This window comes from Corallococcus sp. M7 (assembly GCF_054512695.1).
In genome coordinates, this window is sequence record NZ_CM137252.1 from 8,224,796 (window position 1) to 8,280,885 (window position 56,090).

The window sequence follows — 56,090 nt, forward strand, 5'->3', positions numbered from 1 at the left end:
CCCCTGCGCCGCGACGTTGAAGGGCACCATGCCCGTGAGCACCGTGTGGCCGGGCAGAAGCCCCCGCAGCACCGCCGCGTTGTGCAGCCCGTTCTGGAAGCTGATGACGATGGCCCCGGGCTTGAGCCGCGGCGCGAGCGTCTGTCCCGCCTCCTCCGTCGCCGCGGACTTCACCGTGACGAGCACCAGGTCCGCCGTGGACAGCGCCTCTGGCCCCGTGTCGATGCGCACGTCCGCCGAGGGCACCTTCAGGTCCGCGCCCTGCCAGTCCGTCAGGTGCAGGCCGTGCGCACGCACCTCCGCCACGATTCGTTCGCGGCCGATGAAGCGCACCGTCGCGCCCGTCGCGGCGAGCCGCCCGCCCACGTAACAGCCGATGCTGCCCGCGCCGAAGACGACGATCTCAGGGGTCGAAGCCATGGGCGCGCATTGTGGCACGCGCGCTCACGTCGCGGGCCACACCACGACGATGAGCACGTCCCACAGGGCATGGCTTACCCAGGACGCGGCGGGCGTCCGGCGCCACTCGGCCAGCGCTCCCCAGGCGAGCGACGTGGGCAGCGCGGCCAGCGCCAGCAACGGCTCACCGAAGCCCAGCAGCACGACGCTCGACAGCACCGCCGACCCGGCGACCGCGCCCCACCGGCCCAGCCGGGGACGCAGCGCGCCCTGCACCCACCCTCGCCAGAACAGCTCCTCCGCCGGAACGAGCAGCAGCACCAGGGCCAGCGCGGTCCCCAGTGAGCCCGTACCGAACGTCGAGTAGACGGTTCGCAGCGGCCCGCAGAGCGCGTCGGTAAAGCCGCCACAGAACGCCCACAGGAAGGCCCTCGCGCCCGCGTACAGCACCACCGCCTGGGCGACACCCCACGCGGTATCCGGAAGCGACAAGGAGGGAGGCGGCCTGCGCCAGGGGCCCATCGCCCGCCACGTCACCGCGAGCCAGACGGCGCAGAAGACAGAGGCGACGGCGAAGAAGCGCGGCGGATGCACGTGCACCAGCGCCGTCCAGGCCAGCACGCCGCCAGCGGCCGCGACCCGCCAGAGTGGCAGGGCCGCGTCACCGGCCGACGGCGGTCCAACGGGAGAAGCAGTCATCGCGCGCGGCAGCGTACCCCGGCGCGATGGCCACCGGCGGGCTCGTTCATCCACCCGCCCGCCGGTGAAGGCGTCACGTCACGGCGTGAGGCACACGCCGTTGCCCGAGCCATCGTCGCCGCACACGTAACCGGAGCTGGTGCGGCACTCTCCCGCCACGCCCGGCGTGCACGACGCGAAGCAGAAGGCGCTGGTGCCGCTCGAGCTGCTGTAGCAGGCGGACCCCGCCGGGCAGCTCGACGTGAGGCAGTCCTGGGTGCAGTAGCCCCCCGGGAAGTACTGGCCCGTGGCACACTGCCCGTTGGTGCCGCAGTCACTGTTGCGGGTGCAGGCCTCGCCAATCTTCGAGTCGGACCCGTCGCCCTCGTCCGGGGACTGGTAGGGCACCAGGGTGAAGCTGATACCGCTCGTCGTCTTGCCCTTCGTCACCGTGACGGTCTCCACCTGGGTGGTGTCACGCCAGAAGCCCACGCGGTCGCCGTCGTCGAAGTAGTCCCCTTCGCCGGTGTCGTCGATGGACGCCAGCACCAGGTAGTCGCGCGGGGTCATCTTCAGGCTGTAGTTGTATCCACCGGTCGCGGGCACCAGGGCGATGCCGTCGTCATCGACCTGCACCTCGCCCGCCGCGTCCAGGTACGCGAACCCGATGAGCGCGTCCTTCGTCTCCGTGGCGCCCACGCGGAACTTCACCAGCACCTGCGCGGTGCCCGCGCCGGACGCGCCGGTCAGGTCGATCTGCGCCACGTAGCTGCCCGGCGCCAGCGAGCCCGGGTTGACGCTCACGTTCAGCGCCGTGGACTTGTAGGCGGGGACCGACAGCGAGCTACTGGAGACGGACACCGAGGAGGCGTTGGCGCCGGAGACGGTCACGCTCACCTGCAGGGTGCCACCGCCGTTGTTGCGCACCGTCAGCGCCTGCGACGACGCGCCGGTGAAGGACAACTGCGTGGTGGTGATGGCCAGCTTCGGAGGCAGCGACGTGTCACCGCCGCCCTTGGCGCGCAGCACGGCGGCGTACGCGTCCACCAGGCCCGCGCCGCAGCCCTCGGAGCACTGGCTGGTCGTGTCCGCGGTGGACTTCAGGATCTCCTCCACGTCCGACGACGTGAGCGTGGGATCCTGCGCCAGCATCAGCGCCACGATGCCCGCCACGTGCGGCGTGGCCATGCTGGTGCCCTGGTACCACTCATAGGAAGGCTGGTTGCTGCTGTTGGGCAGCGTGGACAGCACGCCGTCCGGGAAGCTGTCGCCGTTGCGGTCCTCGCTCGTCTGGCCGCCGGTGGCCATCACGTCCACCTGCGTGCCGAAGTTGGAGTAGCCGGCGCGCTTGCCGTTGAAGCGCGTCGCGCCCACGCAGATGACGTTCTGCTGGTTGCAGGGGAAGCTGCTGGAGGTGTTGACGTTCTCGTTGCCCGCGGCCACCACGATGATGGATCCGCGCGCGTTGGCCGCGTTGATGGCGTTCTGCATCTCCGTCGACGCCGAACCGTCACCGCCCAGGCTCATGTTGATGACCCGCGCGGGCGTGGTGTTCACCCGCACGCCGGGGACGTTGCCGCCGCTGGACCAGGTGACGCCCGCGATGATGTCCGCCAGCGAGCCGCCCTGCGTGCCCAGCACGCGCACCGGCAGGATGTTCCGGCCGGACCAGGTGACGCCCGCCACGCCCACGCCGTTGTTGGAGGACGCGCCAATGGTCCCCGCCACGTGCGTGCCGTGGAACGACGAGCCGCCGTTGGGCAGGTCCTTGCCATTGTCCGTCGGATCCGAGTCCACGCCATCGCCGTCGCCCGCGTTGGTGAGGCTGGAGATGAGGTCCATGCCCGGCAGCACGCGCGTGTTCAGGTCCGGATGCGACGTGATGCCGGTGTCCACCACCGCCACGACGATGGACTCGCTGCCCGTGCCCAGGTCCCAGGCCGCCGGCAGGTTCATGTTCTTGTAGTGCCACTGCCGCGAGTAGAGCGGATCATTCGGGACGGCCAGCGCCCGCACCCGCATGTTGCTCTCCGCGTTCTTCACGCCCTGCACGGCCTGCACCTGGGACAGCACGCGCACGTGCTCCGCCTGGGTGAGCGCGCGCACGGTGGGCGCGCCGCCGGACATCGCCTGCGGCTGGCTCACCTCGTAGCGCAGCAGGTGCTGCGTATCGCTCAGGAACGCCTGGTGCACGACGTGGTAGCCCGCGACGCGCGCCTGCGCGACGGCCTCCTCCGCGGACAGGCCCGGCGTGTCGAAGCGGATGATGATCTCTCCCGGCAGCAGCGACGCCTCGTGCGTCAGCGGCTTCGCCGGGATGCCCGTGCGCCACACGCCCCGCGCCGCCAGGGCCTTGGAGACCTTCTGGGACAGGTTCTTCGCGCCCGGCAGGGAGAAGAACGCGTCCAACGACGACCCGACATTCGCGGCGGCGGAGCCGGCCTGGAACGGCTGAAGAGAACCGGAAACGGTCCCCTTCGTCGTGTCGATGTCGTCGTCATCGTCGTCTTTGTTTTCGCCAGGGCAGGCCACGAGACCGAGCAATCCCAGGAGGGCAAGGCGGCGGAGCATGAACGGATTCCTTGGAAGAACGAGTGAGAGCGTCCGACCCTAGGTCCGCTGCGGGCAACGCGTCCAGCCGTCAGGAGCCCGGCTGGCCGGTCACCCTCCTCTCATCGCATGTTGTCTGGAAGGCAACGTGCTGCTTCGCGGGCAACAGGGAGGACTATCGCCCCAGGTCCTGCAACACCGCCTCCGCCGCGCGGCGCCCCGACGCGAGCGCACCGTCGATGGATGCGTTCTCACGGTGGTCTCCGCACACGTAGAGCCCCGCGGCCAGCCGCACGGGCCGGTGCGGCTCCACCAGCGCGGACGGAGGCTGCGCGGGCAGCGCCTCCGCGAGGGTGTACGTGCGCAGATGCCGCCACGCGGACACCGCCGCGCCGAACCACTCCGTGAGCTGCGCACGCACGCGCGCTTCCAACGAATCCGCGCCGCCCGCGTCGTCCACCACCGACACGGACACCAGCGCCTGGCCCTGGGGCGCGTACGCGGCGGACACCTCGCTCATCACCGCCACGTTGTTCACCGGTCCGCGCCCCTCACCATTGAGTACGAGCCACGGCCCCTCCACCGGTGGCTCCGGCGCCGCGAAGTACAGACACGTCACGCGGTTCATCCGGGGCGCGGGCATGCCCAGGAGCAGCGACGCCGCGCTGTTGGGGTCCGTCGCCACCACGACGGCGTCCGCGTGCAGCATCTCCCCACCCGGCAGGCGCACGCGGTGCCCCCACACGTCCTCCACCCGCACGCGCATCCGCAGCGCGCCCGAAGGCAGCTTCGCCGCCAGCTGCGCGGGGATGGCGCCCATCCCCTGCTCGGGGACGGCCGCGTACCCTGTCGCGAACATCCGGAACACGAACTCCAGCATCCGGCTGGACGTCGTCAGCCCCCGCTCCAGGAAGATGCCACCCAGGAAGGGCGTGAAAAACGCTTCGAGCATCTCCTCGGAGAAGCCCAGGTCGAGCAGGAAGTGCCGCGACTCCTGCTGGGGCCGCTGCCACAGGTCCCCCAGCTCACCGGACGTGGCGTGCTGCCGCAGCTCCAACACGCGCAGCTTGTCCGCCAGCCCACCCGGTGCGTCGAACAGATGTGACACCGCGGTGACGGGATGCCGCAGCGGGTCCGCCAGCGTGTGCAGCCGCCCACCCCGCCACACCTTCGCGCCGGGGATGAAGCGCTGGAGTGAGAGGGCCTTCAGGTCCAGCACCCGCCGCCCCTCCGGGTAGGCGGTGAGGTACACCTGGAAGCCCCGGTCCAGCAGGAACCCTTCGTGCGAGTCGGTGCGCACTCTGCCGCCCGGCGCGTCCCCTGCTTCCAGCACGTGCGCGTCCACGCGTGCCTCCAGCAGCGCCGTCGCGCACGCCAGGCCCGCGAGCCCCCCACCCACCACGATGACCCCAGGCCGCTTCGCCATGCTCCGCCTCCCGTGCGAGCGTGCGGACCCTGGCTTGATAACGCCAGGACGTGCAAGCAAGACTCTGGTTCGGTTGCGGGCATCCGACAGTTACGGCAAAGGTTGCCGTGTGCACGGTGCTCCAGGCACACCCACGTGAGCATCCGCTCACGTGCCCTTCGGAGAGAAAGAGCAGGAGTTCCCCCATGTTGATCGTGATGCGCCCAGACGCGACGGCCCAGGACATCGAGCGAGTGAACGATGAGATCCGCCGCCGTGGCTGGCATCCGCACGCGATACCTGGGGGCTCCCGCACCGCCATCGGCATCACCGGCAATCCCGGCGCGGTGGAGCCGGAGCCCTTCCGCGTGCTGCCCGGGGTCGCGGACGCGATCCCCATCTCCCAGCCGTTCAAGCTGGTCAGCCGCGAGGTGAAGCCGGACGACAGCCTGGTGCGCGTGGGTGACCTCACGCTCGGCGGCGCCGCCATCCACGTCATCGCGGGCCCCTGCTCCGTGGAGTCGCGCGAGCAGATCATCTCCACCGCGCAGGCCGTGAAGCAGGCGGGCGCCACCATGCTGCGCGGCGGCGCGTTCAAGCCGCGCACCAGCCCCTATGAGTTCCAGGGCCTCAAGGGTGACGGCCTGGCGCTGCTCGCGGAGGCGCGCAAGGAGACAGGCCTGCTGGTGACGACGGAGGTGAAGGACACGGCGACGCTGGCCGCCGTCGCGGAGCACACCGACATCCTCCAGGTGGGCGCGCGCAACATGCAGAACTTCAGCCTGCTGGAGGCGGTGGGTGAGACGCGCAAGCCCGTGCTGCTCAAGCGCGGCATCAGCGCGACCATCAAGGAACTGTTGATGGCGGCCGAGTACATCGTCGCGCGCGGCAACACCCAGGTCATCCTCTGCGAGCGGGGCATCCGCACGTTCGAGAACATGACGCGCAACACGCTGGATTTGAACGCGGTGCCCATGCTCAAGGCGCTCACGCACCTGCCGGTGTTCGTGGACCCGTCGCACGGCATCGGCGTGCGCAAGGCCGTCCCCGCGATGATGCGGGCCGCGGTCGCTGCGGGCGCGGACGGCCTCATCGTGGAGGTCCACCCGGATCCGCCGCGCGCCCGGTCGGACGGCTTCCAGTCGCTGGACTTCTCCGAGTTCGAGAAGGCCATGGGTGAAGTGCGGGCCATCGCCCAGGCGATGGGACGCGAAATGGTCAGGCTGGGATAGGCCATGACCCTCAAGGAAGCGCTGGGCAAGGTAGTGGGCCGGCGCGACCTCTCCCGCGAGGAGATGGCCTCCGTCATGGGCCAGATGCTCGCGGGCGAGGCATCCGCCGCGCAGGTCGGTGCGCTGGCGGCCGCGCTGCGCATGAAGGGAGAGACCGAGGACGAAATCCTCGGCGCGGCGGAGGCCATGCGGGCCTGCGCGGCGAAGATTGCTCCGTTGGCGGAGGTGGTGCTCGACACCTGCGGTACAGGGGGTGATGGAGCGCACACCTTCAACATCTCCACCGCGGTGGCCTTCGTGGCCGCCGGGGCGGGGGCGACGGTGGCCAAGCACGGCAACCGCGCGGTCTCCAGCCGCTGCGGCAGCGCGGACGTGCTGGCGGCGCTGGGCGTGTCCATGGAGCGGGCGCACGCGCAGGTGGCGCGCGACATCGACGAGCACGGGGTGGGCTTCCTCTTCGCGCCCTCGCACCACAGTGCCCTGAGGCACGTGGCGCAGGCGCGCAGGGACCTGGGCTTCCACAGCGTGTTCAACCTGTTGGGGCCGCTGACGAACCCCGCGGGCGCGCGCTACCAGTTGCTGGGCACGTTCGACCGGCAGCGCGTGGAGCAGACCGCGCGGGTGCTGGGGCGGCTGGGCAGCCGGCGCGCCTGGGTGGTGCACGGGCACGACGGGCTGGATGAGATTTCGCCGTGCGCGCCCACGGAGGTCGCGGAGCTGTGCGCGGACGGCACCGTGCGCCGCTTCACCGTGACGCCGGAGGACGCGGGCCTGACGACGGTGCCGCGCGAGTCCATCGCGGGAGGCGACGCGGAGGAGAACGCGAAGCGCCTGCGCGCGCTGCTCGCGGGAGAGCGCGACGGCGTGCGCACGGCGGTGCTGCTCAACACGGCCGCCGCGCTGCTCATCGTGGGGCTGGTGGACACCCTGAAGGAGGGCGTGAAGCGGGCCGAGCACGCCATCGACTCCGGGGCCGCCGAACGCAAGCTCGCGGCGCTCATCCAGAAGGCCGCGGCATGACGGCGCGCACCTCGGACCCAAAGCCCGTGGCACTCCTTCGCAAGCCAGGCGTCGTCGCCGCGCGGCGCACGGCGGGCGCTGCCACGCGAGGTGCCGGCATGACCTCTCTTGCCACGATGCATGCAGCGGCCACGCCCACGCGAGGCGTCAGAATGAACGCCATCGCAACGCGGCGCACGGCAGGCGCCACCACGCGAGGCATCCCGTCATGACGACGCCCTCTTCGGCCGCGAAGCCCGTGGAAGCACAGGGCACGCTGGACGTCATCATGGCGCGCAAGCGCCGGGAGCTGGGCACCCGCCCTCCTCCCACGCACGGCGCGCATCCCCCGACGCGAGACTTCGCCCAGGCGCTGGTGCGGCGTGTGCTCGGACATCCCGTCAACGTCATCGCGGAGGTGAAGCGCAAGAGCCCCTCGGGCGGCGCCTTCCCTCACGCGGACGTGGTCTCGGTGGCCCGCGCCTATGAAGCCGCGGGCGCCTGCGCCATCAGCGTGCTCACCGACGGGCCGGACTTCGGCGGCAGCCTGGAGGACCTGGTCGCGGTCCGGGCCGCCGTCTCCATCCCCGTGCTGCGCAAGGACTTCCTCGTCGCCGCCAGCGAGGTGGAGGAGAGCGCGGCCTGGGGCGCGGACGCGGTGCTGCTCATCGCGGACGCGCTCTCGGACGCGGAGCTCCGGGAGATGATCGCCACCGCGAAGCAGGTGCGCGTGGCCGCGCTCGTGGAGGCCCACACGGAGGCACACGCCGAACGCGCGCTCGCCGCGGGCGCGAACATCATCGGCCTCAACAACCGCAACCTCGCCACGCTGAAGACGGACACCGGCACGGCGCTCCGGGTGATGCCCGCGCTGCGCTCCCGGTCCACCGCCCTGGTCGCGGAGAGCGGCCTCAAGAGCCTGGCGGACCTCACCGCCGCGCGCGACGCGGGCGCCAACGCCGTGCTCGTGGGCGAATCCCTGTTGCGCGACGCGGACCCGGGCCGCGCCCTGCGCCGGCTGCTGGGCCTGGAAGGCGGCGGGACATGAACGTCCTGGTGAAGGTCTGCGGCGTGACGCGCGTCGCGGACGCGAAGGGCGTGTGGGCGGCGGGCGCGGACGCGATGGGGCTCAACTTCCATCCCGGCTCCCCCCGCTTCGTGGACCTGTCCACGGCGGCGGAGCTCGGACGCACGCGGCCCCCACTGGCCGCGATGGTGGGCGTGTTCGTCAACGCGAAGCCGGAAGACATCCGCGTGCGCGTGCGCGAGTGCGGCCTCACCGCCGTGCAGCTCCACGGCGACGAGCCCCCCGAGGCCTGCTCCGGCTACGGCGTGCCCGTCATCAAGGCGCTGCGCGTGCGCGGGCCAGACGACGTGGAGAAGGCCCGAAGCTACGTGGGCGTGGGCGACGTGGCGGGGCTGCTCCTGGACGGCGCGGCCCCGGGCTACGGCGGCGGCGGCGTCACCTTCGACTGGTCGCTGGTGAAGCAGCTGTCGGACTGCGGCCTGCCGGTGCTGGTGGCGGGCGGCCTCAAGCCCTCCAACGTGGCCGAGGCCGTGAGGGCCACCCGGCCCTACGGTGTGGACGTGGCCAGCGGAGTGGAGTCCTCCCCTGGCATCAAGGACCTGGACGCGGTGCGCGCCTTCGTGCGCACGGTCCGGTCCCTCAACCCCTGAGGAGTCGTGCCATGACGACGGACACTGCCGTGGGCCGCTTCGGCCGTTACGGCGGACGCTATGTGCCGGAGACCCTGGTCCCGGCGCTGCTGGAGCTGGAAGAGGCCTACGCGAAGGCGCAGCAGGACGCGTCCTTCGGTGAAGAGGTCACCCGCGTGCTGCGCGAGTACGTGGGCCGTCCCACCACGCTGACGCCCGCGCACCGCCTCACGGAAGCCTGGGGCGGAGCGCAGGTGTGGCTCAAGCGCGAGGACCTGGCGCACACGGGCGCGCACAAAATCAACAACACCGTGGGCCAGGTGCTGCTCGCCCGGCGCATGGGCAAGAAGCGCATCATCGCGGAGACGGGCGCGGGCCAGCACGGCGTGGCCACCGCCACCGCGTGCGCGCTCTTCGGCCTGCCCTGCGAGGTGTTCATGGGCGCGCTGGACGTGGAGCGCCAGGCGCTCAACGTCTTCCGCATGCGCGCGCTGGGCGCGGTGGTGCGGCCGGTGGAGTCGGGCTCGCGCACGCTCAAGGACGCGATGAACGAAGCCATGCGCGTCTGGGTGTCGCAGGTGCAGGACACCTACTACGTCATCGGCAGCGCGGCGGGCCCGCACCCCTACCCCACCATCGTGCGCGACTTCCAAGCCGTCATCGGCCGGGAGATTCGCGCCCAGACGCTGTCCACCATCGGCCGGCTGCCGGACGCCATCATCGCGTGCGTGGGCGGCGGCTCGAACGCCATCGGCGCGCTGCACCCCTTCATCCCGGACACGTCGGTGCGGCTCTTCGGCGTGGAGGCCGCGGGCCACGGCCTGGACTCCGGCCAGCACGGCGCGTCGCTGACGCTGGGCACGGAGGGCGTGCTGCACGGCTCGCGCTCGCTGGTGCTCCAGGACGAGAACGGCCAGATTCAAGAGGCGCACAGCATCTCCGCCGGCCTGGACTACCCGGGCGTGGGGCCGGAGCTGGCGCACCTGGCGAAGACGGGGCGCATGGAGGTGCGCACCGCGACGGACGACGACGCGCTCTCCGCCTTCTACGAGGTCGCGCGCACGGAGGGCATCCTCCCCGCGCTGGAGACGTCGCACGCGTTCGCGGCGGCGCGCGCGCTGGCCCGCGACCTGGGCAAGGGCAAGCACCTGGTCATCAACTGCTCGGGCCGGGGTGACAAGGACGTGGCGACCATCTCGGCGCGCGGCGTGCCGCCGGCCACGGGGGTGAAGTCATGAGCACGGAGCTGGGCAAGGCGTTCGCGAAGGCGAAGGCGCGCGGAGAAGGCGCGCTGGTGGCGTACGCGATGGCGGGCGACCCGGACCTGCCAAGGTCCGTGGACGTCTTCGCCGCCATGGTGGAGGGCGGCGCGGACGTGCTGGAGATTGGCGTGGCGTTCAGCGACCCCATCGCGGACGGCCCCGTCATCCAGGCCGCGTCGGAGCGGGCGCTGAAGGCCGGCGCCACCCTGCGCCGCGTGCTGGATGAAGTCGTCCCGGAGGTGCGCCGCCGCTGCCCGGAGACGCCGCTGGTCATCATGACCTACGTCAACGTGGTGATGGCCATGGGCGAGGAGCGCTACGCGAAGCTCGCGCGCGAGCGGGGCATCTCCGGCACCATCCTCCCGGACCTGCCGCCGGAGGAGAGCGCGGGCATCCGCGCCGCGTTCGACAAGGAGGGCGTGGACCTGGTGCCCCTGTGCGCGCCCACCACGCCGCCCGCGCGCGCGGAGGCCATCGCGAAGGATGCGCGGGGCTTCGTCTATTGCGTGTCCGTGGCGGGCGTCACCGGCATGCGCGCGGAGCTGCCGCCGGACCTGTCGCAGCGGCTGGACCTGGTGAAGCGCGCCGCGTCCGTGCCGGTGGTGGCGGGCTTCGGCATCTCCAACGCGGACACGGCCCGGCCGCTGGTGGCCCACGCGGACGGCGTCGTGGTGGGCAGCGCGCTGGTGAAGGCGGCCCACTCGGACGGCCCGGCCGCGGCGAAGCAGCTCTGCGCGGACATCAAGCGCGGCCTGAAGCGCTAAGGTCCCTCTCCACGCGCCGGCACGTCGCCGGCGCCAGGAGACCGGACATGCACACCCCACCCATCCTGGGGCCCACCCTCGAAACGCCGCGCCTCATCCTGCGCCCGCCCACGCTCCAGGACCTGGAAGGCTTCGTGGCGATGATGGCGGACGAGGAGACCGCGCGTTACATCGGCGGCCTCCAGCCGCGCTCCAACGTGTGGCGCGCCGTCTGCTCCATGGCGGGCTCCTGGGTGCTCCAGGGCTTCGCCATGTTCTCCGTGTTCGAGAAGTCCACCGGCAAGTGGGTGGGCCGGCTGGGGCCCTGGCAGCCCGCGGACTGGCCGGGCCCGGAGATCGGCTGGGGCCTGTCGCGCGACGCGTGGGGCAAGGGCTACGCGACGGAGGGCGCCGCGGCCACCATCGACTGGGCCTTCGACCACCTCGGGTGGACGGAGGTCATCCACTCCATCTCCCCTCCGAACGAGCCCTCGAAGCAGGTGGCCCGCCGGCTGGGCTCTCGCTTCCTGCGCATGGGCATGCTGCCGCCGCCCTACAACGACCACGAGGTGGAGATCTGGGGCCAGAGCCGTGAGGAGTGGCGGACACGCAAGCGGTAGGACAGATTGGCGCCATGAACACACGCGCCCCCCAGGTGGTCCTCGTCCGTCACGGTGAGACGGAGTGGAGCCGCAGCAGCCAGCACACCGGCCGCACGGACCTGCCGCTGTTGGAAGAGGGCCGCCAGATGGCGGAGCGGCTCCGAGCGCCCCTGAACAAGTGGCGCTTCGCCGCCGTGTGGACCAGCCCGCTGACGCGCGCGCTGGAGACGTGCGTGCTCGCGGGCTACGGCGACGTGGCCCAGAAGAAGAACGACCTGATGGAGGTCAACTACGGCGACTACGAGGGCCGCACCGGCGCGGACATCCGCACCACGCGCCCGGACTGGACGCTGTGGAAGGACGGCGTGCCCAACGGCGAGACGCTGGAGGAGGTGGGCGCCCGGGCCGACCGCATCATCACGGAGGCGCGCGCCCTCCAGGACGACGTGCTCCTCTTCTCGCACGGGCACATGCTGCGCATCCTCGCCTCGCGCTGGCTGGGCCTGCCCCCGGACGGAGGCAGGCTCTTCCACCTGGGCACGGCCTCCATCAGCGTGCTGGGCTCCGAGGCCGGCGGCAAGCAGCCGGTCCTCGTGAGCTGGAACGACACCACGCACCTGAAGGACTGACGGAGCGCTACAGCTTCCCCTCCAGGAAGTTGCGCACCAGCGACGGGCCCTCCGGCGTCAGCACGCTCTCCGGATGGAACTGCAAACCCACCACCGGCCGCGTGCGGTGCCGCAGCGCCATCACCAGGCCGTCCTGGCTCCACGCCGTGGCCTCCAGCTCCGCGGGCATGGACTCCGCCGCCACCACCAGCGAGTGGTAGCGCGCCGCCTGGAAGCCCTGCCGCACGCCGGTGAAGACGCCGGTGCCGTCATGCCGGATGTGCGCCGCCTTGCCATGCACGGGCTCCGGCGCGCGCACCACCTGCCCGCCGAACGCCGCGCCAATGGACTGGTGCCCCAGGCACACGCCCAGCACCGGCACGCGAGACTGGGAGATGGCCGCCACGCTCACCCCGGCCTCGTGCGGCGTGCACGGCCCCGGGGACACCACCAGGTGGGACGCGCCCGACGCCGCGATGCCCGCGACATCCAGCGCGTCGTTGCGCACCACCTTCACCTCCGCGCCCAGCGTGTAGAGCAACTGCACCAGGTTGAAGGTGAACGAGTCGTAGTTGTCGATGACGAGGATCACCGCCCACCTCCTTCGCGAGCCAGGCGCAGCGCGGCGGCCATGGCGCCCGCCTTCGCCTCCGTCTCGTCCGCTTCCTTCATGGGGTCCGAGTCCGCCACCAACCCCGCGCCGGCGGTCCACATCGTGCGGTCGCCATCCACGAAGAAGGTGCGCAGCGCGATGGCCACGTCCAGCGTGCCGCAGAAGGACAGGTAGCCCACCGCGCCGGCATAGGGCCCGCGCCGCATGGGCTCCAGCTCGTCGATGATCTGCATCGCGCGGATCTTCGGCGCGCCCGACACGGTGCCCGCGGGGAAGGTGCTCGCCAGCGCGTCCAGCGCGTCGAAGCGCGTGGTGTCCAGCTTGCCGCGCACCTGGGACACGATGTGCATCACGTGGCTGTAGCGCTCGATGATCATCAGGTCCTCGATGCGCACCGTGCCCGGCGCGGCCACGCGGCCCACGTCGTTGCGCCCCAGGTCCACCAGCATGATGTGCTCGGCGCGCTCCTTCTCGTCCGCGAGCAGCTCCTTCTCCAGCGCCTGATCCTCGGCCTCGGAGCCGCCCCGGCGGCGCGTGCCCGCGATGGGCCGCACCACCACGTCCCCATCGCGCACCTGCACCAGCAGCTCCGGCGACGCACCCACCAGCGCGCGGGCCTCGCCCAGGTCCACCAGGAACAGGTACGGCGACGGGTTCACCCGCCTGAGCGCCCGGTAGAGCGACAGCGGAGGGATGGCGCCCTTCGCCTCGAACCTGCGCGCGAGCACCGCCTGGAAGCAGTCACCGGCGCGCACGTACTCCTTCACCTTGTCCACCGCCCGGGCGTAGCCCTCGCGGTCCCAGCACGCGACGGGGGCGGGCGCGTTCTTCTGCGCGGGGACGGCGGCATAGGCCTCCTGCGGCAGCGGCCGGCGCAGCTTCTCCGCCATGGCCTCCGCGCGCGCTTCCGCGTCCCTCAGCGCCGCCGCGACGCTGCCGTGCAGCGCGGGCCGCGCGATGGCGATGGCCTTGAGCGTCTGGGTGCGCGTGTCGTGGGTGACGAAGTCCTCCGCGATGAGCCACTCGGAGTCCGGGAAGCCCGTGTCGCGCGGGTGGCGGTCCGGCACGCTCGGCTCGAACCACGACGTGGCGTTGTAGCCCAGGTAGCCCACGAGCCCGCCCAGGAAGGGCGCCTCGCCCGGCAGCGTCGCCACGGACAGCTCTCGCCACAGCGTCCGCAGCACGTCCAGCGGCCGGCCCTCGCGGCGCTCCTCATGCGAGCCACGCCACAACGTGAGCCCGTCCCGGTCCAGCCGCACGCGGCCCGCCGGGTTCACGCCCACGTGGCTGTAGCGCCCGAAGCGCTCGCCGCCGTAGCACGACTCGAGGATGAAGCCGCGGCTTCCACCGCCCAGCTTCAGGTATGCCGACAGCGGTGTATCCAGGTCCGCCGGCAACTCCACCGACACCGGCACCGCCTGACCTGCTTCCGCGCGCTGCCGGTAGGCTGCCTTCCGCTCCTGCGCATCCATGGTCGATTGCCCTGACCCCCTCTTCCTTCACCCGGAGGGGCTCCCGGGTGCCCGGCCTTCCGGGCCCTGCACCTACGGCTTCTTCACCTTCGTGAACACGCCGTCATTCCACTGATAGACCTCGCGCTCCGTAACCTTCCGCGTCTTGCCTTCTTCCTCTTCCTCCTCGGTCTTTCGCGTCACCACGGCCTGCTTCGCGGCCGCCTGGAAGGCCACCTTGAAGGTGCTGAAGTTCGGCGCGTCCGCCAGCCCGGACGCCTCCAGCGCGTTCTTCGCCTTGCCGAGCACGCCCTTCGCCTTCTTCCCGTCCGGCTGCGTGTAGCTCACGTACGTGGTGATGAAGTCCCCGCTGCGCTCTGGCGTGGACTCCAGCTCCAGCAGCGCCACGCCCGCCTTCTTCGCGGGAACCAGGCGCATCTTCACCGGGCCGCCATGGCCTTCACCGTAGGCCGTGGAGGCCACCTGCACGTCCACGCTGCTCACGCGCCGGGGCGGCTTCACGTTCGGCTCCAGCACGCGCACGCGCGCATTGAACTCGTTGCTCATCACCACCGTGGCCACTTCCAGCTCACCGTCCCCGTCCAGGTCGGCCTCGATGCGGAACGGCGTGAGCGTGTTGCCGAACACCCAGCCCGTGACGGGCGCGCTCCCCGCGGGCGCCTTCGCGTCCACCACCGTCACCTGGTACCAATTGTTGACGTACTCACCGACCTTCACGCGGGTCCCCGCCTTCACCACCTTCACGGGCGTGCCCAGCATCAACGTCTGGACCACGGCCGCATCCGCCGCCGCGCTCGCGCGCAGGTTCCCCTCGTCCACGCCCAGGTAGACCGTCTGCCCCGCTTCGAAAGCGGTGAACTCGAAACGCTCGGGGGCCGGCGTGGCGCCCTCCTCCGCCAGCGGCGCGCTGTATTCGAGCACTGTCTCGGAGCCGGGTTCTTGCGTCAGGAAGAGGGACAGGAGGAGCGCGGACGGCGTCATCGCCAAGAGGTCCGAGGTGGAGGGTTTCCGGGTTTATCCCCTGTCCACGCCCACCATCCAAGGGGCCCTCCGGTCCCTGGCTTCGTCGTTTGGAGCGCAAGCAAGGGCAGGACGGACGCCCGCCCCCTTGTCAGCGGAGCGCGCTGGAGGGTCCGGCCGTGGGTGGCCCCTGTTCCAAGGCCTCGTTACCTCTAAAGGACCGTGGCCACCGCGACCCACCAGGAACGAACGCCGCTGGTTTCCGTGACGCCGCTGGGCCTGTATTGCCAGGCGGGGAACTTCTACATCGACCCCTGGCGTCCGGTGGAGCGGGCGCTCGTCACGCACGCGCATGGCGACCACGCCCGGAGCGGGAGCAAACGCTACCTGGGGGCAGCTCCCGGACGAGGCCTGTTGCAGCGCCGCCTGGGAGCGGACGCGGTCATCGACACGCTGGAGTACGGCGAGAGGCTGAAGGTGGGTGACACCACCGTGAGCTTCCACCCCGCGGGCCACGTGCTGGGCAGCGCGCAGATCCGCGTGGAGCACCGGGGCGAGGTGTGGATCATCTCCGGCGACTACAAGCGCACGCCGGACCCCACGTGCGCGCCCTTCGAAGTGGTGCGCTGTCACACCTTCATCACGGAGGCGACGTTCGGCCTGCCCATCTACCGCTGGGATGACACGGGCCTCGTGGCCCAGGACATCCTGCGCTGGTGGGACGCGAACCGCGAGGCGGGCCGCTCCGCAGTGCTCTTCTGCTACGCGCTGGGCAAGGCGCAGCGCCTGTTGGCGGAGTTGGGAAAGCTCACGGACCGGCCGGCCTACGTGCACGGCGCGGTGAACGGGCTCGTCACCGCGTACCGCGAGGCAGGCATCGCGATGCTGCCCACGCAGATGGTGTCGGAGACGGAGAAGGGCACGTCCTTCGCGGGCGCGCTGGTGCTGGCACCTCCGAGCGCGGCCGGCTCCACGTGGATGCGCCGCTTCGGTGAAGCGGAGACGGGCTTCGCGTCGGGGTGGATGCGCGTGCGCGGCAACCGCCGCCGCCGTGGCTACGACCGGGGCTTCGTGCTCTCCGACCACGCGGACTGGCCGGACCTCTTGCGCACGGTGGCCGACACGCAGGCGGAGAAGGTGCTCGTCACGCACGGCTACACCGACCCCTTGTCGCACTACCTGCGGGAGCGGGGCGTGGATGCCTCGCCGCTCGCCACGCCCTTCGAGGGCGAAGCGGAGGACTGACGCGTGCGAGCCCTGGCCGACCTCTACGACACGCTCGACCAGACGACCTCCACCAACGCGAAGGTGGAGGCGATGGCGCGCTACTTCCGGACGACACCGCCGGAGGACGCCGCCTGGGGGCTGTTCTTCCTCACGGGTCAGAAGCTCAAGCGACTGCTCACGTCGAAGCTGCTGGTGGGCTGGACGCAGGAGCTCACGGGCATCCCGGACTGGCTCTTCGACGAGGTCTACGCGTCGGTGGGAGACCTGGCGGAGGTGATTGCCCTGCTGCTCGACGGAGCGAACCTCCCGCCCGAGCACGCCGAGGAGCTTCCCCTCTCACGCTGGCTGGAGGAACGCCTGCTGCCCCTGCGCGGCCTGGACGCGGCGGAGCAGCGCGAGCGGGTGGTGGGCTGGTGGAAGTCCATGCCCCGCCGCGAGCTCTTCCTCCTCAACAAGATGCTCACAGGCGAGTTGCGCGTGGGCGTGTCCAACACGCTGGTGGTGCGAGCCATCGCGCAGGTCACCGGCCTGCCGCCGCCCAGTGTGGCGCACCGGCTGATGGGCACATGGACGCCGACGAAGGCGTTCTTCGAACAGCTCGTGGCGCCGGACGTCTCGGACGGCCACGTGTCACGCCCATATCCCTATTACCTCGCGTCGCCGCTGGAGCAGCCGGCGGAGTCACTGGGCGAATTGAGCGACTGGCTCGTCGAGTGGAAGTGGGACGGCATCCGGGGCCAGCTCATCCGCCGCCAGGGCGACGTGTTCCTCTGGAGCCGGGGTGAGGAGCTGATCACCGAACGCTTCCCCGAAATCACCGAGGCCGCCCGGGCCCTGCCCGAAGGCACGGTGCTCGACGGCGAGGTGATGGCCTACGAGGACGGAGTCCCCCTGCCCTTCGCCCGGCTCCAGCGCCGCATTGGCAGACAGAAGCTTACGCCCAAGGTGCTGGCGGAGGCCCCCGCGGCGTTCGTCGTCTACGACCTGCTGGAGCAGGACGGGAAGGATGTGCGCGAGCTGCCCCTGCGCGAGCGCCGCGCGAGGCTGGAGGCCCTGCTCAAGGACCACCCGCGCTTCCCCATCTCCCCCACGGTGACGGCCGATTCGTGGGAGGCATTGGCGGAGCTGCGAAAGGAGTCCCGCGCGCGCAACGTCGAGGGCCTGATGATCAAGCGCCTGGACTCGGTGTACCAGACGGGGCGCAAGCGTGGCGATTGGTGGAAGTGGAAGATCGACCCGTACACCGTGGACGCGGTGCTGCTCTACGCGCATCCAGGCCATGGCCGGCGCTCGTCGCTCTACACGGACTACACCTTCGCGGTGTGGAACGGCGAGGACCTGCTCCCGGTGACGAAGGCCTACTCGGGCCTCACCGACGAGGAGATCGGCCGGCTCGACCGGTGGATCCGCGCGCACACGCGGGAGAAGTTCGGCCCGGTGCGCTCGGTGGATCCGGAGCAGGTGTTCGAGCTGCACTTCGAAGCCATCGCCCCGTCGCCGCGCCACAAGTCGGGCATCGCCCTGCGCTTCCCACGCATCGCCCGCTGGCGCGCGGACAAGACCGCGAGGGACGCGGACACGCTCGATTCACTGAAGGGGCTGCTGCATGCAGCCCACTAGGCCCCGCCGCAATCGCATGCGCGGCAAGCACGCGCCGGAGAAGCAGGCCGAGAAGCCCGTACGAACCCGAGCGAAGAAGCCCGCGCCCAGGTCCCCGTCTCCCTACAAGGGCGCGCCGCTGGAGCAACTCCGCCAGTGGTTCGCCTCGAAGGGATGGACGCCCTATGCCTTCCAGGAAGAAGCCTGGGCCGCCTACGCGCGAGGAGACAGCGGTCTCATCCATGTGCCCACCGGCGCGGGAAAGACATACGCGGCATACATCGGCCCGCTGGCGGACGTAGCGGAGCGCAACCAGAAGGGCCTCCAGATCCTCTACCTCACGCCCCTGCGAGCCGTGTCGCGCGACGTGGAGCAGGCCCTGCGCGAACCGCTGATGGCCTTGGACGCGGACCTGGAGGTGGAGAGCCGCACGGGCGACACGTCCTCCTCCGTGCGCCAGCGTCAGCGCGAACGCCTGCCCCAGGTCCTCATCACCACGCCAGAGTCCCTGTCACTCCTCCTGACACAGGAGCAGGCCGCGGAGAACTTCGCCTCACTGCGCGCCGTCATCGTGGACGAGTGGCACGAGCTCCTCGCCTCCAAGCGAGGCACCCAGGTGGAGCTGGCCCTGGCCCGCCTGCGCCACTTCGCACCGGGCCTGCGCATCTGGGCGCTGTCCGCCACGCTCGCCAACCTGGATGAGGCCGCGCGCACCGTCGTGGGCACGGACCGAAAGCCCACGCTGGTGAGCGCGGACCTACAACGCCCGGTGGACGTGGAGACGCTGCTGCCAGAGGAGGTGGACACCTTCCCGTGGGCCGGGCACCTGGGCTTCTCCATGTTGCCGCGCGTGGCGGACTGGTTGGATCCCACGCAGTCCACGCTCCTCTTCACCAACACCCGCTCCCAAGCGGAGCGCTGGTTCGAAGGCCTGCGCTTCCTGCGCCCGGAATGGGAACACCTGCTCGCGCTGCATCACGGGTCCATCGACCGCGAGGAGCGCGAGCGCGTGGAGGGAGGACTCAAGGACGGAAGCCTGCGCCTCGTCGTGTGTACGTCTTCACTCGACCTGGGCGTGGACTTCGGCCCGGTGGAGCGGGTCATCCAGATAGGAAGTCCCAAGGGCATCGGCCGCACGCTCCAGCGCGCGGGCCGCAGCGCGCACCGTCCCGGCGCCACGTGCCGCATCCTCTTCGTCCCCACGCACGCGCTCGAACTGGTGGAGATGGCCGCGGCCCGAGACGCCATCGCGCAGCGCGAGGTGGAGCCGCGCACGCCGCTGTCCAAGCCGCTCGACGTGCTGGCCCAGCACCTGGTGACGTGCGCGCTGGGAGGAGGCTTCACCCGCGAAGCCCTGCGCGACGAGGTCCGAACCGCCACGAGCTACGCGTCCCTCACCGACGAGGAGTTCGACTGGGCCCTCACCCTGGTGCGCGAGGGAGGCCCCACGCTGCGCGCCTACCCGGAGTTCCGCCGCGTGGTGGAGGTGGACGGCCGCTTCCGCGTGCCCGACGCGCGACTCGCCCGGCTGCACCGGCTCAACATCGGCACCATCACGTCGGACGCGTCCGTGCAGCTGCGCTACTGGAGCGGCGGCACCCTGGGCACGGTGGAGGAGTCCTACGTCAGCCGCCTGAAGCCCGGAGACACCTTCCTCTTCGCGGGCCGCCGGCTGGAGTTCAGCCGCTTCAAGGACATGACGGCGTACGTGAAGCCCGCGAAGGCCAAGGCCACCCAGACGCCGCGCTGGGGCGGCAGCCGCCTGCCCCTGTCCACGTCCCTCGCGTCCGCGATGCGCCGCACGCTGGAGTCCGCGCGCCAGGGCGACGTCACCCGCGACGAGGTCGCCGCCGCCTGGCCCATCCTCGACGCGCAGGCCCGCCTGTCGCGCATCCCCGGCGACGGCCGCTGTCTCGCGGAGACCTGCCGCACGCGGGACGGCTACCACCTCTTCATGTATCCCTTTGAAGGAAGGCTCGTGCACGAAGGGCTGGCGGCGCTGCTCGCCCTGCGCCTCACGCGTCTACAGAAGGCCACCTTCAGCCTGTCCGTGAACGACTACGGCCTGGAGCTGCTCACCTCCACGCCCTTCCCCTTCGATGAAGCGCTGCGCCCGGCCCTCTTCACCCGCGAGCACCTGGTGGAGGACATCCTGGAGAGCGTGAACCTGAGCGAGCTCGCGCGCCGGCAGTTTCGCGACATCGCCCGCGTGGCCGGACTGGTGATGCCAGGCCTGCCCGGAGCGCGCAAATCCACCCGCCAGGTCCAGGCCAGCGCCGCGCTCCTCTATGACGTCTTCGTGAAGTACGACCCGGACAACCTCCTCCTGCGCCAGGCGCGCCGCGAGGTGCTGGAGCATCAGTTCGAACAAGGCCGGCTCACGCGCACCCTGGAGCGGCTGGAGGCGCACCCCGTCGAGATCGTCCACGTCCACCGGCCCTCGCCGCTGGGCTTCCCGCTCGTCGTCGAGCGCATCAGCGCCAGCGTGTCCAACGAATCCCTGCTGGAGCGCGTGCAGCGCCTCAAGGAGCGATGGTCCCAGGCCGATGCCAGACCCGCGTAGCGGACGCGGACGTGGAGCTGCTCCCGGAACGGGCCTTGCACTGGCCCCAGGCCGGCGTGCTCGCGGTGGCCGACCTGCATTGGGGCAAGACCGAGTCCTTCCAGCAGCACGGCATCCCGCTCCCCCTGGGGGTCCTGGATGACGACCTCGCCCGCCTCTCCTCCGCCCTCACCGCCACCGGCGCCCGGCGCCTCCTCCTGGTGGGGGACCTGGTGCACTCGCGCCAGGGGCTCACCGCGGACGTCATCAGCCGCGTGAATACCTGGCGCGAAGCCCATGCTTCACTAGAAGTCGTGCTGATACGCGGCAACCATGACCGCCATGTGCGGACCCTTCCGCCCTCCTGGAGGATGGAGGACCGCGCGGAGGTATTAGACGAAGGCCCGTTCCGCTTCGCCCACCACCCGGAGCCGGCCGCCGGGCGCTATGTCTGGGCCGGCCACCTGCACCCCATGGTGCGGCTGTCGGGCGGGGCGGACCGGCTGCGGCTGCCCTGCTTCCACCTGGGTCCTGGCGTGGGCGTCCTGCCCGCGTTCAGCGCCTTCACGGGCGGTATGGACATGCGGCGGGGCAAGAAGGACCGCGTGTACGCCGTCGCCGGCACCGCGGTGGTGGAGGTCTAGCGCCATGAGCCAGGCCAAACGCCGGCGGATCCTCGGGATCATCGCCACCGACGACACCTTCGAGCGCGTCCCCCACCGGGGCGCCGACGTGTGGATGGGCAAGTGCCTGCACTGCAACGCCCACCTCACCGTCAGTCTGGAAGGCGAGCCGATCAGCCGCGCCACCATCGAGCACATCGTGCCCCGGACCGCGGGCGGCACCGACGCGCTGGAGAACCTGGGCCTGGCCTGCGCTCGCTGCAACCAGGGCAAGGGCAGCCGCCATGACGCGAACTTCCACCGCTCGCCGCGCGTGCGCGAGCTGGTGGATCGGCTGCTCCAGAAGCGTCGCGACCGGTGGCGCGACCCTGGCGACCCAGACTCTCAGTAGCCGCGCTTCATGCGCGGCGCGGACCGTCGCACCCTGTAGCGCGCGCCCTGAAAGGGATTGATCCCAGAGGGAAATGCGCCCTCGCGCAAAGCTCCCTTCCGATCGCCAGAAGCGGGATTCATCACCGCGCGCGGGCAACTTGTCGCAACCACCCCAGAAGGTGCTAAGCGCTCCTTATTCCCACTCCCCACAGAATGGTTGACACTGCCGTGTTGATGGTTGATGGTCCCGCGCCGCATTGGGTCGGGAAATGCATGAGGGACCCGCGCCCACGGCACCATCCTAGAGGTTCGTTGGACGTGACTGCCTTGCCGTCTGAGCGCCAGGAGCCACCCCCCGCCCGGTCCACCGGGACCGGGACGGCCCCCCTGACTTCCGCGCCGAACGGTTTCCCCGCGTCCACCCCTGCTTTCATGTCGCCTTCAGTCCTCTTGCCCCTGGTCCTGGTATGAGCGGCCCTCTCTTCCCACGCTGGACGAATACGGTGTCGCGCCTGTCGGCCGCGATGCTCCTCGCCGTGCCCGCCATCGCCATCGGCGGCCTCCTGGCCTACGTGCGCAGCCCGCTCGTGACCAATCAGGCCCGCCCGGTGGAACAGCCCATCGAGTTCGACCACCGGCACCACGCCGGTGACGAGCAGATCGACTGTCGCTACTGCCACTGGACGGTGGAGAAGTCCCCGTCGGCGGGCATCCCCTCCACCACCGTGTGCATGTCCTGTCACGCGCAGGTGTGGAACAAGAGCCCGTACCTCACCGAGGTCCGCAAGGCGTTCTTCGCCGACCAGCCCATCCCCTGGGTTCGCGTCCACAACCTGCCGGACTTCGTCTACTTCAACCACTCCATCCACGTGGGCAAGGGCGTCGGCTGCGCCACCTGCCACGGCCGCGTGGACCAGATGGGCGCCATCGAGCAGTCCGCGCCGCTGACGATGAGCTGGTGCCTGGATTGCCACCGCAACCCCGGCCCCAACCTCCGGCCCCAGGAGTTCATCACCAGCATGACCTGGGCGCCCCCGACGGATAAGGCGGAAGCCTCGGCCCTCGCCGAGACGCTCACCAAGGAATACGACGTTCACTCGCGCACGAGCTGCTCCACATGCCACCGATGAACACCAAGCCTGACAGCGCGCCCGCGCAGGAAACCCCCTCGTCCTTCGCGCTCCCGGTCGTCTCGGGCCGCAACGAGGCCACCCACGCTCACGCCCACGATGACGTCGTGACCGAAGCGCTCGAGCACGCCTCCACCCGCGCGGTCTCGGCGGAAGGCGCGTACGGAAAGACGTACTGGCTCGGCCTGGAGGAGAAGCTGGCCACGCCGGAGTTCCTGGAGGAGACCCGCCCGGAATTCCCCGTGGGCGCGGACCTTCCCCCCACCGGCTTCGCCCGCCGCGAGTTCATGCAGCTGCTGGGCGCGTCGCTCGCCCTGGCTGGCGCCACCGCGTGCAGCACCCGTCCGCAGGATGAGCGGATGGTGGCGTACACGAAGACGCCGCCGGAAGTGACCCCGGGCAACCCGCTGCACTACGCGTCCGGCATGACGCTCGGAGGCCACACCTCCGGCCTGCTCATCACCGCGCGCGAAGGCCGCCCGGTGAAGATCGAAGGCAACCCCCAGCACCCCGTGAACCAGGGCGCTGCCGGCGTCTTCGAGCAGGCGTTCCTGCTCTCGCTCTATGACCCGCAGCGCGCCCGCGTGCTGCGCCAGGGCAACAACCCCCGCTCGCTGCGCGTGCTGGCCGAGGACATCTCCACCCTCGTGGGCCAGAAGGCCGCGGCGGACGGTGGCAGCCGCCTGCGCTTCCTCACGGAGCCCATCAGCTCGCCGACGCTGCGCGACGTGACGGGCCGCATCCAGAAGAAGCTGCCCAACGCGCGCTTCCACGCGTTCTCGTCCATCACGGACTCCGCCGCCGCGCAGGCCAACCGCGCCCTGTTCGGCCAGCCCGTCCAGGCCGTCTACGACCTGAGCCGCGCGGACGTCATCGTCTCCCTGGACGCGGACTTCCTGGAGAGCCGCCCGGAGAACCTGGCCCTCAACCGCCAGTTCGCGGACCGCCGCGACCCGAAGAACGGCGAGCTCAACCGCCTGTACGTGGCCGAATCCCGCATGTCCATCACGGGCGGCATGGCGGACCACCGCAAGCGCGTGAAGTCCGCCGAGGTCTTCGCCATCGCCGCCGCGCTGGCGCAGGCCGTGGGTGGCCCCGCCGCCAGCCTGGGCGCGTCCGGCAAGGCCGGCTCGCTGAGCCCGGAGACCCAGTCGTGGGTGCAGGCCGTGGCCCAGGACCTCAAGTCCAAGGCCGGCCGCTCCGTGGTGCTCGCCGGTGAGCGCCAGCCCGCCGCCGTGCACGCGCTGGCGCAGGCCATCAACGCCGCGCTGGGCAACGTGGGCACCACCGTGAAGCTCGTCCCGGCCGCCGCCCCGGAGGCCTCGGGCCTGTCGGAGATCAGCGCGCTGGTCGCGGACATCAAGGCCGGCAAGGTGGACACGCTGGTCATCACCGCCACCAACCCCGTCTACGCCCTGCCGGTGGACGCGGGCCTGGCGGAGGTGCTGGACCCCAAGCAGAACGCCAACCGCAAGGCGCTGTCCGTCCTGTACGCGGGCCACTACGAGGACGAGACCTCCAAGTTCGCCGACTGGTTCGTGCCCCTGGCGCACCAGCTGGAGACCTGGAGCGACGGCCGCGCGGCCGACGGCACCGTCAGCATCGCGCAGCCCCTCATCCAGCCGCTCTTCAACGGCGTGCCGGAGATGGAGCTGTTCGCGCTGTTCCTCGACGAGCCCTTCCGCCCCGCCTACCAGATGGTGCGCGACTACTGGGCCGCGCAGGGTGGCGAGGCCGGCCGCGCCGACTTCGAGACCCGCTGGGAGACCTGGGTCTCCGAGGGCGTCGTCCCCGGCAGCACCGCCGCCGCGCTGACCACGGCCACCCCGGACACGGGCGCCGCCTCGCAGCTGGTCGCCGCCTACCAGCCGCCCGCGGCCGGTGAGCTGGAGATCAACTTCGTCCACGACTACCGCGTCCTGGACGGCCGGTTCGCCAACAACGCCTGGCTCCAGGAGACGCCGGACCCCATCACGAAGATCGTCTGGGAGAACGCCGCCATCCTCAGCCCGGCCACCGCCAAGCGGCTCGGCCTGGAGAACAACCACGTCGCGGAGCTGGAGTACGGCGGGCGCAAGCTGCAGGTCCCCGTCACCATCCTCCCCGGCAACGCGGACGACACCGTCACCGTGGCGCTGGGCTACGGCCGCACCGGTCTCCACGAGGTCGTGGCCAAGGACATCGGCTTCAACGCCAACCTGCTGCGCAGCGTGAACGCCCCCTGGTTCGACGGCGGCGCCAAGCTGACCAAGGTCCGCGGCAGCCACAAGTTCGCCCGCACCCAGTACCACTGGCGCATGGAGGGCCGCCCGCTGGCGCTCGACATGACCGTCAACGAGCTCAAGCACCCGTCGAAGGAGACGGAGCACACGCTGGAGCGCGTCCAGGCCAAGTACGAGCTGGGCAAGCAGAACAACCTGCCGGACTTCGAGTACGCCACCTCCCCCGACAAGGGCTACAAGTGGGGCATGTCCATCGACCTGTCGCGCTGCACGGGCTGCAACGCGTGCGTCGTTGCGTGCCAGGCGGAGAACAACATCCCCGTCGTGGGCAAGGAGCAGGTGGACCGCGGCCGTGAGATGAACTGGCTGCGCATCGACCGCTACTTCCAGGGCGATGAGAACGACCCCGCCATGGTCATGCAGCCGGTCGCGTGCGTGCACTGCGAGAAGGCCCCCTGCGAGTACGTCTGCCCGGTGAACGCCACCGTGCACTCGGACGAGGGCCTCAACGACATGGTGTACAACCGCTGCATCGGCACGCGGTACTGCTCCAACAACTGCCCGTACAAGGTCCGCCGCTTCAACTACCTGCACTACACGCAGGGCAAGACGCCGACCGAGAAGATGCTGATGAACCCGGACGTCACGGTGCGCAACCGCGGCGTCATGGAGAAGTGCACCTACTGCGTGCAGCGCATCGAGCGCGTCCGCATCAACGCCCGCGTCGAGAAGCGCCTCATCCAGGAGAAGGAGCTCCAGACGGCGTGCCAGCAGACCTGCCCCACGCAGGCCATCGCCTTCGGCTCGCTGGCGGACCCCGCCCAGCGCGTCACCCAGCTCCACGAGGACGAGCGTGCCTACCGGCTGCTGCACGAGCTGGGCACCCGCCCCCGCACCGCCCACCTCATCCGCCTGCGCAACCCCAACCCCGCCCTCGTGCCCGCTGCCCCTGCTGAAGCCGCCCCGGCGCACGAAGGAGGTCACTGACCGTCATGGCCGAGACCGCACACCTCCCGCTCGACCCCCTCGAGCCCCGGGACCTCGTCGCGCCGCACCACGACGACAAGTCCCTCAATGAAACCCTGCTCGACCATGTCTGGCGCAAGCCCGGCAAGGGCTGGTTCATGCTGCTGGGCATTACGTCCGCGGCGCTGGGCCTCCTGGTCGTCGGCGTCACGTACACCCTCGCGCGCGGCATCGGCGTGTGGGGCAACAACCAGCCGGTGGGCTGGGCGTTCGACATCATCAACTTCGTCTGGTGGGTCGGTATCGGCCACGCCGGTACGCTCATCTCCGCCATCCTCCTGCTCTTCCAGCAGAAGTGGCGCACGAGCATCAACCGCTTCGCGGAGGCCATGACGCTGTTCGCGGTCATGTGCGCGGGTCTGTTCCCGCTGCTCCACACGGGCCGTCCCTGGTTCGCGTTCTGGCTGTTCCCGTACCCCTCCACCCTGGGCGCCTGGGCGCAGTTCCGCTCGCCGCTCGTGTGGGACGTGTTCGCCATCTCCACGTACCTCACGGTGTCCGCCCTCTTCTGGTTCGTGGGCCTCATCCCGGACCTGGCCGCCCTGCGTGACTCGTCCAAGACGAAGCTGCAGCGCACCATCTACGGCCTGTTCGCCCTCGGCTGGCGCGGCTCCGGCCGGCACTGGCACAACTACAAGATCGCCTACCTGCTGCTGGCCGGCCTCTCGACGCCGCTCGTGGTGTCCGTGCACACCATCGTGTCGTTCGACTTCGCCGTCTCCCAGATTCCGGGCTGGCACGCGACCATCTTCCCGCCCTACTTCGTGGCCGGCGCCGTGTTCAGCGGCTTCGCGATGGTGATCACCCTCATCGTGCCCGCCCGCAAGTATCTGGGCCTCCGGGACGTCATCACCGACCGCCACCTGGAGAACATGAACAAGGTCATCCTGGCGACGGGTCTGCTCGTGTCCTACGGCTACCTGATGGAGCACTTCATCGCCTGGTACTCCATGAACCAGTACGAGTTCTGGACCTTCTACGTGAACCGCGCCACGGGCCCCTACGCCGGCGTGTACTGGCTGATGATCGCCTGCAACGTCATCACCCCGAACATCTTCTGGTTCAAGAAGGCCCGCACCAGCATCCCCATCATGTGGGTGGCGTCCATCGCGGTGAACATCGGCATGTGGTGCGAGCGCTTCATCATCATCGTGACGTCGCTCTCCCAGGACTTCCTCCCCTCGTCGTGGGACATCTACACGCCGACCTGGGTGGACTGGTGCATCTACATCGGCACGCTGGGCCTGTTCGGCACCCTGTTCCTGCTGTTCCTCAAGTTCGTCCCGGCCGTCGCGGTGAGCGAGGTGAAGGAGCTCCAGCTGGAGCTCAAGCACGCCGCGCACGCCAACAGCCACGGCGCGGACACGGGCGGCGCGGGCACCCTCACCCACGGAGCGCACTAGCATCATGGAAGCCAAGGTCCTTGATTCCTGGGTGTTGGCCGAGTTCGCCACGCCTGAAGCCCTCGTGGATGCCACCCGGCAGATGCGGGAGAAGGGCTTCCAGGGCATGGACACCTACTCCCCCTACCCGCTGCACGGCGGGTCGGAGGCGCTGGGTCTGCCGCCCTCTCGCGTGCCCTTCATCGCCCTGGGCGGCGGCCTCACCGGCATGGTGACCGCCCTCACGATGCAGACGTGGATGAACACCATCGACTACCCGCTCAACGTCGGCGGTCGTCCGCTCCTGAGCCTCCCGGCGTGGGTGCCCATCACGTTCGAGTTGAGCGTGCTGTTCGCCGCGTTCGGCATCTTCTTCGGCCTGCTCGGCCTGAGCCGGCTGCCGCAGCCCTACCACCCGGCCTTCGAGTCGGAAGAGTTCCGCAGCGCGTCCACGCACGGCTACTGGCTGAGCATCCCGCACCCCACGGGGACGGACGCCGCGGACGTCAAGAACCAGCTGACGGCCCTGGGCGCGACCCACGTGACCGTCGTCTCGGGAGAGAACGAATGAGGTGGCTCATCCCCGCCGCCGGGCTCGCCGCGCTCACGGGCTGCAACGTCAGCTCTGAGTTCCTCCAGCGCATGGAGACCCAGGCCAAGTACGAGTACTACGAGACGTCCGAGTTCTGGCCGGACGGGCGCGCCATGCGCGTGCCCCCCGCCGGCACCGTCCCGCGCGAGCGGCCGGTCGGCAACCCGGGCATCTCCACGGGCCGCGCCAACGGCGTGGCCGTGAACGCCATCCCCCTGCCGGTGGACAAGCACCTGCTGGAGCTGGGCCAGAAGAAGTACAACATCGTGTGCTCGCAGTGTCATGGCGTGCTCGGCGACGGCAACAGCGTCGTCGCGGAGAACATGGCGCTGCGTCTGCCGCCGTCCCTGCTGGAGCTCGCGGACAAGCCGGCCGGCCACTTCTACACCGCCATCAACGAGGGCTACGGCATCATGCCGTCCTTCTCGGGTGAGCTCGACACGCGTGAGCGCTGGGCCGTCGTCGCCTACGTGCGCGCGCTGCAGGCCGCCCGGAGCACCGCCGGGACGCAGCCCGTCCCGCAGGAGAACCGATGACTGCCATGGAGCGCTACACCGGCACGCCCAAGCTGATGGTGCCCGCGTTCGGCCTGGGCGTGGTGGGCCTCGTGCTCACCGCCGTGGGCTTCTTCATGAACCCGCAGGCGACCAGCTTCAGCTACCTCTTGGGCTTCACCTACTGGGTCGGCATCAGCGTGGCCGCCCTCATCATGCTGTGCATCTTCCACACGGCCAAGGCGAAGTGGCCCATCGTCCTGCGCCGCGCCATGGAGACCATCTCCATCGCGGTGCCCGTCTTCGCGGTGCTCATCCTCGCCCTCATCCCGATGATGAAGTACCTCTACCCCTGGGTGGATGGCTCGCCGCTGGCCGCCAACATCCACGGAATTGAAGTGGAGCACCTTCACCACAAGAAGGAGCACTACCTGAACCTGGGCTTCTTCGCCGTCCGCCAGGTCATCTACTTCGGGGTGTGGATCTTCGTCTCGCACCGGCTGTACGGCTGGAGCACGCAGCAGGACGAGGTCGGCGGGCTGGAGCTCACCGTCAAGCAGCGCAAGTTCTCCCCGGGCGCCCTGCCCTTCCTGGCGCTGACCATCACCTTCGCGGCCTTCGACTGGCTGATGAGCCTCACCCCGCTGTGGCAGTCCACCATCTTCGGCGCCTACTACTTCGCCGGCAGCTTCCTGGCCGCCTTCTGCGTCCTCACGCTGGCCACGGTGCGGGCCCAGGGCAAGGACCTCTACGGCAGCCTGGTGAAGACGTCTCACCTCCACAACCTGGGCAAGCTCATCTTCGCCTTCACGGCGTTCTGGGCCTACATCGGCTTCTCCCAGTTCCTGCTGGTGTGGATCGCCAACATCCCGGAAGAGGCCCCCTGGTACGGCCTGCGCATGTACGGCCCGTGGCGCGGCGTCTCCTACGTCATCTTCTTCGGCCACTTCGTGCTGCCGTTCTTCACGCTGCTGTCACGCAAGCTGAAGGAGAAGCCGGGCACCCTGGCGGTGGCCGCCACCTACATGCTTCTCATGCACGCCGTGGACCTGTATTGGCTCATCTGGCCGGCGTTCTCCGGTGAGGCCGGTCCGACGTTCCACTGGACCATCCTCACGGCCTTCGTGGGCGTGGGCGGGGTCGCGGTGGGCTACGCCCTGTTCCGGGCGCGCGGTCGGTACACCTTCCCGGTGAAGGACCCCTACATCGCGGAGTCCCTGAGGTACGTGCAGCCATGAAGAAGACCCAGTCCGAAGTCGAATCGCGGGTCATCGTCGGCGCGCATGGCGTGGCGGCCGAGGAAGACCACCTCGTCATGGGGAAGATCATCGGGGTCGGTGTGGGCTCCATGGTCCTCTTCCTCATTGGCGCGGTGTGGGCCTGGCGCATCCAGGTCGTCACCATGCAGGAGGCCCAGCCAAACGGTCCTCCTCCGCGTCCCGCCGCGGTGGGTCAGTACGAGGTGGGCATCGTGAACCAGCGCCTGTTCGAGCAGGACTGGCGCGCGGCGGAGAAGATTGGCGGCCAGCACCAGGCGCTGAAGAACGGCTGGGGTGACCAGCCGGGCGTCGCCGCCCACAAGCCGCTGGAGCAGGCGATGGGCCAGGTCATCACGACCGAGGCCCAGAAGGCCCGCGAGCCCGCCCCGGCCCCCGCGCCGGCCCCCCCCGAGGCTCCGGCGACCGCGCCGCAGACGGCGCCCCCGGCCCCGGCCCCGAAGAAGTAGGCTCCCACCCGCTCCTCCTGCCCCCGAGCCGTCCCCCGCCATGCCGTCCCTTCTTCCGCTCTCCTCCGCCCGCGCCGCCGGGCTCCTCGCGGCGCTCGCGCTGGTGCTCACCAGCGCCACGCCCGCGTTCGCCCTGCCGGGCGGAGGCAAGACGCCCCGCGCCATCGTGGAGGCGGACTCCGACCTGCCCCCGCCGGTGACGGGGGTGGACGTGGAGGAACACCTGGGGGAGCCGCTCCCCCTGGAGACCCGCTTCCTGGACTCCACCGGGGAAGAGGTCCGGCTGGGCACGCTGCTGTCCAAGACGCGCCCCACCCTGCTCACGCTCGTCTATTACGAGTGCCCCATGCTCTGTAACCTCGTCATCAACGAGCAGGTCCGCGTGATGCGCGAGCTGGGCCTGGAGCTGGGCAAGGACTACGAGGCCGTCACCGTCAGCATCGACCCCAAGGACACCCCGGCGCAGAGCGCGGAGCGGCGGCGCAAGTATCTCCAGTCCATGGGCAAGCCGGAGACGGCTCCGTGGCACTTCCTCACCGGCACCGACGAGAACATCCACAAGCTCGCCGATGCCGTGGGCTTCAAGTACACGTATGAACCGAGCACGAAGCAGTACGCCCACCCCGCGGTGGTCACCGTGCTCACGCCGGAGGGGAGCATCTCCCGCTACCTCTACGGCACGTCGTTCGACCGCAAGGACGTGAAGCTTTCGCTGCTGGAAGCAGCGGGCGGTCGGGTCGGGACGAGCGTCGATCGCATCGTCATGTCCTGTTTCAAGTATGACACCGCCACGCGGCGGTACGGTTTCTACATCTTCGGGTTCATCCGCCTGGGCTCCCTGGCTGTCTTCGGCGCCCTGGCCACGATGCTGATCTATTTCTGGAGGCGCGAGCTGAAGAAAGGCGCGACTACATGAGCGACCTGGCCAACCAATTCCTGTTCCTCCCGGAGCGCGCGTCCACGTTCGCGGAACGGGTCGACTTCCTGCACTACTTCGTCGTCGGTACGACGATGGTGATGTCCGCGGGCGTCGGCCTCGCGGCGCTCTTCATGTTCTTCCGCTACCGCCGGCGGGAGGCCCACCAGCACACGGAATACGTGGTGCCGGACCTGAAGACGGAGTTCCTCTTCGTCTCCGTCCCGCTGGTGTTCTTCCTGGCGTGGTTCGCCATCGGGTTCCGGGACTTCACCTGGTTCACCACTCCGCCCAAGGACTCGATGGATGTCTACGTCATGGGCAAGCAGTGGATGTGGAAGTTCTCCTACCCGGAGGGCCCCAACGGCGTGAACGTGCTGCACGTGCCGGCCAACCGCCCGGTGCGCCTGCTGATCACCTCACGCGACGTCATCCACTCCTTCTACGTCCCGTCCTTCCGCATCAAGATGGACGCGCTGCCGGGCCGCTACACGCAGGCCTGGTTCGAGGCGACGAAGCCCGGCACGTACCAGGTGCTCTGCACCGAGTACTGCGGCCTGTCGCACTCGAAGATGCTGGCCGAGGTCGTCGTGCTCGCGCCGGAGGACTACGAGAACTGGCTGAAGGAGCAGCAGCGTGGCCGCCTGCAGGACCGGCAGGACGCGCTGGCGGACACGTCGCTCGTGCCGCCCGCTGCCCGCATGGCCGAGCAGGGCCAGAAGCTGGTGGGCACGCAGGGCTGCCTCAAGTGCCACTCGGTGGACGGCTCCAAGCACATCGGCCCCACCTTCCTGGGCATGTACGAGCGCGAGGAGAAGCTCGACGATGGCCAGAGCATCCGCGTGGATGAAGCCTACATCACCCAGTCGATGATGGACCCGGGCGCGCACATCGTCGCCGGCTACCAGAACGTGATGCCGACCTACCAGGGCAAGCTGCAGGGCCCCGAGTCGGCCGCCATCGTCGAGTACATCAAGACGCTGCGCACCGCGAACGTGCGCGAGACCGCTTCCGAGGGCCCCGCCTATGACCCCATCCAGTAGCATCGCCGCGCCGGGGGCCGTCCCCGGCCATGAGGCGCACGACGACCACGGCCACCACCCGAGCTACCTGACGGACGGCACCACGGTGAAGTCGTGGCTGCTGACGGTGGACCACAAGCGCATCGGCATCATGTACATGGCGTGGATCCTGCTCTTCTTCCTGGTGGGCGGCATCTTCGCGCTGCTCATCCGGATCGAGCTGCTCACGCCGGGCCCGACCATCATGGACGCGATGACGTACAACCGCGTCTTCACGCTGCATGGCGTGGTCATGATCTTCCTGTTCATGATCCCCGCCATCCCGGGCATCTTCGGCAACTTCATGCTGCCGCTGATGCTGGGCGCCAAGGACGTGGCGTTCCCGCGGCTGAACCTGCTGTCGCTCTACGTGTACCTGGCGGGCGCGGGCTTCGCGCTCTGGGGCATGCTCAACGGCGGCCTGGACACCGGCTGGACCTTCTACACGCCGTACAGCGCGCACACGACGACCACGGTGGCGCCGGTCCTCTTCGGCGCGTTCATCATCGGGTTCAGCTCCATCCTCACGGGCATGAACTTCATCGTCACCACGCACACCATGCGCGCGCCGGGCATCACCTGGTTCAAGATGCCGCTGATGGTGTGGGCGCTCTACGCCACCAGCTGCATCCAGGTGCTGGCGACGCCGGTGATTGGCCTGCTGCTCCTGCTGGTGACGGCGGAGAACCTGTTCAGCCTGGGCATGTTCGACGTGGCCCGCGGCGGTGACCCGGTGCTCTTCCAGCACCTGTTCTGGTTCTACAGCCACCCGGCCGTGTACATCATGGTGCTGCCGGCGTTCGGCGTGATGAGCGAGATCGTCTCCACGTTCAGCCGCAAGAACATCTTCGGCTACCGCGCGGTGGCGTACTCCAGCGTGGGCATCGCGTTCGTGGGCTTCTTCGCCTGGGGCCACCACATGTTCGTGTCCGGCCAGTCGACCTTCAACGCCGGCGTGTTCGGCGTGCTGTCGATGCTGGTGGGCGTGTTCACGGCCATCAAGGTCTTCAACTGGGTGGGCACGGTCTACAAGGGCGCGGTGGAGTTCAGCACCCCGTTCGCCTACTTCTGCGGCTTCCTGTTCTTCACCGTGTTCGGCGGCATGACGGGCATCGCGGTGGCGACGGTGTCGCTGGACGTGGCGTGGCACGACACCTACTTCGTCGTGGCGCACTTCCACTTCATCATGGTGGGCGCGACGATCATGGCCTTCCTGGCCGCGCTCCACTACTGGTTCCCGAAGATGTTCGGGAAGATGTACCACGAGGGTTGGGGCCTGGTTTCCGCGGCCCTCATCATCCTGGGCTTCAACGCGACGTTCATCCCCCAGTTCCTCGTGGGCAACGCGGGCATGCCGCGCCGCTACTACGAGTACCCGGAGCGCTTCCAGGCGCTGAACGTGGCGTCCACCGCCGGTGCGTCGCTGCTCGCGTTCGGCTTCATCATCATCGCCATCTACCTGACCTACGCGCTCATCTATGGCGAGCGCGTGGACAACCCGTGGCACAGCAAGGGCTACGAGTGGCTGACCCACTCGCCTCCGCCCACGCACAACTTCATCGGGCCCCAGCCGACGTATCCCGAGGAGCCGCACTTCTACGTGGATCCGAAGAAGGCCGAGGGCGAGGTGTCGGATGTCTAGCGCTCACGTGACGCCGGGCTCGGTGCCCGGTCCCAAGCTGGCTGCCCACTTCGCGTCGCTGGAGGTCCAGAAGCACGCGGCGCGCCTGGGCATGTGGCTGTTCCTCGCCACGGAAATCCTGCTCTTCGCGGGTCTGTTCGCGTGCTACGCGGCCTACCGCTTCCTGTTCCCGGAAGCGTGGGCGGCGGCCAGCCGCAGCCTGGACCTGACGATGGGCACCATCAACACGGTGGTGCTCATCACCTCCTCGTTCACCGCCGCCATGGCGGTGCACTACGCCAAGGAGGGGAAGAACGCGATGGTGGGGCACATGAACGTGCTCACCCTCCTGATGGCGGTGGGCTTCCTCGTCATCAAGTTCTTCGAGTACAAGCACAAGTTCCACATCGGGACGCTGCCGGGCCGCTACTACTTCTACGAAGGCATCCAGCTGCCGGGCGCCCCGCTGTACTTCACCGTGTACTTCGCCTCCACGGCGCTGCACGCGCTGCACGTCGTCATCGGCATGACGGTGCTGGCGTTCGCCACGGTGCGCGCGTACCGCGTCGGGGACTTCAACGCGAACAACTACACGCAGGTCGAGCTGGGCTCCATGTACTGGCACCTCGTCGACCTGGTGTGGATCTTCCTCTTCCCGATGCTGTACCTGGTCTGAGGGTTACGACATGGCCATCGCCAACGAATCGCGTCAGGAAGAGCACAACATGCAGGAGCACCACGGCGCCGGGCGCTACGTGGTCATCTGGATTGCCCTGCTGGTGCTGACGCTCGTCACCGTTTTCACCGGCCGCATGCACCTGCCTGACTTCGGTCTGGTGCTCGCGCTCATCATCGCCAGCGTGAAGGGCACGCTGGTGGCGCTGTACTTCATGCACCTGTCGGAGCACCAGGGCGCCAACCGCCTGGTGTTCGGCGTGTCCATCCTGTTCGTGGTGCTGCTCATCGGCTTCTCGCTGATGGACCTCGGCACCCGCTTCCGTCTGGCCAACCCGCCGGGGTCGCAGTACAGCGACCTGCAGGCGGTGGACATCGGCGCGAACCCGACGGAAGGCCGCACGGGTGGCCACCAGCAGTTGCAGAAGCAGAACCACGAGACGCACGAGTAGCCCGCGTCCCTCGCGGTCTCCTGAAGCACGAACGCGGCGCCCGGGATTCCTCCCTGGCGCCGCGTCGCTTTTGGGCGGACCCAAGGGGTCCGCCCGGAAGGGGAACTACAGGGCGACGGTCAGGTTGAAGGAGAGCGCCGTATCCATGGACACCTTGCCCGGGGGCGGAGCGCTGTCGGCCTTCACCTGGAAGCCCACGCCCAGGGCCAGCGCGTCGGTGAGGCTCGCCATCACCTGCGTCTGGCTGCTGAAGAGGATGCGCGAGTCGGAGATGACGCTGACCAGAATCTCCGCGTCCTCCTGGAAGGTGATGTCCTTGGAGATGCCGTAGCGGAACAGGGCGCCGAAGCGGGGGCCGCCCAGGTCCACGTCCGGCAGGTCGAAGCGCTCCGGGTAGTACTGGAAGCGCGTCTCGCGGGCGTAGCGGAAGGCGAAGTCGGTGCGCAGGGTGGAGTCGCGCGTGCCGAGCTTCTCGTCCTTCTTGGTGTCGAACCAGAGGATGCTGGCACCGGCTTCACCGTAGGGCCGCGACTCCACGCTCTTGATGTGGTCCGTGTCCACGCCGGCCAGCAGGTAGCCGCTGAGCTGCTCCGTGAAGCGGCGGTCCCCACGCAGCTCGAAGCCGGCGTTGAGGGCCACCACCTGGGACAGGGACTCCACCTCCCCTTCCACCTCGGGCGGGCGGCTGCGGCCGTACGCGCCGTAGGCCTTGATGGAGTAGATCCACTTGTCCGTCTTGCGCAGCGCGCTGGCCAGGCCGCTGACGGTCAGCGTGGACGCGTTACCGGTGAGGGAGATGAGGCTCAGGCCCACGCTGACGTCCCAGGTGCTGGGCTTCGCGGGGGCCGCGGCGGCGGCCTCGGCGGCGGGCGCGGGAGGCGGAGCGATGGCACCGCGCGCGGTCACCTCGGCCAGCTTCTCGATGGCCTCCGCGAGCCGGGCGCTGGCCTCGGCGGCGCGCTCGGCGGCGAGGGCGGCGCGCTCGGCGGCGGCGGCGGCGCGCTCGGCGGCGGGGGCGTCCTCGGGGATGGCGGGCGGGGCGGGCGGCGCCGGAGCGCGGACGGCGGCCGGGGGCGGCGGGGCGGCGGGACGCGGGGCAGGTGCCGGCGGCGTCTGGGATTGCAGCGACGAGGCGAGCAGCAGCGCAACGGGGAGCATCGAAGTTCCTTGGGTGAGGCAGGTGCGGCAGCGGACCTGCAAGGGAGCGTGAAAGGGCCGGCTCCCTTTCCGGCGCGAACTTCTTAGCGCCGTAGGACAGGGAGCGTCTTCCCCTTCTAGGCTCGAAATGCGGTCCCTTCCCGGACCCGGTACGTGAGGACCCGCCCTTGAGGCCCACTCCCCTGTTTCCGCTGCTGTTCGCCCTGCTGTCCTGGCCCGCCGTCGCCCCCGCGGCGCAGAAGGTCACCGTTCCGGTGGACGTGGGCGTGGGGCCGGCGGTGTTCGTGTTCTCCGGCCCCATCGCGGACGACCAGCTCCTGCACACGGGGCTGAAGCTGTCGGTGGACGCGGTGCTGGACAAGGAGTGGCTGCGAAAGAACCAGCGCGCGATCCCCGCTCGCTACCGGAAGCAGGCGAAGCAGATGGACGAGATTCGAATCTCGCCGTCCATCTTCATCCCGGACTCGTTCATCATCTCGCCGAAGTACCGCGACACGGGGATGTACGGCGTGACGTTCAAGCCGCTGGGGCTGGGGGTGCCGCTGTCGTCCCCTCCGGTGCGCTTCAAGCTGGGCGTGGGGCTGGTGTTGACGTACGCGTACATCTTCTCCGACACGCTCCCGGACACGCACTTCCTGCGGCCCGGGGCGAGCCTAGGCGCGGACCTGGAGTTCCAGTTGGCGAAGAGCTTCCTCATCAGCGTGGGCTGGGAGTCCACGTTCTACGTGCCGCAGGAGCTGGGCGGGCTGGGGCTGCCGGACTCGCTGGGGGACGGCATCTTCCACGTGGGGCAGGCGTACCTGCAGCTGCACTTCCGGTTCCCGTACACCACGACGCTGTAGGGCTCGCGCGCGGGCGGGACCCGTGGCTAGCGTGCCCGGCACCATGTCCCTCGTCCTCGCCACCGACGCGCAGAAGGCGCAGCGCGACGCCGTCACCCATGCCGCGTGGGGTTCGCCCCTGAGCGTGCCGCAGTACCAGGAGCGCGAAGCGCGGCTGCGCGCGCACCCGTGGAGCCGCGAGGGCATGAACACGTGGCTGTGGCTGGCGGATGACGGCCGGGTGCTGGCGTCGTGCGAGACCTTCCACACGGACAGTTTCCTGCGGGGCGCGGACGGACAACTGACGCAGGGGGACAGCTACGCCATCGCCAGCGTGTACACGGAGGAGCACCTGCGCGGCCGGGGACACGCCACGCGGATGATGGACGCCGTCGCCGCGGAGCTGGAGCGGGTGGCGCCGCGGCCGCACTCGGTGGTCCTGTTCTCCGACGTCGGGGCGCCGCTGTATCGCCGCTCGGGCTACGTGGAGGTGCCCGCGTGGGACTGGCACCTGGACGCGGCGGATGCGCCGGGCGGACGGCCCGTGGACGGAGGGCTCCAGGAGACGGACGTGGCGGGGGCGCTCGCGCGGATGCGTCGGCCGGACGTGCCCTTCTTCCTGTGGCCTGGCGCCGCGCAGGTGGACTGGCACCTGGAGCGGGAGCGCATCTACGCGGACCTGCTCGCGCGGCCCCGGCCCCGGACGTGCGGCGCGGTGGTGGGTGAGTCCACCGCGCTGTGGACGATGAACGCGCGCTACGGCCAGTTGGTGGTGCTGATGCTGGATGCGCGGGACGCCTCCGCGGCGGAAGCACTGCTCACGGAGGCGCGCCGCGTGGCACATCACGCTGGGCTCGAGCGCGTGGTGTGGTGGGAGGAACCCACGACGGCGCCACTGCTCGGCGATGTCCCCGGCGCGGTCCGCGTGGAGCGGGACGGGTCGCTGCCCATGCTGCGGCCGCTGCGCCCGGGGCTGCCTCCCGCGCCGGAGGTCCCCTTCCCTCGCGCCCTGTGGGTGTGAATCAGGCCTGAAGCCCCACGGTGGCGAGCCCCTGGAACAGGGCCCGGGCCTGCTCACGTGAGGGCAGGCCCGCCTCGTGGATCAGCACCTCTGGCGGCTGGTGGCTTTCCACCTCCTCGCCCAGGCTTCGCAGCGCGTCCCGCCGCGCCTGGCGCAACCGCTCCCGCTGAGCCGTGCTCACGCGCTCCTGGGCCCAGGCATCCACGGCCCACGCCAGCTCCGCGTGCCGCACTTCATCCCGGGTGATGGCGCGCAGCGTGCTCCGCACCTCCGGGTCCCTGGCGGTGCGTCCCTGCCACCCCGCGACGAAGGCGCCGAACGTCTCGCGCACGCAGCCCTCCACCGCGTTCTCCCGCAGCATCTCCTCCAGCGAGCGGGGCTCGAACGGCGGCAGGTCTACCTCCGGCATCTGCGCGCCGTGACGCTTCGCGAGCGCCTGCATCGCGCGCGTGTGACGGACCTCGTCCCCCGCGGAGCGCCGGGCCGCCTTCACCAGGACCTCCGGCGCGCCGTGCGCCTGGAGCTCTTCCGCGAGCCGCAGGAACGCGGGCACCGACGCCGCCTCCAGCCACGCCGCCTTCGCGAACAGGGCTCCCAGCGCGCTGCCCGGGTCCAGCACGGCGGCGTCCCTCAGGCCCTCCGGGCGGCGGCCGTCGCCGAAGCAGCTCTGATAGTGGCAGATCAGATCCGCGCCCCCGTCGGCCGTGCCCTTGGTCGAGCAGCCCCATTTGGGAACACCGTCAGGATGCGGGGGGCAAAGCCCGCACGGGCGAGGGAACCCTCCATCGGCCTGCACGGCGATGGACCCCAGGTTCAGCTCCGAGTAGTCAGGCTCGCAGCCGGAGACCTCCTCCTCGCCACGACAGGCCAGTGCCCCGGGCAGCAGGGGAGCGGCCAGCAGCAATCCGTATAGGGTGCGGCGCAACATCCGGTGCTTCGGAACCCACACCACCATCCGACGCGTCATGAGAAACCTCCGCGCTTCCATCCCTGGAGAGCGGTCTGGCTTCCCACCTCCGGCCCGGTGGGGAACAAGGGCGCGACCCTAACCCGGATGTGTCAGGCGGCGACAGGTCCCCTAGGATGCACCCCATGGCCGAGCGAAGGCGCATCATCGAGGGCTCCTGGAACTGCACGTCCTGCGGCGCCAAGAACATCCCTGCCCGTCACAAGAACTGCCCCTCCTGCAACAACCCCCGGGAGCTCACGGGCAAGGAGTCCGAGTTCGACTTCGGTGACGTGGACGCGGCGTCCGGCAAATCCAGCCGCGAGGGCGTCACCGACGAACAGGCCCTGGAGATGGCCGGCGCTGGCGAGGACTGGTTCTGCGCCTACTGCGGCGCGGCCAACCGGGGCGACGGCAAGCGCTGCCGCCAGTGCTCCGCCGAACGGGGCTCGGATGCGAAGGCCGCGCCGCTCGCGGATCTGGGCCCCAAGGCGCCGCCGAAGCCCGCGCCCAAGCCCCGCTTCGGGAAGGTCGCGCTCATCATCGTGGGCGTCTTGAGCTCGTGCTGCCTGGGCACCTGCGCGGTGGGCATCTGGGGCAACATGAAGCATGAAATCAAGGGCGAGGTCGTCGCCACGAACTGGCGCCGCGCGCTGGTGCAGGAGCGCTTCGTCCCGGAGACGCGCACGGGCTGGCGGGACGAGCTGAGCACCACCTCGCCGCGCATGCCGGTGAACGGCGCGGGCGAGGTCGCGGGCGTGACGAACATCCGCGACTGCGTGTCCCGCCAGCGCGGCACCCGCCGGGTGGCGGACGGCACCCAGCGAGTCTGCCGGACGAAGACGCGCAAGGTGGCCTGCGGCACCGAGGAGAAGTGCACCCGTCGCGACAAGGGCAACGGCTTCGCGGAAGAGGTCTGTCACGACGTGACGAAGTACTGCAACGAGTCCTACGAGGACTGCGACACGGAGACGCGCTACCGCAACGAGCCCGTCTACGCGCAGCAGTGCGCCTATGACACGTACGTGTGGAAGCCGGTGGATACGCGCGAGCTCAAGGGCACGGAGGGGCCGCCGCGCTGGCCGGAGCTCACCGCCGGGACGAACGAGCGGGTGCGGCGCGAGGAGGACTACACCGTGCTCGTGCGCTACGACGACGACGGCGTGAAGCAGCACGAGGTGAAGCCCACGCGCGAGGACGAGTTCGTCGCGTGGAAGAAGGGCCAGGGCGTCACGCTCACCGTGACGAACCTGGGCAAGGTGGAGCAGGCCGTCCGCCGCTGAGAGCAGCACCGCCCGAGGAGTCTCATGGAGTGCACCTGCTGTGGCGCCTGCTGCGTGGCGCCGGACATCGCCGCGCTGGACAAGCCGCTGGGGCTGCGGTGCCCGCACCTGGGCGAGGACAACCTGTGCACCGTGTATGAGCGGCGGCCCCAGGTGTGCCGGGACTACGCGGCGGATGAGGTGTGCCGCCGCATCGAGGCCCCCACGCTGGAAGAACGCGTGAACAACTACCTGGCGCTGTTCCAGCTCACCGCGGAGGCGGAGGCCGTGCGCAAGTCCGGCTGCGCCTCCATGCGGATGGCGCGCGCCATCAGGGAGCGGAAGTGACCTTCCAACCCACGGAGCCGTTCGTTCCCGCGCCGGGCATTCGCGGCGCGCACGCGCAGACCATCTACGCGTCGCTCGTGCGCCCCACGCGCGTGCCGCCGCTGCGCCGGGAGCGGCGAGACTTGCCGGACGGGGACTTCGTCGACCTGGACACCTTCGACGGGCCGACGGGCGCTCCTCACGTGGTGGTGCTGCACGGCCTGGAGGGGTCCTCGCAGGCGGGCTACGTCACGGAGGTGCTGCGGGGCGCGGCGAAGCGCGGCTGGGGCGCCACGGCGATCAACTTCCGCTCGTGCAGCGGGGAGCCGAACCGGCTGGCCCGGGCGTACCACTCCGGGGACACGGCGGACACGCTGCTGGTGATGGCGGACGTGCGCGAGCGCATCACCGGGCCGATGCTCGCGGTGGGCTTCTCCCTGGGCGCCAACGTGCTGTGCCGGCTGCTGGAGGAGACGGGCGATCAGGCGCCGGTCGTGGCCGCCGCGTCCATCAGCGCGCCGTACGACCTGGACGCGTGCTGCCGCAAGCTGGATGGCGGCAGCGGCTACCACTGGCTCTACCGCGAGCGGTTCCTGCGCACGCTCAAGAGCAAGGCCCGCGCGAAGTTGCAGCGGTTCCCGGGCGCGTTCGACGGGACTCGCATGGAGGCGGCGCGCACCATCCGGGGCTACGACGACGTGGTCACCGGGCCGCTGCATGGCTTCCGGGACGCGGAGCACTACTACCGGGAGGCATCGTCGGGGCCCCGGCTCGCGGACATCCGCCGGCCCACGCTGCTCTTGAGCTCGGCGGATGATCCGATGCTGGAGGCGCCGGTGATTCCGCCTTCCGCTCGGGACAACCCGCTCCTCAGCGTGGTGCTGACCGAGCAGGGGGGCCACGTGGGCTTCGTCGCGGGCAGCGTGCTCCGTCCCTACTTCTGGGCGGAGGCGCAGGCGCTCACGTTCTTCGAGCGGGTGCTCGCCCGCTGATCAGCCGAAGAAGAAGGTGAGGCCGAGTTTCCCGGACGGCTGCACCTTGCGCATCATCCACGACTGCGTCTCCACGGGAGACAGCGAGTCGCGGAAGGGCTCGTCCAGCTTCTGGAGGCCGGGGACGTCCATCTCCATGAAGCTCATGCCGCCGCGCACGAAGAAGCTGAGGCGGCGGGTGGCGTTGAACTCGAGGCCCACGTGCGTGCTGATGTACGTGTAGCCCACTCGCTCCATGGAGGAGGTGGGCAACTGCGTACGATCCGCGAGCCTCCGGTTCAGCGTCTTCGTGCTCGCGGCCTGCGCGTGTCCGAACTCCCATGAGAACGAGGGCGAGACCTTGCCCTTCAGAGGGAGCAGCGTGAGGCCCGCGCGCAGGGCGCCTCGCAGACCGTTGTGCGCGCCACCGAGGTGGATTCGCAGGTGCTGCGATGGCCGGAGGACGCCGGAGAGTCCCGCGCCTTCGGGCATGCCCGCGTCGAGCATCAGACCGAAGGGCGCCAGCCGCTCCGGATCATTCATGCGGCGACGGCCTTCGCCCTGCTGTGCTTGAGCCTGCGGCAACTGCACCTGCGGTGCGGTCTGGGCAATGGCCGTGTGGGCCGCCAGGACCGTTACCGCCGCGGTGACGATGGACACCGCTCCCATGAGAATTCTCCCCGTTCCAGACATCGCGGCCACGCGCGATGAGATTTGCGAGGTACGCCGGATCCCGGGAGCACCTGCTCTCCGAGACCCGGCTGCGTGTTGCTCCCCCCGACCCGCCACTCCACTCCCGCCACTGCCACACGTCCGGTGCTGACTGTCGCGTCGCCTCGATGCCGCTTCCGGCTGGATCGCGAAGCTCTCGCACCGCCACGTTCTTGATTCACGGCCCTTCACGTCTCCCGTCCGGCGACCGCGACTGCCTTTGCCGGACTCCCCCAAACTGCGCACTGCTCCGTCCCGTCGCCCAGCCCCGTCCTGCGACCTGCCTGCTGCCTTGCTCGACCGCGCGGCCTGCTGCCCCCTGGTGCCACCGCGATGCGAGGTGATGCGCACTGCCCCTGATCCGCCGTGCTGCGTGCTGCCCCGTCCCGCCCGTCCTGCCCCGTTCCACCGTGCTGCGTGCTGCCCCGTCCTGCGTGCTGCGTCCCCCTCCTCCGTCCCGCCCGTCCTGCGTGCTGCCCCGTCCCGCCCGTCCTGCCCCGTGCTGCCTTTGCTGCTCGACCTTGTGCTGCGTGCTGCCCCGTCCCGCCCGTCCTGCCCCGTGCTGCCTTTGCTGCTCGACCTCGTGCTGCGTGCTGCCCCGTCCCGCCCGTCCTGCCCCGTGCTGCCTTTGCTGCCCCGTCCCGCCCAACCCCGTCCTGCGTGCTGCCCCGACCCGCCCGACCCCGTCCTGCGTGCTACCCCGTCCCGCCCGTCCTGCGTGCTGCCCCGACCCGCCCGACCCCGTCCTGCGTGCTGCCCCGTCCCGCCCGTCCTGCCCCGTACTGCCTTTGCTGCCCCGACCCGCCCGACCCCGTCCTGCGTGCTACCCCGTCCCGCCCGTCCTGCCCCGTCCTGCGTGCTGCCCCGACCCGCCCGACCCCGTCCTGCGTGCTGCCCCGTACCGCCCGTCCTGCCCCGTACCGCCTTTGCTGCCCCGTCCCGCCCTGCCCCGTGCTGCCTTTGCTGCCCCGTCCCGCCCTGCCCCGTCCCGCCCAACCCCGTCCTGCGTGCTGCCCCGTCCCGCCCAACCCCGTCCTGCGTGCTGCCCCGTCCCGCCCTGTTCCCCTCGAAGCAGTGCGGCTTCCCCCCCACCGACTCCGTCCCCCCGCCGCGCTGCCCGTTGCTGATGCCAGGGTGCCTAAGCATTCGCCGTGCCGACGCTTCTTCGCGATATATTCCCCTGTGATATCGGGACTTTGGGTCATCCCACCCCACGGGGCGGTCCGGGCTGTGGGCTCGGAGCCGGAAAAAACTCCTGACCCTCCGGGGCCCCGGCCTAACGTGTGACAGCCTTGTTGACGGGATGATGGAGGAACCCGTGCGCCTTCCGGTCGCCGCCGCACTGCTCAGCCTGGTCGCTTGCTCCGAATCGACCGAAGGCACCACCCCGAAGCTCGAGGGCCTCATCAATCCGCGGCAGCGGCTCATCACCCCCGCGCGCGTCTGCAACGCCGGTGGCGACGCGAAGGGATGGCGCCTGGAGCTCATTGGCAGCCGCTTCACCCCCGTGCCTCGCGACGCGCTCACCGACTCGCCGTCCGTGGCGCTGCCCCAGGTCTCGCTGCGCGGCCCCGCCGACTACACGCTCCCCGAGGACCACCTCTTCTTCGCGCGCACCGAGCTCATGCGGATGGACCTGCCCACCCGCGACAGCACGCCGTCGAACACGCTCCCGCCTGGCACCTATACCGTCGCCGTGACGAACCCCCTCGGAGGCACCTCCGAGCTGGAAGACGCCCTGCGCGTCGTGCCGCCGCCGGTCATCACGAGCCTCACCGTGCCCGCGGGCTTCCGCTACAACGCCGCCAGCCCCCTCGTCATCGAAGGCAGCGGCTTCCGCTCGGACGCACTGCCGCTCATCGTCCTCCAGCGCCAGGGCGAAGAGGACCAGCCCCTCTTCACCCTCACCGTCGTCTCCGACACGCGCATCGAAACCGAAGTGCCCCCCGCGACGCCGGAGGGCACCTACGCGCTCACCCTCACCAACCCCGAGGGCTGCTCCGTCACGCGGCCCCAGGCGCTCACCGTCACCTATCCGCGGCTGGGCAACCTCTCCGTGTCGCCCGCGAGCGGCTCCGCCAACAACGACACGGTCATCACGCTCACCAACACCGCGTCCGGCACGGCGAAGCCCTTCACGTCCGGAACCCACGACGTGTACCTCGTCGCGCCCGTGAAGACGGACCCCGGCCAGACGGTGAACATCCCGCTGTACGACGTGACGTACGTCTCCCCGTCGCAGCTCCGCGCCACCGTGCCCAGCTGCTCGGGCTTCGACTCGCGGCCCGTCACGGATCCAGCGTGTCCCGGCGGCATCGTGCCCGGCACCTACGGGTTCATCGTCGCGGACCCCAGCGGTGCCTACGGAGTCCTCCCCGCGTCCTCCGGCTTCACCGTCTCCCCATGAACGCCCTCGCCCTGCTCGCGGCCGCGGCGCTGGCCGCCGCCCCCTCCTCCAAGAAGGACAACGGAGGCCCCCTCTTCATCGCGCCCAAGGTGGGCTTCATCAAGCCCGTCACTTCGCTCGGTGGCGACCTCTTCCTGGGCGGCGAGGTGGGCTACCTCACGCCCCTCCTCCAGCGGCGCCTCGCGCTGGTGCTGGAGGTGAACTACCACCGGCCCTCCACGTCGGGGACGCTGCGCGGGCCCCAGTTGGACAACCTGGGCCAGCCCATCGAAGCGCCGTACACGCTCGCCGAGCGCGAGGTGGCCATCCAGCTGTCCGCCGTGTTCCGCTTCCCCCGCGCGCTCGGGCCGCTCACGCCCTACGTGGGCGCGGGCCCCGGCCTGTACCTGCACCGCGCGACGGTGGAGTCGTTCGACAGCACCTCGTCGGAGAGCAGCGGCGGGCTGGGCTTCCAGGCGCTCGCGGGCGCGGAGCTGCCACTGGGGCCGGGCGGCGTCTTCCTGGAGGCGAAGTACCACTTCGCCACGGTGGACTTCCTCACCACCGGCGACGTGAACGCGGGCGCGGTGCTCGCGGCCCTGGGCTACCGGCTGCGCCTGTAATCGCCGCGGGCCCGCTCAGGCCCGTCCCACCGGCGGGCGCAACATCCGCAGCAGGTGCTGGGCCAGCAGGTCGCGCGTGGCCTGGAGCACCGACCCCATCAGGTGATGCAGCGCCTCCGCGGTGTCGCCGTGGGCTTCGCGCACGCGCTCGGAGCGGCCGTCGAAGATGCGCAGCCGGCCGGGCACCAGCGAGATGACCGGCAGCGAAGGGTGCCGCTTGCGCAGGAGCCCCAGGAACAGCGGGTGGTCCTCGTCCGGGCGGCGCAGGTCCACCACCACCAGCGCGGGCTTGTTCTCCTTGATGGAGGCGAAGGCGTCATCGGGCTCGCCCGTGGCGGACACCTCCACGTCCGGCTCCGCGTCCAGGAAGCGGCTGAGCAGCGCGCGAGACGCCGCATGCGGGCTGACGACCAGGACCCGCATCAGCGTGATGCCCGGAAGGACACGGGCCTCCAGCCGGCGGGCGGAACACGGCGAGCAGCGGCGGGGCAGGTCCAGGACATGAGGTGAGCAGGTAACGCCCGGGCCCCCCTCGAATCAATCCATCCCGCGTCCAGGTGCGCCCGCCGTGCCGCCAGGCGGCCAATCGCCCGTGCCCGTGGCTTCTTCCGGCCGCGCGGGCCAGAGTGGCGGAGCGCCGTCCAACCCGCTACTTCCCATCCCGCGCGAGTCTCCCTCCACGTCGGTTCCCAAAGTCCCGAGCGTCCGCCATCGAGCCCCAAGCCTCCCCCCTCACCGAGCTGCACTACGACAGCGGCACGCTGGTGGCGCCGACGCTGCCGGACGACGAGCGTCTGCACGCGCTCTTCCAGAAGGACGGGCGCACGGGCGTCTTCCGCGCGCCCGCGCTGCACTACCGCGACATCGTCCTGCGCCTGCGCGAATGCGGGCTGCCCTACGAGGACCGCGCGAAGCGCTTCGAGCCCGCGGAGCTGCCCCTCGCGGTGCCCATCGAGCCGTTTCCGCACCAGCGCGCGGCGCTGGACGCCTGGACGCGCGCGGGGGGCCGGGGGCTGGTGGAGCTGCCCACCGGCGCGGGCAAGACGCTGCTGGCGGTGCTGGCCATCGCCTGGGTGAAGCGGCCCACGTTGGTGGTGGTGCCCACGCTGGACCTGATGGCGCAGTGGCAGGGCGTGCTGGCGAAGCACTTCGCCACCCCGGTGGGCATGGTGGGCGGCGGCGTCAACGACCGTCAGACGCTCACGGTGACGACGTACGACTCCGCGGCGATGCAGATGGAGTTCACGGGCAACCGCTTCGGCCTGCTCATCTGCGACGAGTGCCACCACCTGCCCGCGCCCAGCTACCGCTTCATCGCGGAGGGGACGCTCGCGCCCTACCGGCTGGGGCTCACCGCGACGCTGGAGCGCGCGGACGGCGGCGAGCGCGTGTGCGAGGAGCTCCTGGGCCCGCTGGTGCACCGCACCGGCATCGACGAGCTCCAGGGCCAGTACCTGGCCCCCTATGAAGTCCGCCGCATCGAGGTGCCGCTCACGCCCGACGAGAAGGCGCGCTACGACGAGGCGCGAGGCCGGTACCTCACGTTCGTGCGCAAGCTGGGCGTGCCGCTCGCGTCGCCGGAGGGCTGGGCGCGCTTCCTGGCGCAGAGCCAGCGCAGCGACGAAGGGCGCGCGGCGTACCGGGGCTACCGGGAGCAGCGCCGCATCGCGCTCACCTCCAGCGGCAAGCTGGACGCGCTCTGGAAGATATTGCTGGAGCACCGCGAGGACCGCGTCATCGTCTTCACGGACGACAACGAGACGGTCTACACGCTGGCGCGCAAGCTGCTCCTGCCCGCGCTCACGCACCACACGCCGCTGCCGGAGCGCAAGGCGCTGCTGGCCGCGTTCGCCAGCGCGGAGCTGCCGGTGCTGCTCACCTCGCGGGTGCTCAACGAAGGCGTGGACGTGCCGGAGGCGCGCGTGGGCGTGGTGCTCAGCGGCAGCGGCAGCGTGCGCGAACACGTCCAACGCCTGGGCCGCATCCTGCGAAAGCGCCCCGGCAAGCGCGCCCTCCTGTACGAGGTGTGCTCCGCGCAGACCGCGGAGAGCGGCATCAGCGAGAGACGCCGGCAGCACCGCGCCTACCAGGAACCGGAGGGCCCACCGAATGCTGACACGTGAGCTGCTCGCCTCGCGCGTGCGCGAAGGCATCCTGCGCCCGTCGTTCGTGAAGACGCACGACCCGTCCCTCCAGGCGCTCGCGAAGGAGCTGCTCGCGGACGCGGAGTCCTTCCGGGGCCAGAGCCGCGACGACGTGGAGGAGGCCTTCAGCCTCAAGGCCGGCGCGTTCAGCCGCCCCAAGGTCGCGCGCGGATTGGTGAAGCTGCTCCTCGACCGGCTCCTCTTCGACGAGGCCGGCGAAGGCGCCACGGAGGCGCGCTGGCGCACGCTGCTCGTGGGCGCGAAGGTGCTGCGGACCCTTCCTCCGGACACCCCGCTGGAGGCCTACGAAGCGCGCCTCACGGAGGCCCTGGACGCGCCGCTGGCGGACACGCGCGAGGCGCTCTACTCGGACCTGCCCGGCAACCGGAAGCTGCTCGGGTGGGACGGCGAAGCGCTCACGCCGCAGGGGCTTTTGGACCGCTACAACCTGGCGCTCGCGCAGGGGCCGCTGCTCAACGCCCGGCGCCTCACCCTGCGCGCGCGGTCGCCGGAGCTCTTGCGCGTGCGCAAGCTCTTGCGCTGGTTGAAGTTCTGCCGGCTGGTCGCGGAGGTGCGGCGCGACGGCGAGGACTGGTCCCTGGAGGTGGAGGGCCCCGGCGCCATGCTGGCCCTGCAGAAGAAGTACGGCCTGCAGCTCGCGAGCTTCCTCTCCGTGGTCCCCATCCTGGAGCGCTGGGAGCTCTCCGCGGTGCTGGAGGATGCACGCAAGCGCTCCACGCTCCAGCTCTCCCACGAGGATCCGCTGGTGTCCCCGCTGCCCGCCGCGCTGGGTCATGTGCCGCCGGAGGTGGCCGCGCTGGCGGAGGGCTTCGAGGATGCCGCCTGGGCGCTGGACCTGACGCCCCTGCCCCGCCACACCGGCGCCGCTGGCCTGTGCGTGCCCGACCTCACCTTCCGCCACCGGAAGACGGGCCAGGAGGTCGCGCTGGAGCTCTTCCACCCGTGGCACGCCGCGCCGCTGTCACGCCGGCTGGCGGAGCTGCGCGCGCGTCCGGACGCGGGACTGCTCCTGGGCGTGGACCGCGCGCTGGCGAAGGAGTCCGCGGAGCGGCAGGTGCTGGAGGATCACCCGCAGGTGGTGCTCTTCAACGGCTTTCCCTCCGTCCGCAAGCTGCGCGAGCGCCTGGGTGGCTTCAGCTCCGGGGTTTGAACTGCGAGGCCAGCACGCTGAGGATGCGGACGGAGCCCCGGTCCAGCTGCTTCGCGCGGCGCATGAGCCGGCGCAACTCCGCGGACTCGCCATAGTCGGAGGGAGGCTCCGCGGCCCACTTCACGTCCTGCGACGGCTTGAGTCCCAGCGCCTCGTCCGCGGAGATGGACAGCACCACGCACAACCGGCGGAAGGTCTGGATGCTGGGCAGCATGTGGCCGCGCTCCAGGCGCCCGTAGACCTCACTGGCGATGCCGATGCGTTCCGCCACGTCCGCCTGGGTCAGGTTCAGGCGGGTGCGGGCGACGCGAGCCGCGCCTCCGAGCCGGGATGCGAGGGTCTTTTCCATGGGGTCGTTAACCTACCGGGTTCGCCCATGTCGATATGACTTGAGAGGTTGGCTTCCAAGAACTTCCGGGGTAGGCTTTTCGCGACACAACCTCTTGCGTCAAGCCCGTCCGCACCACCCACTGCCTTCATGCGAGAGCCCTCCAACCCCTCTCCCAGCTTCCTCTTCGTGGACGCGGATCCGCGCGCGCTGGCCGCGCTGCGGCGGCTCTCCAGGTACCTGCCCGGAGACAAGCGCTTCGCCCTGGGCGTGCGCGAAGCGGAGCGGCTGATGGGGGAAGCGGCGCCGTCCGTGGTGGTGTGCGGCCAAGGCCTGCCGGATGGTGACGGGCTGTGCCTGCTCACGTGCGTGCGCACCCGGCATCCGCGCGCCGCGTGCGCGCTGCACACCACGCATCCCCCGACTCGCGGGCTGCGGGAGAAGGGCATCACCTGGATGGACCGCGCCGCGCCGCCGCAGCAGGTGCTGGCGCTCCTGGCCTCGTTGAGCTGACAAGGGGCTGACGGCGGGCTGACGGCCGGGCGTTCCCATGGCGCGCGCGGCGGGGAGCGTTAAGGTAGTGCCTCCCGCGCGCACACCATGAAGCTCTACGCCATCAGCGACCTGCACCTGCGGCACAAGGAAAACCACGAGGCGCTGGCGGCACTCGCGCCGCGTCCGGAGGACTGGCTCATCGTCGGCGGGGACGTGGGCGAGACGCTCGCGGACATGGAGCTGATGCTGCGCACGCTCACCGCGCGCTTCCGCCAGGTCGTCTGGGTACCGGGCAACCACGAGCTGTGGACCATGCCCTCCGAGCAGCCTCCGCTGAAGGGCGAGGCGCGCTACCTGCGCATGGTGGACCTGTGCCACCGCTACGGCGCGCTCACGCCGGAGGACCCGTATCCGCGCTGGCCCGGAGAAGGCCCGCCCCGCGTCATCGTCCCCATGTTCCTGGGCTACGACTACACCTTCCGCCCGGACACCGTGCCCGCGGACAAGGCGCTGGAGTGGGCCTGGGAGGACGACCTGATGTGCACGGACGAGGTGCTCCTGCATCCGGAGCCCTACCCCACCCGTCAGGCCTGGTGCCACGCGCGCGTGGAGCGCACCCGCGCGCGGCTGGAGCGGCTGCCGCCGGAGTGCTCCACCATCCTCATCAACCACTACCCGCTGCGCTACGAGCACGTGCGGCTGCCGCGCATCCCGCGCTTCTCCATCTGGTGCGGCACGCGCCTCACCGAGGACTGGCACACGCGCTACCGCGCGGAGGTGGTGGTGACGGGGCACCTGCACATGCCCTCCACGCTGTGGCGCGACGGCGTGCGCTTCGAGGAGGTCTCCCTGGGCTACCCCATGCAGTGGCGCCACCGGGGCGGCCTGGAGCGCTGCCTGCGCGAGGTCCTCCCCGGTCCGCAAAAGCCCACCCCGCAGCCGTGACGGCGTGAGTCATCGCTCGACGCGGGCCGCATCCCCCCCCCGTGCGTTTGACGGTGTGGAGCCTGCGGGCGTGTAGTTGCGCGCCATGCCCGAGCCCTCCACCGCTGGCCCCGTCGAGCTCTCCGAGCGCGTGCACCTGCTGGACGCCCTGCGCGGCTTCGCGCTGCTGGGCGTCTTCGTCTCCAACAGCCTGAGCTGGTTCAGCGGCCGGCAGCTCCTGCCGCAGGAGCAGGCACAGGCGCTGGCCGCGCCCCCGCTGGAGATGGTGGTCCGCCAGCTCTACGCCTTCTTCGTGGACCAGAAGTTCGTCACGCTCTTCTCCCTGCTCTTCGGCCTGGGCTTCGCGCTCCAGATGACGCGCGCGGAGGGGCGGGGCACCTCCATCGTGCCGGTGTACCGGCGCCGCCTGCTCGTGCTGCTGGGCATCGGGCTGGTCCACATGTTCGCCATCTGGGTGGGCGACATCCTCAGCACCTACGCGCTGGTGGGCTTCGTGCTGCTGTTGTTCCGCCAGCGCTCGGACCGGACGGTGCTCACCTGGGTGGCGGTGCTCTTCGTCGTCCTGCCGCTCATCCTGTCCATCGCGCAGCGCTACGGCCCGGAGCTGCTGCACGGCAAGGAGGCCGCGGAGCAGGCCGCCAAGGCCACGCGCGAGGAGGACGCCGCGCACCGCACGGCGTTCTTCACCGGCCTGTCCAGCGAGTCCGTGCTGACGTCACAGAAGGCCAACGCCCTCTACGCCTGGCAGAACCTGCCCAACCCGGGACGTCCCGTCTGGCTGAGCATCATCCTGGGCCGCTTCCTCCTGGGCCTGTGGATTGGCCGCAAGCGGCTGCTGGAGAACGTGGAGCGCCACCGCAAGCTGCTCGTCCGGGTGATGGCGTGGGGGCTGGGCGTGGGCAGCGCCCTCGCCACCCTGTCATTGGTGCTCTATCTGAGGAAGCAGGGCGCCCCCGGCGGCGCCACCGCGCCGGTCAACCCTCCGGCGTGGATGGTGGGCATGCGCACCCTGCGGGAGGTGGGCTACCTCTTCATGGGCTGCGGCTACGCGGCGGCCTTCGCGCTGCTCTTCCAGAAGGAGCGCTGGAGGAGGGTGCTGGGCGTGCTCACGCCCGCGGGCCGCATGGCCCTGACGCTCTACCTCATGCAGTCGGTGATCAGCATCTGGCTCTATGACGGCTGGGGCCTGGGGCTGGTGGGCAAGACGCCGCCCTCGCGCACGGTGCTCCTGTGCCTGGGCGTCTTCGCGGCGCAGGTGGCCTTCAGCCACTGGTGGCTGGCGCGCTTCCGCTTCGGCCCGGTGGAGTGGCTGTGGCGCTCGCTCACCTACGGCCGCGCCCAGCCCATGCGCCTGGCCTCCGCCGGCGAGGCGCGCCCGGCGCACTGAGAATGTATCGGTGTATCAAGGGGGGCGCGTGATTTGACGCTGCCAAGGGCGCCAGCGTGTAGTGCCCGGCATGTCCGAGTCTCCCCCCGCCGGTCCAATTGACAGCGCGCAGCGCGTCCATGCACTGGACGCCCTGCGCGGCTTCGCGCTCCTGGGCGTCTTCATCTCCAACAGCCTGAACTGGTTCAACGGCCGGCTGCTCCTGCCGAAAGAGCAGTCCCTGGCGCTGGCCGCGCCGCCGCTGGAGCTCACGGTCAATTCGCTCTTCGCGCTGCTCGTCGAGCAGAAGTTCGTCACGCTCTTCACCCTGCTCTTCGGCCTGGGCTTCGCGCTCCAGATGACGCGCGCGGAAGTGCGGGGCACCTCCATCGTGCCGGTGTACCGGCGCCGCCTGCTCGTGCTGCTGGGCATCGGGCTGGTGCACATGTTCGCCATCTGGGTGGGCGACATCCTCACCACCTACGCGCTGGTGGGCTTCCTGCTGCTGTCGTTCCGCCAGTGCTCCGAGAAGACGGTGCTCGTCTGGGCTGCGCTGTTCCTGTTCGTGCTGCCCATCGTCTTCTCCGTCGGCCAGCGGGTGCTCCCGGCGATGCTGGACGGCGCGGCGGAGGCGGAGCGCGCCCAGAAGGCCATGCGGGACGCGGAGGTGGAGCGCCGCGCGGCGTTCCTCGCCGGCCTGTCCAGCGACTCGGTGGTGACCACCCAGCGGGCCAACGTGGCCTACGGCCTGGCCAGCCTCCCCAACCCCAACCGCCCGATGCTGCTGTCCATCATCCTGGGCCGCTTCCTCCTGGGCCTGTGGGCCGGGCGCCGGGGGCTCTTGCAGGACGTGGAGCGCCACCGTCCGCTGCTGCGCAAGCTGGCGGCCTGGGGGGTGGGGGTGGGCGGCGTCATCGGGATTGGAATCCTGGCGCTCAACCTCTCGCTCCGGGGCGCGACGAGCGCGCCGGGGTGGCTGGTGTGGATGCGCATCCTGAAGGACGTGGGCATCCTCTTCCTGGGCGTGGGCTACGCGGCGGCCTTCGCGCTGCTCTTCCAGAAGGCGCGCTGGGGCAAGGTGCTGGGCGTGTTCACGCCCGCGGGCCGCATGGCGCTGACGCTCTACCTCATGCAGTCCGTGCTGAGCCTGTGCGTGTATGACGGCTGGGGCCTGGGGCTGGTGGGCAGGACGCCGCCGTCGCTCACGTTGCTGCTGACCCTGACCCTGTTCGCGGGACAGGTGGCCCTCAGCCACTGGTGGCTGGCGCGCTTCCGCTTCGGCCCGGTGGAGTGGCTGTGGCGCTCGCTCACCTACGGCCGCGCCCAGCCCATGCGCCTGGCCCCCACCGCGGCTCCCGCGGTGAACTGAAGACGCGGGACAAAAAAAGAACCCCGGGTCCCGCGAGGAGGCGGGAGCCCGGGGTCTCAGGAGCGGAGCGCGGCGGCTTCGCCGCGCCCTGCGCCTTCAGGCACTACGGGACCTTGTAGGAGGCCGCGAACACGGTGTTGATGTAGCCGTCCACCTCGCGGTCGACCAGGCTCGGCACACCGACGATGGTGATGTAGTACTTGCCCGCCGGGATGTTGCGCAGGATGACGCTCTCCGTCGCGCTCTCCTTCACGCCACGGCCCAGGTAGGACGTGAACGTCGGAGCGGCGGCGGCCTGCACGTAGACGTCGGCGTTGCCCTCGCCCTCACCCAGCGCGATGGACAGCGTGTTGATGCCGGAGTCCTTCTTGAACTCAGGCACGTCGATGATGAAGGTGCGGGTGGAGCCCGGCACGCCGGAGAGGCCCTCGATGCGGGTCTCGTTGCCGATGTCCTCGAAGCCACCCTTCCAGGTCACGGACAGGCTGGTGTTCGTGTAGGACGTGAAGCCCTTGATCATCACGTACCAGATGCCCTTCGCGCCGGAGGTGGCGAAGGTGCAGGTCTCCGCGTTGCCGGACTTGTACGGACGGCAGTCGTACAGGGAGTCCGTCGGGGCGTTGTTCTTGCGGACGTAGAGGTCCGCGTCACCCGTGCCACCGGACAGCGTGAAGGTCACGTCCGTGGCGCCCTCGGGGATCGTCACGGAGTAGTACACCTTGCTGCCGGAGGTGCCGGAGATGCCCGTCACGGGCACGCCCTTCTCGATCGGCGTGGTCACCGGAGGAGGCACGGGCACGCCCACGCCCACGGCCTTCCAGGCGTTGCCAACCTCGGTGATCTCCGCCGCGGTGAAGCCCAGCTGCGTCGCGGCCTGCTCCGACGCGGTCTTCGCCGCCTCGAAGTTGGAGGACGCGGTCAGCAGGTCGGCGTTGATCTTGTAGAAGACCTTGGCGGCCTTCTCGAAGCCGATGCCGTTGACGACCTGGGTCGTCTTGGCGCGCGGGTGCGTGCCACCCTGGGACATCAGGTAGAACGCCAGGTTGGAGATACCCGAGCTGTAGTGCACGTCCACGCCCGAGCCGTAGTCCGGGTAGTAGTCGAGCGAGTCCCCGTCCTGCGTGGGGTTCTTCATGTAGCGCAGGCCGTCACCCGGGATGCTCGGGGTCCAGACGTCGTCGCCGACGATCCAGGTGCCCTCGTCGATGACCTTGCCCTTGCCGTACCACTCGCAGACCGCGCCGAAGATGTCGGAGATGGACTCGTTGAGGCCACCGGACTCACCGGAGTAGGTGAGGTTGGACTCGTACTCCGTCACCGCGTGCGTCAGCTCGTGCGCCGTCACGTCCAGCGAGTTCGCCAGGTTGGAGGCGTTCACGCCGTCGCCATCGCCGTACACCATCTGGGAGCCGTCCCAGTAGGCGTTGACGTAGTTGTTGCTGTAGTGGACGTAGCTCTTCAGCAGGTGGCCGGCGTTGTCGTACGAGTCACGGCCGAACAGGTTGCTGTAGCAGTCGTAGACGGTGCCGAGGTGGTCGTAGTTGTTGTTGATGACCGCGTCGGCGACCGGGGCCTCACCCTCGAAGCGGCCCTTGACGGCCGTGGAGGGCGTGGTGCGGTGCTGCAGATCCCACACTTCGCGCTTCTTCGCGGAGTGGATGTGCGGAACGCGCTCGAAGACGTCGCCCGTCTTGGCGTTCACGTACACGGAGTCATCCACCGGGGTGGAGTCCTTCAGCTCGCCCTGGACGCGAACTTCGTACGCCAGGATCAGCTCGTTGCCCGAGCGGCGGTAGACCAGCTGGGGCTCCGCGTTGGAGGACGCGCGCTCCGGGGAGCCGCGGTCACCGATGGCCGCCGCGATGGCCGCCTCGGACGCGATGGAGGCCTTCAGCTCGCCCTTCAGGTCGCCACGGGCGTTCGTGTTCACCGCGAACACGGAGCCGTTGCGCGCGTGCAGGCGCAGCTCGGCGTCCTGAACCAGGATGCCGTTCTGGGTCACGCCGTAACGGAAGTGGGTGTCACCGTCGAAGCCGACGTAGGCGCGCTTCAGGAACAGGTCGCTCGCGTTCAGGCGGAACAGCGGCGCCACGTTCGCCAGCACCGGCGCCAGCTGCTGCTGGGCCGCGATGCCCTGGATGGCGGAGGGAGCAGGAACGGAACCGAACGAACCGGTGAGGAAGGTGGGGACCGCGTCGGAGTCCGCCGCGATGACCTTCTGGCCCGCCGACAGGTTGGCGGAAGCCTTCTGGACGTTGGCGTCCTCCGTGTTCGCGGCGGGAGCGCCGTCGGTGCAGGCGCCGACCATCAGGGACAGGGCTGCGGCACCCAGGGCGCCGCGTACTCGCTTCTCGTACATGCAATCCTCCTAAGGGGAAAGATTAGAAAGCACTGTGACACAGGAGAGGCGCGTATTTCAAGTACAGGCGAGATTTCTACTTTTACGTCGATTCTCAGACTTCGAGATATCTCGCAACTGCTTGAAATGACGGAGGGACTCACGCAGTCCGGCAGGAACGGGGTAGGTGCTTCAAACCGGTAAGGCGGTTACTTCATGGTTGAAGCACCTGTCTGCGGATGCGTGCAATGAGTGAACGACGGGGAGAAATTGCCGTCTCATTTATTCCCGACCCGGGTGGGTCCCGTGTCACCGCTGACATCCCAAAAGGACTCGGGGGCGGGGCGGGCGGGCTAGCGTCCCGGGCCCAGGAGGCGACACACATGCGCGCATTGCAGCTTCAGCGGCTGGAGGGGCCGGAGGGCCTGGCGATGGTGGAGGTCCCGGAGCCGGAGGCCGGGGACGGGGTGCTCATTGATGTGGTGGCGGCCGGGGTGAGCTTCCCGGATCTGCTGCTGACCCGGGGCCAGTACCAGATGAAGCCGGAGGTGCCCTTCGTGCCGGGGGTGGAGGTGGCGGGCGTGGTGCGCGCCGCGCCGGCGGGGGCTCGGGTGAAGCCCGGCGACCGGGTGATGGGCTTCTCCTTCACCCTGGGCGGCTTCGCGGAGGCCTGCGTCGTGGCGCCGGAATTGGCCTTCCCCATCCCGGAGGCGTGGAGCTTCGAGCAGGCGGCGGGCGTGGTGATGAACTACCACACGGCGCACTTCGCCCTGCACCGGCGCGGGGGGCTGCGCCAGGGAGAGACGGTGGTGGTGCACGGCGCGGCGGGCGGCGTGGGCACCGCGGCCGTGCAGGTGGCGAAGGGCGCC

At 70.2% G+C, this 56,090-nt stretch carries 52 protein-coding genes (2 of these 52 running past the window's edge); 39 read left to right on the plus strand and 13 right to left on the minus strand.

Translation table 11 applies throughout. The features are described 5' to 3' along the window. The 4 genes from ACX114_RS32905 to ACX114_RS32920 all read right to left on the minus strand — a co-directional run. Positions 1–420: the 5' portion of a 2-dehydropantoate 2-reductase gene (locus ACX114_RS32905; protein WP_459291199.1), read on the minus strand. 615 nt of this gene lie to the left of the window's left edge; the window shows 420 of its 1,035 coding nt (coding positions 1–420); it begins with the start codon at positions 418–420; its stop codon lies beyond the left edge, outside the window. A gap of 24 nt (positions 421–444) precedes the next feature. Then, positions 445–1,098 (minus strand): CPBP family intramembrane glutamic endopeptidase, encoded by a 654-nt coding sequence (locus ACX114_RS32910; RefSeq protein ID WP_459291201.1) that lies wholly within the window; start codon positions 1,096–1,098, stop codon positions 445–447. A gap of 78 nt (positions 1,099–1,176) precedes the next feature. Then, positions 1,177–3,648 carry a S8 family peptidase gene (locus tag ACX114_RS32915; protein WP_459291203.1) on the minus strand — a complete coding sequence of 824 codons (2,472 nt, stop codon included), beginning with the start codon at positions 3,646–3,648 and terminating at the stop codon, positions 1,177–1,179. Positions 3,649–3,802: 154 nt separating this feature from the next. Next, positions 3,803–5,053: an NAD(P)/FAD-dependent oxidoreductase gene (locus ACX114_RS32920; protein WP_459291205.1), complete on the minus strand. Its 1,251-nt coding sequence runs from the start codon at positions 5,051–5,053 to the stop codon at positions 3,803–3,805. Positions 5,054–5,238: 185 nt separating this feature from the next. On the opposite strand from ACX114_RS32920, the gene aroF reads away from it, so the two are divergent. The 8 genes from aroF (at position 5,239) to ACX114_RS32960 (ending at position 12,155) form a co-directional block, all read left to right on the plus strand. Next, positions 5,239–6,264 carry a 3-deoxy-7-phosphoheptulonate synthase gene (aroF, locus tag ACX114_RS32925; RefSeq protein WP_206788879.1) on the plus strand — a complete coding sequence of 342 codons (1,026 nt, stop codon included), beginning with the start codon at positions 5,239–5,241 and terminating at the stop codon, positions 6,262–6,264. Between the two features lie 3 nt (positions 6,265–6,267). After that, entirely contained in the window at positions 6,268–7,284 is a 1,017-nt protein-coding gene (trpD, locus tag ACX114_RS32930; protein WP_459291208.1) for an anthranilate phosphoribosyltransferase, read from the plus strand. Positions 7,285–7,492: 208 nt separating this feature from the next. Continuing rightward, positions 7,493–8,311: an indole-3-glycerol phosphate synthase TrpC gene (locus ACX114_RS32935; RefSeq protein WP_459291210.1), complete on the plus strand. Its 819-nt coding sequence runs from the start codon at positions 7,493–7,495 to the stop codon at positions 8,309–8,311. Beyond that, positions 8,308–8,940 carry a phosphoribosylanthranilate isomerase gene (locus ACX114_RS32940; protein ID WP_459291212.1) on the plus strand — a complete coding sequence of 211 codons (633 nt, stop codon included), beginning with the start codon at positions 8,308–8,310 and terminating at the stop codon, positions 8,938–8,940. The genes ACX114_RS32935 and ACX114_RS32940 overlap by 4 nt, the downstream gene beginning before the upstream one ends. Positions 8,941–8,951: 11 nt before the next feature. Continuing rightward, complete coding sequence (gene trpB / locus ACX114_RS32945; protein WP_459291214.1) at positions 8,952–10,157, plus strand: tryptophan synthase subunit beta; 1,206 nt, start codon at positions 8,952–8,954, stop codon at positions 10,155–10,157. Beyond that, positions 10,154–10,945 carry a tryptophan synthase subunit alpha gene (gene trpA, locus ACX114_RS32950; protein WP_459291216.1) on the plus strand — a complete coding sequence of 264 codons (792 nt, stop codon included), beginning with the start codon at positions 10,154–10,156 and terminating at the stop codon, positions 10,943–10,945. The genes trpB and trpA overlap by 4 nt, the downstream gene beginning before the upstream one ends. Before the next feature lie 47 nt (positions 10,946–10,992). Continuing rightward, positions 10,993–11,544 carry a GNAT family N-acetyltransferase gene (locus ACX114_RS32955; RefSeq protein WP_459291218.1) on the plus strand — a complete coding sequence of 184 codons (552 nt, stop codon included), beginning with the start codon at positions 10,993–10,995 and terminating at the stop codon, positions 11,542–11,544. 14 nt (positions 11,545–11,558) lie between these two features. Further along, the gene (locus ACX114_RS32960; protein WP_459291220.1) at positions 11,559–12,155 is read left to right on the plus strand and encodes a histidine phosphatase family protein; all 597 of its coding nucleotides are present in this window, start codon (positions 11,559–11,561) and stop codon (positions 12,153–12,155) included. A gap of 7 nt (positions 12,156–12,162) precedes the next feature. Here the strand turns inward: ACX114_RS32960 and ACX114_RS32965 are convergent, their stop codons facing one another. The 3 genes from ACX114_RS32965 to ACX114_RS32975 form a co-directional block, all read right to left on the minus strand. Then, positions 12,163–12,726, minus strand: a complete 564-nt coding sequence (locus ACX114_RS32965) for an anthranilate synthase component II (protein WP_459291221.1) — start codon at positions 12,724–12,726, stop codon at positions 12,163–12,165. After that, positions 12,723–14,219 (minus strand): anthranilate synthase component I family protein, encoded by a 1,497-nt coding sequence (locus ACX114_RS32970; RefSeq protein ID WP_459291223.1) that lies wholly within the window; start codon positions 14,217–14,219, stop codon positions 12,723–12,725. Before ACX114_RS32970 ends, ACX114_RS32965 begins: the two co-directional genes overlap by 4 nt. Positions 14,220–14,291: 72 nt before the next feature. Further along, positions 14,292–15,200 (minus strand): SH3 domain-containing protein, encoded by a 909-nt coding sequence (locus ACX114_RS32975; protein WP_459291225.1) that lies wholly within the window; start codon positions 15,198–15,200, stop codon positions 14,292–14,294. 201 nt (positions 15,201–15,401) lie between these two features. Here ACX114_RS32975 and ACX114_RS32980 point away from each other — a divergent pair, with 201 nt between their 5' ends. From ACX114_RS32980 to ACX114_RS33060, 17 genes are all read left to right on the plus strand, one after another. After that, complete coding sequence (locus ACX114_RS32980; RefSeq protein WP_459291227.1) at positions 15,402–16,424, plus strand: ligase-associated DNA damage response exonuclease; 1,023 nt, start codon at positions 15,402–15,404, stop codon at positions 16,422–16,424. A 3-nt stretch (positions 16,425–16,427) separates the two neighbouring features. Next, on the plus strand, positions 16,428–18,026 hold the full coding sequence (locus ACX114_RS32985; protein ID WP_459291228.1) for an ATP-dependent DNA ligase: 1,599 nt from the start codon (positions 16,428–16,430) through the stop codon (positions 18,024–18,026). Next, the gene (locus ACX114_RS32990; protein ID WP_459291230.1) at positions 18,013–20,568 is read left to right on the plus strand and encodes a ligase-associated DNA damage response DEXH box helicase; all 2,556 of its coding nucleotides are present in this window, start codon (positions 18,013–18,015) and stop codon (positions 20,566–20,568) included. Before ACX114_RS32985 ends, ACX114_RS32990 begins: the two co-directional genes overlap by 14 nt. Next, entirely contained in the window at positions 20,538–21,191 is a 654-nt protein-coding gene (gene pdeM / locus ACX114_RS32995) for a ligase-associated DNA damage response endonuclease PdeM (protein ID WP_459291232.1), read from the plus strand. Before ACX114_RS32990 ends, pdeM begins: the two co-directional genes overlap by 31 nt. A 4-nt stretch (positions 21,192–21,195) precedes the next feature. After that, the gene (locus tag ACX114_RS33000) at positions 21,196–21,561 is read left to right on the plus strand and encodes an HNH endonuclease (protein WP_459291234.1); all 366 of its coding nucleotides are present in this window, start codon (positions 21,196–21,198) and stop codon (positions 21,559–21,561) included. 448 nt (positions 21,562–22,009) lie between these two features. Then, the gene (locus ACX114_RS33005; RefSeq protein ID WP_206788849.1) at positions 22,010–22,672 is read left to right on the plus strand and encodes a cytochrome c3 family protein; all 663 of its coding nucleotides are present in this window, start codon (positions 22,010–22,012) and stop codon (positions 22,670–22,672) included. Next, positions 22,669–25,881 carry a TAT-variant-translocated molybdopterin oxidoreductase gene (locus ACX114_RS33010; RefSeq protein WP_459300337.1) on the plus strand — a complete coding sequence of 1,071 codons (3,213 nt, stop codon included), beginning with the start codon at positions 22,669–22,671 and terminating at the stop codon, positions 25,879–25,881. The genes ACX114_RS33005 and ACX114_RS33010 overlap by 4 nt, the downstream gene beginning before the upstream one ends. Before the next feature lie 5 nt (positions 25,882–25,886). After that, complete coding sequence (nrfD, locus tag ACX114_RS33015; RefSeq protein WP_459291236.1) at positions 25,887–27,323, plus strand: NrfD/PsrC family molybdoenzyme membrane anchor subunit; 1,437 nt, start codon at positions 25,887–25,889, stop codon at positions 27,321–27,323. Between the two features lie 4 nt (positions 27,324–27,327). Then, positions 27,328–27,873 carry a DUF3341 domain-containing protein gene (locus tag ACX114_RS33020; RefSeq protein ID WP_459291238.1) on the plus strand — a complete coding sequence of 182 codons (546 nt, stop codon included), beginning with the start codon at positions 27,328–27,330 and terminating at the stop codon, positions 27,871–27,873. Continuing rightward, positions 27,870–28,430, plus strand: a complete 561-nt coding sequence (locus tag ACX114_RS33025; RefSeq protein WP_014399396.1) for a c-type cytochrome — start codon at positions 27,870–27,872, stop codon at positions 28,428–28,430. Before ACX114_RS33020 ends, ACX114_RS33025 begins: the two co-directional genes overlap by 4 nt. Further along, positions 28,427–29,626: a hypothetical protein gene (locus tag ACX114_RS33030; RefSeq protein ID WP_459291241.1), complete on the plus strand. Its 1,200-nt coding sequence runs from the start codon at positions 28,427–28,429 to the stop codon at positions 29,624–29,626. Before ACX114_RS33025 ends, ACX114_RS33030 begins: the two co-directional genes overlap by 4 nt. Then, entirely contained in the window at positions 29,623–30,114 is a 492-nt protein-coding gene (locus ACX114_RS33035) for a hypothetical protein (protein ID WP_459291243.1), read from the plus strand. The genes ACX114_RS33030 and ACX114_RS33035 overlap by 4 nt, the downstream gene beginning before the upstream one ends. 40 nt (positions 30,115–30,154) lie before the next feature. Continuing rightward, a complete protein-coding gene (locus ACX114_RS33040; protein WP_459291245.1) occupies positions 30,155–31,030 on the plus strand; it encodes an SCO family protein in 876 nt (291 codons plus the stop codon). Further along, positions 31,027–32,073 (plus strand): cytochrome c oxidase subunit II, encoded by a 1,047-nt coding sequence (gene coxB / locus ACX114_RS33045; RefSeq protein ID WP_459291247.1) that lies wholly within the window; start codon positions 31,027–31,029, stop codon positions 32,071–32,073. Before ACX114_RS33040 ends, coxB begins: the two co-directional genes overlap by 4 nt. Continuing rightward, positions 32,057–33,733, plus strand: a complete 1,677-nt coding sequence (locus ACX114_RS33050; RefSeq protein ID WP_459291248.1) for a cytochrome c oxidase subunit I — start codon at positions 32,057–32,059, stop codon at positions 33,731–33,733. Before coxB ends, ACX114_RS33050 begins: the two co-directional genes overlap by 17 nt. Next, on the plus strand, positions 33,726–34,388 hold the full coding sequence (locus ACX114_RS33055; RefSeq protein ID WP_120622940.1) for a cytochrome c oxidase subunit 3 family protein: 663 nt from the start codon (positions 33,726–33,728) through the stop codon (positions 34,386–34,388). Before ACX114_RS33050 ends, ACX114_RS33055 begins: the two co-directional genes overlap by 8 nt. Before the next feature lie 10 nt (positions 34,389–34,398). Beyond that, positions 34,399–34,839 (plus strand): cytochrome C oxidase subunit IV family protein, encoded by a 441-nt coding sequence (locus tag ACX114_RS33060; protein WP_120622941.1) that lies wholly within the window; start codon positions 34,399–34,401, stop codon positions 34,837–34,839. Positions 34,840–34,944: 105 nt separating this feature from the next. Here the strand turns inward: ACX114_RS33060 and ACX114_RS33065 are convergent, their stop codons facing one another. Then, positions 34,945–35,997 (minus strand): DUF481 domain-containing protein, encoded by a 1,053-nt coding sequence (locus tag ACX114_RS33065; protein ID WP_459291251.1) that lies wholly within the window; start codon positions 35,995–35,997, stop codon positions 34,945–34,947. A 167-nt stretch (positions 35,998–36,164) separates the two neighbouring features. On the opposite strand from ACX114_RS33065, the gene ACX114_RS33070 reads away from it, so the two are divergent. Beyond that, entirely contained in the window at positions 36,165–36,839 is a 675-nt protein-coding gene (locus ACX114_RS33070) for a hypothetical protein (RefSeq protein ID WP_459291253.1), read from the plus strand. A gap of 43 nt (positions 36,840–36,882) precedes the next feature. Beyond that, positions 36,883–37,839: a GNAT family N-acetyltransferase gene (locus ACX114_RS33075; protein WP_459291255.1), complete on the plus strand. Its 957-nt coding sequence runs from the start codon at positions 36,883–36,885 to the stop codon at positions 37,837–37,839. 1 nt (position 37,840) lies between these two features. Here ACX114_RS33075 and ACX114_RS33080 read toward each other — a convergent pair whose 3' ends face one another. Further along, positions 37,841–38,806, minus strand: a complete 966-nt coding sequence (locus ACX114_RS33080; protein ID WP_459291257.1) for a ferritin-like domain-containing protein — start codon at positions 38,804–38,806, stop codon at positions 37,841–37,843. Positions 38,807–38,931: 125 nt separating this feature from the next. Between ACX114_RS33080 and ACX114_RS33085 the strand changes: the two genes are divergently transcribed. From ACX114_RS33085 to ACX114_RS33095, 3 genes are read left to right on the plus strand one after another with little or no spacing between them, the layout of a single operon-like run. Further along, complete coding sequence (locus tag ACX114_RS33085) at positions 38,932–40,068, plus strand: hypothetical protein (RefSeq protein WP_459291259.1); 1,137 nt, start codon at positions 38,932–38,934, stop codon at positions 40,066–40,068. A gap of 24 nt (positions 40,069–40,092) precedes the next feature. After that, a complete protein-coding gene (locus tag ACX114_RS33090) occupies positions 40,093–40,395 on the plus strand; it encodes a YkgJ family cysteine cluster protein (RefSeq protein WP_459291260.1) in 303 nt (100 codons plus the stop codon). Continuing rightward, complete coding sequence (locus ACX114_RS33095) at positions 40,392–41,366, plus strand: hydrolase (RefSeq protein WP_459291262.1); 975 nt, start codon at positions 40,392–40,394, stop codon at positions 41,364–41,366. The genes ACX114_RS33090 and ACX114_RS33095 overlap by 4 nt, the downstream gene beginning before the upstream one ends. Here the strand turns inward: ACX114_RS33095 and ACX114_RS33100 are convergent, their stop codons facing one another. Next, positions 41,367–42,014 (minus strand): hypothetical protein, encoded by a 648-nt coding sequence (locus tag ACX114_RS33100; RefSeq protein ID WP_459291264.1) that lies wholly within the window; start codon positions 42,012–42,014, stop codon positions 41,367–41,369. A gap of 1,360 nt (positions 42,015–43,374) precedes the next feature. Between ACX114_RS33100 and ACX114_RS33105 the strand changes: the two genes are divergently transcribed. Further along, a complete protein-coding gene (locus ACX114_RS33105) occupies positions 43,375–44,463 on the plus strand; it encodes a hypothetical protein (RefSeq protein ID WP_459291266.1) in 1,089 nt (362 codons plus the stop codon). Then, entirely contained in the window at positions 44,460–45,065 is a 606-nt protein-coding gene (locus ACX114_RS33110) for an outer membrane beta-barrel protein (RefSeq protein ID WP_459291268.1), read from the plus strand. The genes ACX114_RS33105 and ACX114_RS33110 overlap by 4 nt, the downstream gene beginning before the upstream one ends. 15 nt (positions 45,066–45,080) lie before the next feature. Here the strand turns inward: ACX114_RS33110 and ACX114_RS33115 are convergent, their stop codons facing one another. Next, positions 45,081–45,491: a response regulator gene (locus ACX114_RS33115; RefSeq protein WP_083892341.1), complete on the minus strand. Its 411-nt coding sequence runs from the start codon at positions 45,489–45,491 to the stop codon at positions 45,081–45,083. Positions 45,492–45,829: 338 nt separating this feature from the next. Here ACX114_RS33115 and ACX114_RS33120 point away from each other — a divergent pair, with 338 nt between their 5' ends. Further along, a complete protein-coding gene (locus tag ACX114_RS33120; protein ID WP_459291270.1) occupies positions 45,830–47,188 on the plus strand; it encodes a DEAD/DEAH box helicase in 1,359 nt (452 codons plus the stop codon). Beyond that, positions 47,175–48,380, plus strand: coding sequence for a DUF790 family protein (locus tag ACX114_RS33125; RefSeq protein WP_459291272.1), 1,206 nt, complete (start codon positions 47,175–47,177; stop codon positions 48,378–48,380). The genes ACX114_RS33120 and ACX114_RS33125 overlap by 14 nt, the downstream gene beginning before the upstream one ends. Here the strand turns inward: ACX114_RS33125 and ACX114_RS33130 are convergent. Next, positions 48,364–48,729: a helix-turn-helix transcriptional regulator gene (locus ACX114_RS33130; protein ID WP_459291274.1), complete on the minus strand. Its 366-nt coding sequence runs from the start codon at positions 48,727–48,729 to the stop codon at positions 48,364–48,366. The two genes, ACX114_RS33125 and ACX114_RS33130, sit on opposite strands and share 17 nt — an antisense overlap. Before the next feature lie 129 nt (positions 48,730–48,858). Between ACX114_RS33130 and ACX114_RS33135 the strand changes: the two genes are divergently transcribed. The 4 genes from ACX114_RS33135 to ACX114_RS33150 all read left to right on the plus strand — a co-directional run bounded on the left by ACX114_RS33135 (position 48,859) and on the right by ACX114_RS33150 (position 52,883). Next, positions 48,859–49,221, plus strand: coding sequence for a response regulator (locus ACX114_RS33135; RefSeq protein WP_459291276.1), 363 nt, complete (start codon positions 48,859–48,861; stop codon positions 49,219–49,221). Between the two features lie 87 nt (positions 49,222–49,308). Then, a complete protein-coding gene (locus tag ACX114_RS33140) occupies positions 49,309–50,148 on the plus strand; it encodes a metallophosphoesterase family protein (RefSeq protein WP_459291278.1) in 840 nt (279 codons plus the stop codon). Between the two features lie 85 nt (positions 50,149–50,233). Beyond that, complete coding sequence (locus ACX114_RS33145) at positions 50,234–51,535, plus strand: DUF418 domain-containing protein (RefSeq protein ID WP_459291280.1); 1,302 nt, start codon at positions 50,234–50,236, stop codon at positions 51,533–51,535. A 70-nt stretch (positions 51,536–51,605) separates the two neighbouring features. After that, positions 51,606–52,883 (plus strand): DUF418 domain-containing protein, encoded by a 1,278-nt coding sequence (locus ACX114_RS33150; protein ID WP_459291282.1) that lies wholly within the window; start codon positions 51,606–51,608, stop codon positions 52,881–52,883. Positions 52,884–52,986: 103 nt separating this feature from the next. On the opposite strand, the gene ACX114_RS33155 is transcribed toward ACX114_RS33150, so the two are convergent. Continuing rightward, entirely contained in the window at positions 52,987–55,242 is a 2,256-nt protein-coding gene (locus ACX114_RS33155; protein WP_459291283.1) for a M4 family metallopeptidase, read from the minus strand. Positions 55,243–55,604: 362 nt separating this feature from the next. Here ACX114_RS33155 and ACX114_RS33160 point away from each other — a divergent pair, with 362 nt between their 5' ends. Then, on the plus strand, positions 55,605–56,090 hold the 5' portion of the coding sequence (locus ACX114_RS33160) for an NADPH:quinone oxidoreductase family protein (RefSeq protein ID WP_459291285.1). The gene runs 489 nt beyond the window's last position; the window shows 486 of its 975 coding nt (coding positions 1–486); it begins with the start codon at positions 55,605–55,607; its stop codon lies off the right edge, out of view.

Excerpts from the sequence above, each read along its gene's own strand:
- ACX114_RS33090 (WP_459291260.1), top strand. The coding sequence starts at position 40,093 with ATGGAGTGCACCTGCTGTGGCGCCTGCTGCGTGGCGCCGGACATCGCC.
- ACX114_RS32915 (WP_459291203.1), bottom strand. The coding sequence starts at position 3,648 with ATGCTCCGCCGCCTTGCCCTCCTGGGATTGCTCGGTCTCGTGGCCTGC.
- trpA (WP_459291216.1), top strand. The coding sequence starts at position 10,154 with ATGAGCACGGAGCTGGGCAAGGCGTTCGCGAAGGCGAAGGCGCGCGGA.
- ACX114_RS33010 (WP_459300337.1), top strand. The coding sequence starts at position 22,669 with ATGAACACCAAGCCTGACAGCGCGCCCGCGCAGGAAACCCCCTCGTCC.
- ACX114_RS32940 (WP_459291212.1), top strand. The coding sequence starts at position 8,308 with ATGAACGTCCTGGTGAAGGTCTGCGGCGTGACGCGCGTCGCGGACGCG.
- ACX114_RS32910 (WP_459291201.1), bottom strand. The coding sequence starts at position 1,098 with ATGACTGCTTCTCCCGTTGGACCGCCGTCGGCCGGTGACGCGGCCCTG.
- ACX114_RS32935 (WP_459291210.1), top strand. The coding sequence starts at position 7,493 with ATGACGACGCCCTCTTCGGCCGCGAAGCCCGTGGAAGCACAGGGCACG.
- ACX114_RS32955 (WP_459291218.1), top strand. The coding sequence starts at position 10,993 with ATGCACACCCCACCCATCCTGGGGCCCACCCTCGAAACGCCGCGCCTC.
- ACX114_RS33145 (WP_459291280.1), top strand. The coding sequence starts at position 50,234 with ATGCCCGAGCCCTCCACCGCTGGCCCCGTCGAGCTCTCCGAGCGCGTG.
- ACX114_RS33050 (WP_459291248.1), top strand. The coding sequence starts at position 32,057 with ATGACCCCATCCAGTAGCATCGCCGCGCCGGGGGCCGTCCCCGGCCAT.
- ACX114_RS33135 (WP_459291276.1), top strand. The coding sequence starts at position 48,859 with ATGCGAGAGCCCTCCAACCCCTCTCCCAGCTTCCTCTTCGTGGACGCG.
- ACX114_RS33005 (WP_206788849.1), top strand. The coding sequence starts at position 22,010 with ATGAGCGGCCCTCTCTTCCCACGCTGGACGAATACGGTGTCGCGCCTG.
- ACX114_RS33040 (WP_459291245.1), top strand. The coding sequence starts at position 30,155 with ATGCCGTCCCTTCTTCCGCTCTCCTCCGCCCGCGCCGCCGGGCTCCTC.
- ACX114_RS33085 (WP_459291259.1), top strand. The coding sequence starts at position 38,932 with ATGGCCGAGCGAAGGCGCATCATCGAGGGCTCCTGGAACTGCACGTCC.
- ACX114_RS33055 (WP_120622940.1), top strand. The coding sequence starts at position 33,726 with ATGTCTAGCGCTCACGTGACGCCGGGCTCGGTGCCCGGTCCCAAGCTG.
- ACX114_RS32920 (WP_459291205.1), bottom strand. The coding sequence starts at position 5,053 with ATGGCGAAGCGGCCTGGGGTCATCGTGGTGGGTGGGGGGCTCGCGGGC.
- ACX114_RS33100 (WP_459291264.1), bottom strand. The coding sequence starts at position 42,014 with ATGGGAGCGGTGTCCATCGTCACCGCGGCGGTAACGGTCCTGGCGGCC.
- ACX114_RS33060 (WP_120622941.1), top strand. The coding sequence starts at position 34,399 with ATGGCCATCGCCAACGAATCGCGTCAGGAAGAGCACAACATGCAGGAG.
- ACX114_RS33130 (WP_459291274.1), bottom strand. The coding sequence starts at position 48,729 with ATGGAAAAGACCCTCGCATCCCGGCTCGGAGGCGCGGCTCGCGTCGCC.
- coxB (WP_459291247.1), top strand. The coding sequence starts at position 31,027 with ATGAGCGACCTGGCCAACCAATTCCTGTTCCTCCCGGAGCGCGCGTCC.
- ACX114_RS33025 (WP_014399396.1), top strand. The coding sequence starts at position 27,870 with ATGAGGTGGCTCATCCCCGCCGCCGGGCTCGCCGCGCTCACGGGCTGC.
- trpB (WP_459291214.1), top strand. The coding sequence starts at position 8,952 with ATGACGACGGACACTGCCGTGGGCCGCTTCGGCCGTTACGGCGGACGC.
- ACX114_RS33155 (WP_459291283.1), bottom strand. The coding sequence starts at position 55,242 with ATGTACGAGAAGCGAGTACGCGGCGCCCTGGGTGCCGCAGCCCTGTCC.
- aroF (WP_206788879.1), top strand. The coding sequence starts at position 5,239 with ATGTTGATCGTGATGCGCCCAGACGCGACGGCCCAGGACATCGAGCGA.
- ACX114_RS32960 (WP_459291220.1), top strand. The coding sequence starts at position 11,559 with ATGAACACACGCGCCCCCCAGGTGGTCCTCGTCCGTCACGGTGAGACG.
- ACX114_RS32990 (WP_459291230.1), top strand. The coding sequence starts at position 18,013 with ATGCAGCCCACTAGGCCCCGCCGCAATCGCATGCGCGGCAAGCACGCG.
- pdeM (WP_459291232.1), top strand. The coding sequence starts at position 20,538 with ATGGTCCCAGGCCGATGCCAGACCCGCGTAGCGGACGCGGACGTGGAG.
- ACX114_RS33125 (WP_459291272.1), top strand. The coding sequence starts at position 47,175 with ATGCTGACACGTGAGCTGCTCGCCTCGCGCGTGCGCGAAGGCATCCTG.
- trpD (WP_459291208.1), top strand. The coding sequence starts at position 6,268 with ATGACCCTCAAGGAAGCGCTGGGCAAGGTAGTGGGCCGGCGCGACCTC.
- ACX114_RS33150 (WP_459291282.1), top strand. The coding sequence starts at position 51,606 with ATGTCCGAGTCTCCCCCCGCCGGTCCAATTGACAGCGCGCAGCGCGTC.
- ACX114_RS33110 (WP_459291268.1), top strand. The coding sequence starts at position 44,460 with ATGAACGCCCTCGCCCTGCTCGCGGCCGCGGCGCTGGCCGCCGCCCCC.
- ACX114_RS32975 (WP_459291225.1), bottom strand. The coding sequence starts at position 15,200 with ATGACGCCGTCCGCGCTCCTCCTGTCCCTCTTCCTGACGCAAGAACCC.
- ACX114_RS33065 (WP_459291251.1), bottom strand. The coding sequence starts at position 35,997 with ATGCTCCCCGTTGCGCTGCTGCTCGCCTCGTCGCTGCAATCCCAGACG.
- ACX114_RS33030 (WP_459291241.1), top strand. The coding sequence starts at position 28,427 with ATGACTGCCATGGAGCGCTACACCGGCACGCCCAAGCTGATGGTGCCC.
- ACX114_RS32970 (WP_459291223.1), bottom strand. The coding sequence starts at position 14,219 with ATGGATGCGCAGGAGCGGAAGGCAGCCTACCGGCAGCGCGCGGAAGCA.
- nrfD (WP_459291236.1), top strand. The coding sequence starts at position 25,887 with ATGGCCGAGACCGCACACCTCCCGCTCGACCCCCTCGAGCCCCGGGAC.
- ACX114_RS33020 (WP_459291238.1), top strand. The coding sequence starts at position 27,328 with ATGGAAGCCAAGGTCCTTGATTCCTGGGTGTTGGCCGAGTTCGCCACG.
- ACX114_RS33075 (WP_459291255.1), top strand. The coding sequence starts at position 36,883 with ATGTCCCTCGTCCTCGCCACCGACGCGCAGAAGGCGCAGCGCGACGCC.
- ACX114_RS33035 (WP_459291243.1), top strand. The coding sequence starts at position 29,623 with ATGAAGAAGACCCAGTCCGAAGTCGAATCGCGGGTCATCGTCGGCGCG.
- ACX114_RS33140 (WP_459291278.1), top strand. The coding sequence starts at position 49,309 with ATGAAGCTCTACGCCATCAGCGACCTGCACCTGCGGCACAAGGAAAAC.
- ACX114_RS33000 (WP_459291234.1), top strand. The coding sequence starts at position 21,196 with ATGAGCCAGGCCAAACGCCGGCGGATCCTCGGGATCATCGCCACCGAC.
- ACX114_RS33080 (WP_459291257.1), bottom strand. The coding sequence starts at position 38,806 with ATGACGCGTCGGATGGTGGTGTGGGTTCCGAAGCACCGGATGTTGCGC.